The 57,671-nt window shown below is 55.5% G+C and carries 52 protein-coding genes, 4 tRNA genes and 1 rRNA gene (1 of these 57 running past the window's edge); 14 read left to right on the forward strand and 43 right to left on the reverse strand.

Going from position 1 to position 57,671, the window contains the following annotated elements; all coding sequences use genetic code 11:
* Window positions 1-25 precede the first annotated feature (25 nt).
* The 5 genes from F8561_RS00905 to pepQ form a co-directional block, all read right to left on the reverse strand.
* Window positions 26-1,565 (reverse strand): 16S ribosomal RNA (locus tag F8561_RS00905).
* Window positions 1,566-1,941: 376 nt separating this feature from the next.
* Complete coding sequence (gene hemG / locus F8561_RS00910; RefSeq protein ID WP_113657069.1) at window positions 1,942-2,487, reverse strand: menaquinone-dependent protoporphyrinogen IX dehydrogenase; 546 nt, start codon at window positions 2,485-2,487, stop codon at window positions 1,942-1,944.
* 10 nt (window positions 2,488-2,497) lie between these two features.
* Window positions 2,498-3,949: a Trk system potassium transporter TrkH gene (gene trkH / locus F8561_RS00915; protein WP_025202793.1), complete on the reverse strand. Its 1,452-nt coding sequence runs from the start codon at window positions 3,947-3,949 to the stop codon at window positions 2,498-2,500.
* A 41-nt stretch (window positions 3,950-3,990) separates the two neighbouring features.
* Window positions 3,991-4,605 (reverse strand): IMPACT family protein, encoded by a 615-nt coding sequence (locus F8561_RS00920; RefSeq protein WP_020882868.1) that lies wholly within the window; start codon window positions 4,603-4,605, stop codon window positions 3,991-3,993.
* Window positions 4,605-5,936, reverse strand: coding sequence for a Xaa-Pro dipeptidase (gene pepQ / locus F8561_RS00925; protein WP_020882869.1), 1,332 nt, complete (start codon window positions 5,934-5,936; stop codon window positions 4,605-4,607). The genes F8561_RS00920 and pepQ overlap by 1 nt, the downstream gene beginning before the upstream one ends.
* Before the next feature lie 190 nt (window positions 5,937-6,126).
* Here pepQ and fadB point away from each other — a divergent pair, with 190 nt between their 5' ends.
* Window positions 6,127-8,316 carry a fatty acid oxidation complex subunit alpha FadB gene (fadB, locus tag F8561_RS00930; RefSeq protein ID WP_040019225.1) on the forward strand — a complete coding sequence of 730 codons (2,190 nt, stop codon included), beginning with the start codon at window positions 6,127-6,129 and terminating at the stop codon, window positions 8,314-8,316.
* A gap of 9 nt (window positions 8,317-8,325) precedes the next feature.
* Complete coding sequence (fadA, locus tag F8561_RS00935) at window positions 8,326-9,489, forward strand: acetyl-CoA C-acyltransferase FadA (RefSeq protein WP_151887059.1); 1,164 nt, start codon at window positions 8,326-8,328, stop codon at window positions 9,487-9,489.
* A gap of 182 nt (window positions 9,490-9,671) precedes the next feature.
* On the opposite strand, the gene fre is transcribed toward fadA, so the two are convergent.
* A complete protein-coding gene (gene fre, locus F8561_RS00940) occupies window positions 9,672-10,373 on the reverse strand; it encodes an NAD(P)H-flavin reductase (RefSeq protein WP_014172106.1) in 702 nt (233 codons plus the stop codon).
* A 30-nt stretch (window positions 10,374-10,403) separates the two neighbouring features.
* Window positions 10,404-11,909: a 4-hydroxy-3-polyprenylbenzoate decarboxylase gene (gene ubiD / locus F8561_RS00945; protein ID WP_014172107.1), complete on the reverse strand. Its 1,506-nt coding sequence runs from the start codon at window positions 11,907-11,909 to the stop codon at window positions 10,404-10,406.
* Between the two features lie 170 nt (window positions 11,910-12,079).
* Here ubiD and rfaH point away from each other — a divergent pair, with 170 nt between their 5' ends.
* Window positions 12,080-12,571 carry a transcription/translation regulatory transformer protein RfaH gene (gene rfaH / locus F8561_RS00950; protein WP_020882871.1) on the forward strand — a complete coding sequence of 164 codons (492 nt, stop codon included), beginning with the start codon at window positions 12,080-12,082 and terminating at the stop codon, window positions 12,569-12,571.
* On the opposite strand, the gene tatD is transcribed toward rfaH, so the two are convergent.
* The 9 genes from tatD to udp form a co-directional block, all read right to left on the reverse strand.
* Window positions 12,568-13,350 (reverse strand): 3'-5' ssDNA/RNA exonuclease TatD, encoded by a 783-nt coding sequence (gene tatD / locus F8561_RS00955; RefSeq protein ID WP_020882872.1) that lies wholly within the window; start codon window positions 13,348-13,350, stop codon window positions 12,568-12,570. The two genes, rfaH and tatD, sit on opposite strands and share 4 nt — an antisense overlap.
* A 41-nt stretch (window positions 13,351-13,391) precedes the next feature.
* Window positions 13,392-14,162 (reverse strand): Sec-independent protein translocase subunit TatC, encoded by a 771-nt coding sequence (tatC, locus tag F8561_RS00960; RefSeq protein WP_014172110.1) that lies wholly within the window; start codon window positions 14,160-14,162, stop codon window positions 13,392-13,394.
* 2 nt (window positions 14,163-14,164) lie between these two features.
* Window positions 14,165-14,707, reverse strand: a complete 543-nt coding sequence (gene tatB / locus F8561_RS00965; RefSeq protein ID WP_020882873.1) for a Sec-independent protein translocase protein TatB — start codon at window positions 14,705-14,707, stop codon at window positions 14,165-14,167.
* A 3-nt stretch (window positions 14,708-14,710) separates the two neighbouring features.
* Window positions 14,711-14,965, reverse strand: a complete 255-nt coding sequence (tatA, locus tag F8561_RS00970) for a Sec-independent protein translocase subunit TatA (protein WP_014172112.1) — start codon at window positions 14,963-14,965, stop codon at window positions 14,711-14,713.
* Window positions 14,966-15,041: 76 nt separating this feature from the next.
* Window positions 15,042-16,682 carry a ubiquinone biosynthesis regulatory protein kinase UbiB gene (gene ubiB / locus F8561_RS00975; protein WP_014172113.1) on the reverse strand — a complete coding sequence of 547 codons (1,641 nt, stop codon included), beginning with the start codon at window positions 16,680-16,682 and terminating at the stop codon, window positions 15,042-15,044.
* A complete protein-coding gene (gene ubiJ / locus F8561_RS00980) occupies window positions 16,679-17,284 on the reverse strand; it encodes a ubiquinone biosynthesis protein UbiJ (RefSeq protein ID WP_032680095.1) in 606 nt (201 codons plus the stop codon). Before ubiJ ends, ubiB begins: the two co-directional genes overlap by 4 nt.
* A 13-nt stretch (window positions 17,285-17,297) precedes the next feature.
* Window positions 17,298-18,053, reverse strand: a complete 756-nt coding sequence (gene ubiE, locus F8561_RS00985) for a bifunctional demethylmenaquinone methyltransferase/2-methoxy-6-polyprenyl-1,4-benzoquinol methylase UbiE (RefSeq protein WP_014172115.1) — start codon at window positions 18,051-18,053, stop codon at window positions 17,298-17,300.
* Between the two features lie 66 nt (window positions 18,054-18,119).
* Window positions 18,120-19,577 carry a DNA recombination protein RmuC gene (gene rmuC / locus F8561_RS00990; protein ID WP_014172116.1) on the reverse strand — a complete coding sequence of 486 codons (1,458 nt, stop codon included), beginning with the start codon at window positions 19,575-19,577 and terminating at the stop codon, window positions 18,120-18,122.
* 137 nt (window positions 19,578-19,714) lie between these two features.
* Window positions 19,715-20,476: a uridine phosphorylase gene (gene udp, locus F8561_RS00995; RefSeq protein WP_003860792.1), complete on the reverse strand. Its 762-nt coding sequence runs from the start codon at window positions 20,474-20,476 to the stop codon at window positions 19,715-19,717.
* 255 nt (window positions 20,477-20,731) lie between these two features.
* Here udp and F8561_RS01000 point away from each other — a divergent pair, with 255 nt between their 5' ends.
* Window positions 20,732-21,538, forward strand: a complete 807-nt coding sequence (locus F8561_RS01000) for a dienelactone hydrolase family protein (protein WP_014172118.1) — start codon at window positions 20,732-20,734, stop codon at window positions 21,536-21,538.
* 44 nt (window positions 21,539-21,582) lie between these two features.
* Here the strand turns inward: F8561_RS01000 and metE are convergent, their stop codons facing one another.
* On the reverse strand, window positions 21,583-23,844 hold the full coding sequence (metE, locus tag F8561_RS01005) for a 5-methyltetrahydropteroyltriglutamate--homocysteine S-methyltransferase (protein ID WP_151887060.1): 2,262 nt from the start codon (window positions 23,842-23,844) through the stop codon (window positions 21,583-21,585).
* 116 nt (window positions 23,845-23,960) lie between these two features.
* Between metE and metR the strand changes: the two genes are divergently transcribed.
* On the forward strand, window positions 23,961-24,914 hold the full coding sequence (metR, locus tag F8561_RS01010) for an HTH-type transcriptional regulator MetR (protein WP_014172120.1): 954 nt from the start codon (window positions 23,961-23,963) through the stop codon (window positions 24,912-24,914).
* Here metR and F8561_RS01015 read toward each other — a convergent pair.
* From F8561_RS01015 to pldB, 3 genes are all read right to left on the reverse strand, one after another.
* Window positions 24,802-25,701 (reverse strand): carboxylate/amino acid/amine transporter, encoded by a 900-nt coding sequence (locus tag F8561_RS01015; RefSeq protein ID WP_014172122.1) that lies wholly within the window; start codon window positions 25,699-25,701, stop codon window positions 24,802-24,804. The genes metR and F8561_RS01015 overlap by 113 nt on opposite strands.
* Before the next feature lie 82 nt (window positions 25,702-25,783).
* On the reverse strand, window positions 25,784-26,584 hold the full coding sequence (yigL, locus tag F8561_RS01020; protein ID WP_020882878.1) for a sugar/pyridoxal phosphate phosphatase YigL: 801 nt from the start codon (window positions 26,582-26,584) through the stop codon (window positions 25,784-25,786).
* A gap of 32 nt (window positions 26,585-26,616) precedes the next feature.
* Window positions 26,617-27,609: a lysophospholipase L2 gene (pldB, locus tag F8561_RS01025; RefSeq protein ID WP_020882879.1), complete on the reverse strand. Its 993-nt coding sequence runs from the start codon at window positions 27,607-27,609 to the stop codon at window positions 26,617-26,619.
* Between the two features lie 109 nt (window positions 27,610-27,718).
* On the opposite strand from pldB, the gene rhtB reads away from it, so the two are divergent.
* Window positions 27,719-28,339 carry a homoserine/homoserine lactone efflux protein gene (gene rhtB, locus F8561_RS01030; RefSeq protein WP_014172125.1) on the forward strand — a complete coding sequence of 207 codons (621 nt, stop codon included), beginning with the start codon at window positions 27,719-27,721 and terminating at the stop codon, window positions 28,337-28,339.
* Here the strand turns inward: rhtB and rhtC are convergent.
* From rhtC to pldA, 3 genes are all read right to left on the reverse strand, one after another.
* Window positions 28,336-28,956: a threonine export protein RhtC gene (gene rhtC / locus F8561_RS01035; protein ID WP_014172126.1), complete on the reverse strand. Its 621-nt coding sequence runs from the start codon at window positions 28,954-28,956 to the stop codon at window positions 28,336-28,338. The genes rhtB and rhtC overlap by 4 nt on opposite strands.
* Before the next feature lie 61 nt (window positions 28,957-29,017).
* The gene (gene recQ, locus F8561_RS01040) at window positions 29,018-30,847 is read right to left on the reverse strand and encodes an ATP-dependent DNA helicase RecQ (RefSeq protein WP_025202782.1); all 1,830 of its coding nucleotides are present in this window, start codon (window positions 30,845-30,847) and stop codon (window positions 29,018-29,020) included.
* Window positions 30,848-30,937: 90 nt separating this feature from the next.
* Window positions 30,938-31,807, reverse strand: coding sequence for a phospholipase A (gene pldA, locus F8561_RS01045; RefSeq protein ID WP_020882880.1), 870 nt, complete (start codon window positions 31,805-31,807; stop codon window positions 30,938-30,940).
* Window positions 31,808-31,968: 161 nt separating this feature from the next.
* Between pldA and yigI the strand changes: the two genes are divergently transcribed.
* Together yigI and rarD are read left to right on the forward strand one after the other, a co-directional pair.
* On the forward strand, window positions 31,969-32,436 hold the full coding sequence (gene yigI / locus F8561_RS01050) for an acyl-CoA thioesterase YigI (RefSeq protein WP_014172129.1): 468 nt from the start codon (window positions 31,969-31,971) through the stop codon (window positions 32,434-32,436).
* Window positions 32,437-32,487: 51 nt separating this feature from the next.
* On the forward strand, window positions 32,488-33,384 hold the full coding sequence (gene rarD, locus F8561_RS01055; RefSeq protein ID WP_014172130.1) for an EamA family transporter RarD: 897 nt from the start codon (window positions 32,488-32,490) through the stop codon (window positions 33,382-33,384).
* A 42-nt stretch (window positions 33,385-33,426) separates the two neighbouring features.
* On the opposite strand, the gene corA is transcribed toward rarD, so the two are convergent.
* The 8 genes from corA to lptM form a co-directional block, all read right to left on the reverse strand.
* The gene (gene corA, locus F8561_RS01060; RefSeq protein WP_020882881.1) at window positions 33,427-34,377 is read right to left on the reverse strand and encodes a magnesium/cobalt transporter CorA; all 951 of its coding nucleotides are present in this window, start codon (window positions 34,375-34,377) and stop codon (window positions 33,427-33,429) included.
* A 151-nt stretch (window positions 34,378-34,528) separates the two neighbouring features.
* Entirely contained in the window at window positions 34,529-34,585 is a 57-nt protein-coding gene (gene ysgD, locus F8561_RS24290; RefSeq protein ID WP_212743980.1) for a YsgD/CorL family protein, read from the reverse strand.
* A gap of 149 nt (window positions 34,586-34,734) precedes the next feature.
* Complete coding sequence (uvrD, locus tag F8561_RS01065) at window positions 34,735-36,897, reverse strand: DNA helicase II (RefSeq protein WP_020882882.1); 2,163 nt, start codon at window positions 36,895-36,897, stop codon at window positions 34,735-34,737.
* 80 nt (window positions 36,898-36,977) lie between these two features.
* Window positions 36,978-37,694 carry a 5-amino-6-(5-phospho-D-ribitylamino)uracil phosphatase YigB gene (gene yigB, locus F8561_RS01070; RefSeq protein WP_151887061.1) on the reverse strand — a complete coding sequence of 239 codons (717 nt, stop codon included), beginning with the start codon at window positions 37,692-37,694 and terminating at the stop codon, window positions 36,978-36,980.
* Window positions 37,694-38,596 (reverse strand): tyrosine recombinase XerC, encoded by a 903-nt coding sequence (gene xerC, locus F8561_RS01075; RefSeq protein ID WP_014172134.1) that lies wholly within the window; start codon window positions 38,594-38,596, stop codon window positions 37,694-37,696. Before xerC ends, yigB begins: the two co-directional genes overlap by 1 nt.
* Window positions 38,593-39,300 (reverse strand): DUF484 domain-containing protein, encoded by a 708-nt coding sequence (locus F8561_RS01080; RefSeq protein ID WP_014172135.1) that lies wholly within the window; start codon window positions 39,298-39,300, stop codon window positions 38,593-38,595. Before F8561_RS01080 ends, xerC begins: the two co-directional genes overlap by 4 nt.
* Window positions 39,297-40,121 carry a diaminopimelate epimerase gene (gene dapF / locus F8561_RS01085; protein ID WP_020882883.1) on the reverse strand — a complete coding sequence of 275 codons (825 nt, stop codon included), beginning with the start codon at window positions 40,119-40,121 and terminating at the stop codon, window positions 39,297-39,299. Before dapF ends, F8561_RS01080 begins: the two co-directional genes overlap by 4 nt.
* 35 nt (window positions 40,122-40,156) lie before the next feature.
* Entirely contained in the window at window positions 40,157-40,360 is a 204-nt protein-coding gene (lptM, locus tag F8561_RS01090; RefSeq protein WP_025202779.1) for an LPS translocon maturation chaperone LptM, read from the reverse strand.
* A gap of 135 nt (window positions 40,361-40,495) precedes the next feature.
* On the opposite strand from lptM, the gene cyaY reads away from it, so the two are divergent.
* On the forward strand, window positions 40,496-40,816 hold the full coding sequence (gene cyaY, locus F8561_RS01095) for an iron donor protein CyaY (RefSeq protein WP_014172137.1): 321 nt from the start codon (window positions 40,496-40,498) through the stop codon (window positions 40,814-40,816).
* A gap of 43 nt (window positions 40,817-40,859) precedes the next feature.
* Here cyaY and cyaA read toward each other — a convergent pair whose 3' ends face one another.
* A complete protein-coding gene (cyaA, locus tag F8561_RS01100; protein WP_014172138.1) occupies window positions 40,860-43,403 on the reverse strand; it encodes a class I adenylate cyclase in 2,544 nt (847 codons plus the stop codon).
* A 346-nt stretch (window positions 43,404-43,749) separates the two neighbouring features.
* Here cyaA and hemC point away from each other — a divergent pair, with 346 nt between their 5' ends.
* From hemC to F8561_RS01125, 5 genes are all read left to right on the forward strand, one after another.
* Window positions 43,750-44,691 carry a hydroxymethylbilane synthase gene (gene hemC / locus F8561_RS01105; RefSeq protein WP_032680091.1) on the forward strand — a complete coding sequence of 314 codons (942 nt, stop codon included), beginning with the start codon at window positions 43,750-43,752 and terminating at the stop codon, window positions 44,689-44,691.
* Window positions 44,688-45,428, forward strand: a complete 741-nt coding sequence (hemD, locus tag F8561_RS01110) for a uroporphyrinogen-III synthase (RefSeq protein ID WP_014172140.1) — start codon at window positions 44,688-44,690, stop codon at window positions 45,426-45,428. Before hemC ends, hemD begins: the two co-directional genes overlap by 4 nt.
* A 21-nt stretch (window positions 45,429-45,449) precedes the next feature.
* On the forward strand, window positions 45,450-46,649 hold the full coding sequence (gene hemX / locus F8561_RS01115; RefSeq protein WP_032679217.1) for a uroporphyrinogen-III C-methyltransferase: 1,200 nt from the start codon (window positions 45,450-45,452) through the stop codon (window positions 46,647-46,649).
* Window positions 46,650-46,651: 2 nt separating this feature from the next.
* On the forward strand, window positions 46,652-47,851 hold the full coding sequence (hemY, locus tag F8561_RS01120; RefSeq protein ID WP_032680089.1) for a protoheme IX biogenesis protein HemY: 1,200 nt from the start codon (window positions 46,652-46,654) through the stop codon (window positions 47,849-47,851).
* A 170-nt stretch (window positions 47,852-48,021) separates the two neighbouring features.
* Window positions 48,022-49,233, forward strand: coding sequence for an MFS transporter (locus F8561_RS01125; protein WP_151887062.1), 1,212 nt, complete (start codon window positions 48,022-48,024; stop codon window positions 49,231-49,233).
* 507 nt (window positions 49,234-49,740) lie between these two features.
* Here the strand turns inward: F8561_RS01125 and F8561_RS01135 are convergent.
* The 11 genes from F8561_RS01135 to rffC form a co-directional block, all read right to left on the reverse strand.
* Window positions 49,741-49,817 (reverse strand) — tRNA-Pro (locus tag F8561_RS01135).
* 44 nt (window positions 49,818-49,861) lie between these two features.
* Window positions 49,862-49,948: transfer RNA gene (locus tag F8561_RS01140), tRNA-Leu, on the reverse strand.
* Window positions 49,949-49,969: 21 nt separating this feature from the next.
* A tRNA-His gene (locus F8561_RS01145) sits at window positions 49,970-50,045 on the reverse strand.
* A gap of 67 nt (window positions 50,046-50,112) precedes the next feature.
* Window positions 50,113-50,189 (reverse strand) — tRNA-Arg (locus F8561_RS01150).
* 102 nt (window positions 50,190-50,291) lie between these two features.
* On the reverse strand, window positions 50,292-51,677 hold the full coding sequence (gene thrP, locus F8561_RS24155) for a bifunctional threonine/serine APC transporter ThrP (RefSeq protein WP_014172144.1): 1,386 nt from the start codon (window positions 51,675-51,677) through the stop codon (window positions 50,292-50,294).
* A 197-nt stretch (window positions 51,678-51,874) separates the two neighbouring features.
* On the reverse strand, window positions 51,875-52,615 hold the full coding sequence (wecG, locus tag F8561_RS01160; RefSeq protein ID WP_020882887.1) for a lipopolysaccharide N-acetylmannosaminouronosyltransferase: 741 nt from the start codon (window positions 52,613-52,615) through the stop codon (window positions 51,875-51,877).
* Window positions 52,616-52,627: 12 nt separating this feature from the next.
* The gene (gene wzyE / locus F8561_RS01165; protein WP_020882888.1) at window positions 52,628-53,980 is read right to left on the reverse strand and encodes an ECA oligosaccharide polymerase; all 1,353 of its coding nucleotides are present in this window, start codon (window positions 53,978-53,980) and stop codon (window positions 52,628-52,630) included.
* Window positions 53,977-55,056 carry a TDP-N-acetylfucosamine:lipid II N-acetylfucosaminyltransferase gene (locus tag F8561_RS01170; protein WP_014172148.1) on the reverse strand — a complete coding sequence of 360 codons (1,080 nt, stop codon included), beginning with the start codon at window positions 55,054-55,056 and terminating at the stop codon, window positions 53,977-53,979. Before F8561_RS01170 ends, wzyE begins: the two co-directional genes overlap by 4 nt.
* Window positions 55,053-56,303 (reverse strand): lipid III flippase WzxE, encoded by a 1,251-nt coding sequence (gene wzxE / locus F8561_RS01175; protein WP_014172149.1) that lies wholly within the window; start codon window positions 56,301-56,303, stop codon window positions 55,053-55,055. The genes F8561_RS01170 and wzxE overlap by 4 nt, the downstream gene beginning before the upstream one ends.
* Window position 56,304: 1 nt before the next feature.
* Window positions 56,305-57,435 carry a dTDP-4-amino-4,6-dideoxygalactose transaminase gene (rffA, locus tag F8561_RS01180; protein ID WP_020882890.1) on the reverse strand — a complete coding sequence of 377 codons (1,131 nt, stop codon included), beginning with the start codon at window positions 57,433-57,435 and terminating at the stop codon, window positions 56,305-56,307.
* 4 nt (window positions 57,436-57,439) lie between these two features.
* Window positions 57,440-57,671, reverse strand: partial view of a dTDP-4-amino-4,6-dideoxy-D-galactose acyltransferase gene (rffC, locus tag F8561_RS01185; RefSeq protein WP_047356047.1) — the 3' portion only. 446 nt of this gene lie beyond the right edge of the window; only the last 232 of its 678 coding nucleotides appear in the window; the start codon falls outside the window, past its right edge; the stop codon is at window positions 57,440-57,442.

Raw genomic sequence — 57,671 nt, forward strand, 5'->3', positions numbered from 1 at the left:
CACTACAAAGGCAGGTTCTTTAAGGTAAGGAGGTGATCCAACCGCAGGTTCCCCTACGGTTACCTTGTTACGACTTCACCCCAGTCATGAATCACAAAGTGGTAAGCGCCCTCCCGAAGGTTAAGCTACCTACTTCTTTTGCAACCCACTCCCATGGTGTGACGGGCGGTGTGTACAAGGCCCGGGAACGTATTCACCGTAGCATTCTGATCTACGATTACTAGCGATTCCGACTTCATGGAGTCGAGTTGCAGACTCCAATCCGGACTACGACGCACTTTATGAGGTCCGCTTGCTCTCGCGAGTTCGCTTCTCTTTGTATGCGCCATTGTAGCACGTGTGTAGCCCTACTCGTAAGGGCCATGATGACTTGACGTCATCCCCACCTTCCTCCAGTTTATCACTGGCAGTCTCCTTTGAGTTCCCGGCCGGACCGCTGGCAACAAAGGATAAGGGTTGCGCTCGTTGCGGGACTTAACCCAACATTTCACAACACGAGCTGACGACAGCCATGCAGCACCTGTCTCAGAGTTCCCGAAGGCACCAAAGCATCTCTGCTAAGTTCTCTGGATGTCAAGAGTAGGTAAGGTTCTTCGCGTTGCATCGAATTAAACCACATGCTCCACCGCTTGTGCGGGCCCCCGTCAATTCATTTGAGTTTTAACCTTGCGGCCGTACTCCCCAGGCGGTCGACTTAACGCGTTAGCTCCGGAAGCCACGCCTCAAGGGCACAACCTCCAAGTCGACATCGTTTACGGCGTGGACTACCAGGGTATCTAATCCTGTTTGCTCCCCACGCTTTCGCACCTGAGCGTCAGTCTTTGTCCAGGGGGCCGCCTTCGCCACCGGTATTCCTCCAGATCTCTACGCATTTCACCGCTACACCTGGAATTCTACCCCCCTCTACAAGACTCTAGCCTGCCAGTTTCGAATGCAGTTCCCAGGTTGAGCCCGGGGATTTCACATCCGACTTGACAGACCGCCTGCGTGCGCTTTACGCCCAGTAATTCCGATTAACGCTTGCACCCTCCGTATTACCGCGGCTGCTGGCACGGAGTTAGCCGGTGCTTCTTCTGCGGGTAACGTCAATTGCTGTGGTTATTAACCACAACACCTTCCTCCCCGCTGAAAGTACTTTACAACCCGAAGGCCTTCTTCATACACGCGGCATGGCTGCATCAGGCTTGCGCCCATTGTGCAATATTCCCCACTGCTGCCTCCCGTAGGAGTCTGGACCGTGTCTCAGTTCCAGTGTGGCTGGTCATCCTCTCAGACCAGCTAGGGATCGTCGCCTAGGTGAGCCGTTACCCCACCTACTAGCTAATCCCATCTGGGCACATCTGATGGCAAGAGGCCCGAAGGTCCCCCTCTTTGGTCTTGCGACGTTATGCGGTATTAGCTACCGTTTCCAGTAGTTATCCCCCTCCATCAGGCAGTTTCCCAGACATTACTCACCCGTCCGCCACTCGTCACCCGAGAGCAAGCTCTCTGTGCTACCGTTCGACTTGCATGTGTTAGGCCTGCCGCCAGCGTTCAATCTGAGCCATGATCAAACTCTTCAATTTAAGTTTGATGCTCGTGAATTAAACTTCGTAATGAATTACGTATGTTCACTCAGAGACTTGGTATTCATTTTTTGTCCGAAGACATTAAGAATCCATGTCACTTTGAGTGCCCACACAGATTGTCTGATAAATTGTTAAAGAGCAGTGCCGCTTCGTTTTCGCTGCGGCGCGGGGTGTGCATATTACGCTTTCCCGCTTCAGAGTCAAGCATTTATTTTTGCTTTTCTCTGTTGGTGTTCATCTCTGAACCCCGCTAACCCGGCGGCGTGTGTGCCGTTGTTCCGTGTCAGTGGAGGCGCATTATAGGGAGTTATTCTGAAGTGACAAGCACAAAATACAAAAAACTTTTCGTTCGCTCACTTTTCAAACGTCACGCCTATTTAAGCCGCGAATCGCCTGATAAATGTGCGATCTCCCGCGCAAAACTGGCGACCTGCGACCAGTCGGTATACACCACCTCTTTACGCGTATCGGTTTCGCCGCCGGTCATCTTCATAATGAGGCGAATCATAAAGCGGTCATACCAGCGATAGCGCGGATAACGCAGCGCGCCGGCAAAGACGGCGCTGATGTCAGGCTGCCACGGAGAGTTCAACAGAAACTTGCGCGTATAGCTGTTGGTCTGCGGCGTACGTTTCTCAGGTTTGCGCGCCACCAGATTGACCGAGTAAAAAGCCCCGGGCAGTTTATTGAGCACTGCCGTATGCTTTTTCACAAAACGATCCAGCGCCGGATGGAAATGCCCGTAACGAATAGACGCGCCAATAACCACACGGTCGTAATCCTGCCAGGCTATCTGCTCCGTGCGGTTCAGGTTCACCACATCAGAGTAAATCCCCAGCTCTTTTAATTCTGAAGCCAGATATGAGGCAATCTCACGCGTTTGCCCATCCCGCGTAGAGAAAAGAATAAGTGTTTTCACCGACGACTCCTTACTCGCGCCAGAATGTTGGGGTGAACAGCACCAGCAGCGTAAAGACCTCCAGACGACCAAACAGCATGTTGGCGATGAGGATCCATTTCGCGACCGGGTTCATACTGGCAAAGTTATCCGCCACAACCCCCAGGCCAGGCCCGAGGTTATTCAACGTTGCTACGACGGAAGCAAAGGCAGAGAAATCATCCACCCCCGTCGCGATAATCGCCAGCATACTGACGATGAAGACCAGCGCATAGGCCGAGAAGAACCCCCACACCGCTTCAAGAATACGTTCCGGCAGGGCACGGTTACCCAGTTTGATGCTGTAAACCGCGTTCGGGTGGACCAGACGTTTAAGTTCACGGTTCCCCTGCTTAAACAACAGCAGAATACGAATCACCTTCAGGCCACCGCCCGTCGACCCCGCACAACCCCCGATGAACGCAGAACACAGCAGCAGTACCGGCAGGAACAGCGGCCAGCGTGCAATACTGTCCGTTGTAAAACCGGCGGTGGTTGCCATCGACACCACCTGGAAGAACGCCTGATTTAACGTGGTCAACGCGGAGTTATAGACATCGTGGAACCACAACACCACGGTACAGATGATGACCAGCGTAAGCTGGACACCAATGAACATGCGAAACTCCGGGTCACGCCAGTACACCTTCAGGCTACGCCCGCTGAGTAAGGAGAAGTGCAGACCGTAGTTACAACCGGAAATCAGCAGGAAGATGGCAATGATCGTGTTAATGGTGGGGCTGTCGAAGTAACCTACGCTGGCATCGTGGGTCGAGAACCCGCCGATGGCGATCGTCGCAAAGCTGTGCCCGATAGCGTCGAATGCAGGCATCCCGGCAAACCATAACGCTAACGCACAGGCGACCGTCAGTAAGACATAGATAAGCCACAGGGTTTTCGCCGTCTCGGCTATGCGCGGGCGCATCTTGTTATCTTTCAGTGGGCCCGGCATTTCCGCACGGTAAAGCTGCATCCCCCCGACGCCGAGAATAGGCAGGATGGCCACGGCCAGGACGATGATCCCCATCCCCCCGAACCATTGCAGCATCTGGCGATAAAAGAGAATGGCATGCGGTAAGGAATCCAGCCCGACCAGCGTGGTCGCCCCGGTCGTCGTTAAACCCGAGAACGATTCAAAAAACGCATCCGTGACGGTCAGATTAGGCTGTTCAGAGAAGATAAAGGGTAGCGCACCCACGCTTCCCAGCACTGTCCAGAACAGAACAACAATCAAAAACCCTTCGCGAGATTTCAGCTCACCCTTTTGACGACGGTTTGGCCACCACAGCAGAGAGCCAATCGCCAGCGCGACAAAGAAGGTCTGGGTAAATGCCCGCCCCGCGCCGTCCCGGTAGATAAGCGCTACCAGTCCTGGGAGAATCATCGTCCCGGAAAAAAGTATGACCAGCAGTCCAACGATTCGGGTAATGGCACGAAAATGCATCTCTGCCGCTTCCTTTGGTATTCAAAAAAGTGAGGTGGGGATTATTCTTCAATCGGCAGCAATTGCAACGAACCGCGACTAAAATCCGCCAGCTTTGCTGAAAAAGCAGCCAGTTCCGCCTGCGGAAGCGCCACGCGCAGTTGCACCATTGCCTGATAGTCACTGTGCGCGATGACGCCGTTAAACTGCTTTAGCAATGCCTCAATGCCGGATAACTGGCCGTAATCGCAAAGTAAAGTATATTCGGTGAGCGGCGTTTTGCGGGTGGTAATCAGCATATTCAGTGCCTGCTGAACCCCACCGCCATACGCTTTAACCAGTCCACCCGTGCCTAATAAAATACCGCCGTAGTAGCGAACGACCACGGCGGTGATTTCACCCACGCCGCTGCCCATCAACTGGGAGAGCATGGGTTTACCGGCTGTGCCTGCCGGTTCACCGTCATCGGAAAACCCCAGCTGTTGTGAATCGTTCGGCGGCCCTGCCACCCACGCCACGCAATGGTGACGTGCGTCAGGGTGCTGCGCGCGAACGGACTCAACAAACGCTTTTGCCGCCTCAACGCCGTCGGTATGTGCCAGCAGCGTAATGAATCGACTCTTCTTAATTTCCTCAACAAAGGTGACCGGTTCAGCCGGTATCAGCCAGCTATCCATCAGGCCAGCTTCAGGTCTCGCGTCATATTCTCAATACCGTTTTCGTGGATCACCACGTTGTCTTCGATACGAATACCGCCAAACGGTTTCAGTGCTTCAATTTTGTCCCAGTTGAAGTGCTTGCTGAACGGGCCTTCACGCCATGGCGCTAACAGCGATTCGATAAAGTAGATACCCGGCTCGATGGTCAGCACCATACGCGGCTCAAGAATACGCGTGCAGCGCAGGTAAGGATATTTAGACGGCGCGGCCAGGTGCGTACCGGTATCATCCTGCATAAAACCGGCAACATCATGAACCTGCAGGCCCAGCGGGTGACCAATACCGTGCGGCATGAACGGGCCGGTCAGATCGTTTTCCACCATCGCCTCTTCGCTCATGTCTTTCACGATCTGGTGCTTACGCAGCAGTTTAGCGATGCGCTGATGGAACTGGATGTGGTAATCCACATAGCTGGTTCCCGCTTTCATGGTGCCAATAAGCGCCAGTTGCTCATCGTTAACGTCTTTAATCAGTTGTGCAAAATCGGTATCCGCATTTGCCGCCCAGGTGCGGGTCAGGTCGGCCGCATAGCCGTTGTACTCTGCCCCGGCGTCCAACAGGAAGCTGCGCATCTCGGATGGCACCTGGTGATCGAGCCTGGTGTAGTGCAGAACGGACGCATGCTCATTCAGCGCGACGATGTTGCTGTAAGGGACATCAGTGTCACGGTGGCCGGTGGCGGTCAGATACGCCTGGTTAATATCGAACTCGCTCATGCCAGACTGGAACGCTTCATGGGCGGCACGGTGACCGTTTACCGCCGTTTTTTGCGCTTCACGCATGCAGTAAAGTTCGTAGTCGGTCTTATAAGCGCGATAGTAGTGCAGATAATCCAGAACCCCTTTCGGATTGAGTTTATCCGCCGGAATATCCAGACCGAGCGCACGCTCAGGAACCGGGCCAATATAAGCAATATTGCCGCGCCCGGCTGGCAGGAGGCTGCCAATGCCATCGGCTTTTGGTAAAGCGATAACGTCCACTTCTTCCGTCCAGAAGCTGGTCGGCAGCGGCTCAACGTTGTGCCAGTAATCGACAGGCAGATAGAACCACAGTTTCGGCTTGTTCACCCCGTCCACCAGCAACCAGCAATTTGGGACCTGCGTGACCGGCACCCAGGCTTTGAACTGCGGGTTGACCTTAAACGGATACGCATGGTCATCCAGGAAGGTGTTAATCAGCTCTCCGGAGTGGATTAACAGCGCATCCAGCTTAAAGCGCGCCAGTACATCACGGGTACGTTCCTGTAGGGTAACGATATGATTTTTATAAAGCGAAGCCAGTGAGTCCATCTTTCTTCCTTTCATTTTTCTGAGCTCAAGTCATCGCATCTTAGCACACCTGACTCCGACTGCGTGATTTCCACCGACCGTGATCAATGCAGCAATTTCTTAATGATAAATTTGCATTTTATTAACATAAATCCCACACTCCGTCTCATCTGGTATGACCAGATCCACTTGCTGGATTCAGGAGACTGACATGCTCTACAAAGGCGACACCCTGTACCTCAACTGGCTGGAAGATGGCATTGCCGAACTGGTGTTCGATGCCCCCGGCTCAGTCAACAAGCTTGATACCGCGACGGTGGCCAGTCTTGGCCAGGCGCTGGATGTGCTTGAAAAACAATCTGAATTAAAAGGACTGCTGCTGCGCTCAAACAAAGCGGCTTTTATTGTCGGTGCAGATATCACCGAATTCCTTTCACTGTTCCAGGTCCCGGAAGAACAGCTGAGCCAGTGGCTGCACTTTGCCAACAGCGTCTTTAATCGTCTGGAAGATCTGCCTGTTCCGACAGTCTCCGCCGTTAACGGCTACGCGCTGGGCGGCGGCTGCGAGTGCGTGCTGGCAACCGACTATCGTCTGGCCACGCCAGACCTGCGCATCGGCCTGCCGGAAACAAAACTGGGCATCATGCCAGGCTTTGGCGGTTCCGTACGTATGCCACGCATGCTGGGTGCCGATAGCGCCCTGGAGATCATCGCCGCCGGTAAAGATGTCGGGGCGGAACAGGCGCAGAAAATAGGCCTGGTGGACGGTGTTGTTAAACCAGAAAAACTGATTGAAGGCTCCCTCGCCATTCTGCATCAGGCCATTAATGGCGACCTCGACTGGAAAGCCAAACGTCAGCCGAAGCTGGAACCGTTGAAACTCAGCAAAATTGAAGCCGCCATGAGCTTCACCATCGCCAAAGGGATGGTGATGCAGACGGCAGGCAAACACTACCCCGCGCCCATTACCGCCGTTAAAACGATTGAAGCCGCAGCCCGCTTTGGCCGTGATGAAGCGCTGAAACTGGAAAACCAAAGCTTTGTTCCGCTGGCGCACACTAATGAAGCTCGCGCACTGGTGGGCATCTTCCTGAACGATCAATTCGTGAAAGGTAAGGCGAAACAGCTGACCAAAAATGTTGAGACGCCAAAACATGCGGCGGTACTCGGTGCAGGCATTATGGGCGGCGGCATCGCTTATCAGTCGGCCTGGAAAGGCGTGCCTGTGGTGATGAAAGACATCAGCGAGAAATCCCTGACGCTGGGCATGACCGAAGCGGCCAAGCTGCTGAATAAACAGCTGGAACGCGGCAAAATTGACGGTCTGAAACTCTCAGGGGTGATCTCGACAATCCACCCGACCCTGGACTATAGCGGTTTCGACCGTGTGGATGTGGTCGTTGAAGCGGTCGTTGAGAACCCGAAAGTCAAAAAAGCAGTGCTGGCGGAAACCGAAGAGAAGGTTCGTCCTGATACCGTACTGGCCTCAAACACCTCCACCATCCCGATTAGCGAACTGGCAGGCGTTCTGAAGCGCCCGGAAAACTTCTGCGGTATGCACTTCTTTAACCCGGTGCACCGTATGCCGCTTGTCGAAGTGATCCGTGGGGAAAAAACCTCTGACGAAACGATCGCCAAAGTCGTGGCATGGGCCAGCAAAATGGGCAAAACCCCAATCGTGGTCAACGACTGTCCGGGCTTCTTCGTCAACCGCGTGCTGTTCCCGTACTTCGCCGGTTTCAGCCAGCTCCTGCGCGACGGTGCGGATTTCCGCAAAGTCGACAAAGTGATGGAAAAACAGTTCGGCTGGCCGATGGGTCCGGCGTATCTGCTGGATGTGGTCGGCATTGACACCGCACACCACGCCCAGGCGGTGATGGCGGCAGGCTTCCCGCAGCGCATGCAGAAAGATTACCGCGACGCGATTGACGCCCTGTTTGACGCCAGCCGCTTTGGTCAGAAAAACGGCCTGGGCTTCTGGCGCTATAAAGAAGACAGCAAAGGCAAGCCGAAGAAAGAAGAAGACGCGGCGGTGGATGGCCTGCTGGCCGACGTCAGCCAGCCGAAACGTGACTTCACCGACGATGAAATCATCGCCCGAATGATGATTCCAATGATCAACGAAGTGGTGCGTTGCCTGGAAGAAGGCATTATCGCCAGCCCGGCAGAAGCGGATATGGCACTGGTGTACGGCCTCGGCTTCCCTCCGTTCCACGGCGGCGCGTTCCGCTGGCTGGATACGCTCGGCAGCGCCCGTTATCTCGATATGGCTCAGCAGTACCAGCACCTCGGTCCGCTGTATGACGTGCCGGAAGGTCTGCGTAACAAAGCGCGCCATAACGAACCCTATTACCCAGCAGTTGAACCAGCCCGTCCGGTTGGCGAGCTGAAAACGGCTTAAGGAGTCACAATGGAAAAGGTTGTCATTGTTGATGCGATTCGCACCCCGATGGGCCGTTCAAAAGGCGGCGCATTCCGTAATGTGCGCGCGGAAGACCTCTCCGCGCACCTGATGCGTAGCCTGCTGGCGCGTAACCCGGCACTGGACCCCGCTGCGCTCGACGATATTTACTGGGGCTGTGTACAGCAAACCCTCGAACAGGGCTTTAACATCGCCCGTAACGCTTCGCTGCTGGCGGAGATCCCGCATTCAGTTCCGGCGGTGACCGTTAACCGTCTGTGTGGTTCGTCAATGCAGGCGCTGCACGACGCTGCACGCATGATCATGACCGGTGATGCACAGGCCTGTCTGGTCGGCGGCGTGGAGCACATGGGCCACGTGCCAATGAGCCACGGGGTTGATTTCCACCCGGGTATGAGCCGTAACGTGGCGAAAGCGGCGGGAATGATGGGCCTGACCGCTGAGATGCTTTCCCGCCTCCACGGCATCAGCCGCGAAATGCAGGATACCTTTGCTGCGCGCTCCCACGCACGCGCCTGGGCTGCAACGCAATCCGGCGCATTTAAGCATGAGATCATCCCAACCGGTGGTCACGATGCTGACGGCGTTTTGAAGCAGTTCAGCTACGATGAAGTGATTCGCCCGGAAACCACCGTAGAAACCCTTTCTACGCTGCGCCCGGCGTTTGACCCGGTCACCGGTACGGTAACGGCAGGCACCTCGTCGGCCCTATCTGACGGGGCCGCCGCGATGCTGGTGGTGAGTGAAAGCCGTGCCCGCGAATTAGGCCTGACGCCTCGTGCCCGGGTGCGTTCGATGGCGGTGGTGGGTTGCGATCCGTCCATTATGGGTTACGGTCCGGTGCCGGCCTCGAAGCTGGCGCTGAAAAAAGCAGGCTTAACCACCAGTGATATCGATCTGTTTGAGATGAACGAAGCCTTTGCCGCGCAGATCCTGCCGTGCATCAAAGATCTGGGCCTGATGGATCAGATAGACGACAAGATTAACCTCAATGGCGGCGCGATCGCCCTCGGCCACCCGCTGGGTTGTTCCGGGGCACGTATCAGCACCACGCTGATTAACCTGATGGAACGCAAAGACGCTCAGTTTGGTCTGGCGACGATGTGTATCGGGCTGGGTCAGGGTATCGCGACGGTATTTGAGCGAGTGTAACTCTTCGAGGGGTTCTTACAGCCAGTGTCGCCAGAACACGGCGGCACGCGAGCGGCGCCCGATGCGCTTACGGAAGTAAGTGATTCGGGTGAGCACGCGCAGCCAACGCAGTTATGGCGCCAGTGGCGAAGAGATAAAGTTTAGTTGCCGTTCTTCCCGCCTGTCAGGGGCGGGTTTTTTATTTAAATGAACGCGAACGCATCGCCGAAGAGACGGTCTTCACGCGCGTCACGCTCGTTGCAGAACAGGTCACGGGCAATTTTCGCCATCTCAAAACGGCCAGCAATATAGATATCATGTCCCGCCAGCGTGCCGTGATCCTGCAGCACCGCCGTCAGCACCGTACCGCTGCGCCCACGCCAGCCCTCTTCAGGCTGCTCCACCACCGGCTCAATGCGCAGGTGTGGATGATTGACGCTTAATGCTTCCAGTTCAGACAGGTCGTAGAGATGTTTCTCTTCGCGGCCGCCCCAGTAGATGGTGATATCGCGATCCGGGTTACGCGCCAGGGCCGTCAGCAGGATAGAGCGCACATAAGAGAAACCCGTTCCCCCCGCAATCAGGATCAGCGGACGGTCTTCATCTTCACGCAGCCAGGCATCACCGTGAGGAATATCCACCACGATTTCACGTTCTTTCAGAATGCGATCCATGACGGCCATCGCATACAGGTTAAGCTCAGACGCACCAATATGAAGCTCAATAAATTCCTGCTCTGCTGGCGTAGAAGCCATAGAGAAGGGACGCTTATCACGCTCATCCATCACGACCATCAAGTACTGACCGGCGCGGAAAGAGAATGCCGCTTCAGGTACTAAACGGACGCGATATACGGTGTCGGTGATAGCATCTACCGAGGTCACTTTACAGCTTAAGGTTGTCATTCGCTCTCTCTGTCGTGAAGTCTATAGGGCTTAACGGCCTGTTTCAGGTTTACCGTTATTCATTATGGCCAGTTCATCCCAGATCGCGTCAATGCGCGCGGTCACGGCAGGATCTTTTTTGATCGGTCGACCCCATTCACGCTCGGTTTCGCCGGGCCATTTGTTTGTGGCATCCAGTCCCATTTTTGAGCCAAGGCCGGAGACCGGCGAGGCAAAATCCAGATAATCTATCGGCGTGTTTTCGACTAACACCGTATCGCGCGCCGGATCCATTCGCGTAGTAATGGCCCAGATAACGTCATTCCAGTCGCGGGCGTTAACATCATCATCGCAGACAATAACAAATTTGGTATACATAAACTGGCGCAGGAAAGACCATACGCCCATCATCACGCGTTTAGCGTGACCAGGATATTGCTTCTTCATCGTCACCACCGCCAGGCGATACGAACACCCTTCCGGCGGCAGGTAAAAATCAACAATTTCCGGGAACTGCTTTTGCAGGATCGGCACAAACACTTCGTTCAGCGCCACTCCCAGTACCGCCGGTTCATCCGGTGGACGTCCGGTATAGGTGGAGTGGTAAATCGCATCTTCACGCTGGGTGATGTGCGTGACGGTAAACACCGGGAAGTTATCAACTTCGTTGTAATAGCCGGTGTGGTCACCGTATGGCCCTTCCGGTGCCATTTCGCCCTGCTCAAGGTAACCTTCCAGAACGATCTCCGCGCTGGCAGGAACTTCAAGGTCATTAGAAATACACTTCACGACTTCGGTTTTGGTTCCGCGCAGCAGGCCTGCAAAGGCATATTCGGACAGCGTATCCGGCACTGGCGTTACCGCCCCCAGAATCGTGGCCGGATCGGCGCCTAACGCAACGGAAACCGGGAAACGCTCGCCCGGGTGTTCAGCACACCACTCCTGGAAATCCAGGGCACCGCCACGATGTGACAACCAGCGCATGATGAGCTTATTCTTGCCAATCAGCTGCTGGCGGTAAATACCCAGATTTTGTCGCTCTTTGTGCGGACCACGCGTGACGGTGAGCCCCCAGGTGATAAGCGGCGCAGCATCTTCAGGCCAGCATTGCATGACAGGAATTTTTGTCAGATCCACCGCATCGCCTTCCAGCACTTTCTGCTGACACGGTGCGCCGCGCAGACGTTTGGTTGGCATGTTTAGCACCTGCTTAAACTGCGGCAGTTTATCGAACAGATCGCGGAAACCTTTCGGTGGCTCTGGCTCTTTCAGAAACGCCAGCAGTTTACCCACTTCACGCAGCGCCGTGACGTCCTCCTGTCCCATCCCCAACGCCACACGGCGCGGTGTGCCAAACAGGTTGCACAGCACCGGCATCGAATACCCTTTGGGGTTTTCAAACAGTAAAGCGGGGCCACCGGCACGCAGGGTGCGGTCAGCAATTTCTGTCATTTCCAGATAAGGATCAACAGGAAGTGTAATGCGTTTGAGTTCGCCCTGCTTTTCCAGCAGCGTCAGGAAGTCGCGGAGATCGTGGTATTTCATGCAGTTAGTCATGGCCTCTCTGTAAGCGCTTCATTATACGGCGTAAGCCTGCTTGATGCTGTAATTTTGTTAAATTAGCGTGAACTTATGCATTCTGTTCCCTTTTCCCCCATTATAATCAACTTAGCGATCCCGCCAGGGTTTTGATATGCTTGCGCCCCGAACTAAGGGAAAGAGTGATTATGCAGGCCTGGTATTTACTGTATTGCAAACGCGGGCAACTTCAGCGCGCGCAGGAACATCTTGAACGTCAGTCTGTAAATTGCCTGACACCCGTGATCACGCTTGAAAAAATGCAGCGCGGGAAGCGCACGACCGTTAGTGAGCCATTATTCCCGAACTATCTGTTCGTTGAGTTCGACCCGGAAGTGATTCACACCACGACCATCAGCGCCACACGCGGTGTCAGCCACTTTGTGCGTTTTGGCGCTCACCCGGCCACGGTCCCGTCAACGGTGATTCATCAGCTTTCGGTGTACCAGCAACCTGAAGGCATCACCGATCCGGAAACCCCCTACGCAGGCGACAGCGTCGTCATCACTGAAGGGGCTTTCGAGGGCTTACAGGCGATTTTCGCCGAGCCTGACGGTGAAGCACGCTCCATGCTGTTGCTCAACCTGCTGAATAAGCAGGTATTGCAGAGCGTGAAAAACACCGACTTCCGCAAAGTTTAAACGTCTATCCCGAACAGGCGACGCACGTTGTCATCCGTCTGTGCGCACAGCCAGTGCGGGTCTTCTCCGCGCCAGCGCGCTACGCTCTCAAGAATATGCCCCAGATAGGCCGGTTCGTTACGTCGAGAAGCCGGTTTGGGTTGCATATCTCGCGGCAGCAGATAAGGTGCGTCGGTTTCAACAAGCAAGCGGTCCGCCGGGATCACCGGCAACAGCTCGCGAAGCTCAAGCCCGCGACGTTCATCGCAAACCCAGCCGGTAATGCCCAGATATAACCCGCGTTCCAGACAATCCAGCGCCTCCTGCCGTGAACCGGTAAAGCAGTGCAGTACCGCCCCGGGCAGTTTATCGAGCCAGGGTTCCAGTAAGGCGAGGAAGCGCTCATGCGCGTCACGGCAGTGCATAAACACAGGCATTCCAAGCTCTGCTGCCAGGGCGAGCTGGGCGGTGAAGGCATTTTCCTGTTCGGCTGGCGTGGAAAAGTTACGGTTGAAATCGAGACCACATTCGCCAATGGCCACGACTTCAGTGGTTTTCGCCAGCCTGTGTATGATTTCAGCGCTCTGCGGCGTCCACTGGCTGCTGTCATGAGGATGCACGCCAGCGGTTGACCAGCAGCGATCATAGCGTTGAGCAAGCTGCTGCGCCTGCTCGCTTTCATGCAGGTTGGTTCCCGTCAGGAGCAGCCCTTTCACCCCGGCGGCAAAAGCACGCGCGACGACCTCATCGCAGTCTTTCGCAAACTGCGAGCTGGTCAGGTTGAGTCCGATATCAAACATGCGATTCCCCATAGCACAACCGCCCTGACGGGCGGCTGGTTTTACTCTTCAGTGGTCTTTTCCGACGTATCGTCTTCGTCATCCGACCGACGCCCTTTTCCCACGTAGAAACGCGAGAAGAATACGCCGACTTCAAACAGACAATACATCGGTATTGCCAGCAGCGTTTGTGAGAAGACGTCAGGTGGTGTGAGCAGCATGCCAACCACAAACGCGCCGACCAGGATATACGGGCGCTTCTTACGCAGGTCATCAGGGGTCGTCACTCCTACCCAGCAAAGCAGCACAATGGCTACCGGCACTTCGAATGCCACACCGAACGCCATAAACAGCGCCATCACAAAGCTGAGGTAGCTGGCGATATCCGTCGACACCTGAACCCCTTCCGGCGCGGTATGCGTCAGGAAGCCAAAGGCCAGCGGGAAGACAACAAAGTAGGCGAACGCCATGCCGATATAGAACAGCAGCGAGCTGGATACCAGCAGCGGGATAACCAGCTTGCGTTCATGCTTGTACAGCGCTGGCGCCACAAACGCCCACACCTGATAAAGAATGACCGGCGCAGAGGCAATCAGCGATACCCAGAAGGTGAGCTTAATAGGGGTAAAGAACGGTGATGCAACGTCCGTTGCGATCATCGTTGCCCCCAGCGGCATCTGCTTGATCAGCGGCGCAGAGACAACCTGGTAGATATCATTGGCGAAATAGACCAGGCATAAGAAAATGAGGAAAACCGCGATAATGCAGTTTAACAGGCGCTTACGCAGCTCTATGAGGTGCGTAATCAGCGGTTGGGTATCATCTACTGCCATGTTTACGCTTTATCACTCGACGAGGGGGATGATTCGGAAACAGGCGCGGCAGGCTTAACGTCAGCCGCTTTTACCACCGGTGCTTCCGGCTGCGCCTGTTTTTTCGGTTCAGATTCCTGCGGCGTTTGTTCAGGCGCGGTAGCCTGATGCTCCGCGCTGGCAGGCGTAACGCCCTCGCGCTGCGCTTCGCTGTCCTTCACCACCGGGTTGTGGATGGTGTTGGCTTCATCGCTCGCCTTTTCAGGATCGTTGACGCTGTAGGAGCGCTTCATGGATTCTGCCGCTTCACGCAGTTCATCCATTGAGGCTTTCAGTTCAGGCGTCAGGTTATCCATGCTCGCCTTTTCCACCTTTTTCAGGCTTTCCTGAAACTCCTGCAGCTTAAGTTCCTGCGCCAGCTCATTTTGTACGGTCGAAGCCAGCGATCTCAGCGCGCGTACCCAGCCCACAACGGTTTTCACCGCCACCGGCAGACGCTGGGGTCCTAACACTATCAGGCCAATCACAAAGACCAGCAGCAGCTCACTAAAACCAATGTCGAACACGAATTACACCTGCTCTTTATCGTGGCGTTTAGCGTCTTCTTTTTTCGCCTCTTCCTGCTTTTCGGAGATGGATTTAGCAGTAAAGTCAGCATCCTGGCTGGTTTTATCCTGCTTGCTCTCATCATCGCTCATCGCTTTCTTGAAGCCTTTGATAGACGCGCCCAGATCGGAGCCGATAGAACCGAGCTTTTTCGTGCCAAACAGCAGCACGACGATGACGGCAATGATCAACAATTGCCAGATACTGATACCACCCATACATGTACCTCAGGGATAGATGATTAATGAGTCAGGTCGCATTATACGTAGGCGACCCGTCGATAGCGACGCAAAATCAGCGCGTTTTTCTCCAGCCGGCGAGCCAGACCACAACACCGCCAGCCATCAGCCAGGCGGGCATCATCTGCCAGTCAGGGCGAGTAATCAGCAACAGCGTACCACTCAGCAGCAGCGTTGCTCCAATGCCAAAGAGATAGCGCGACTGCCCCTGTCGAACACGGCTGGACTGAAGCTCGCGGGCGATTTTATCCATGCTGTGCTGAAGGTTCTTGCTCTGACGCAAACTGTCGTAAATCAGTTCAGGAATATCAGGCATTTTTTCTATCCAGAACGGGCCTTTCTCTTTAATAGAGCGCACCAGCGCCGGAATGCCCACCTGATCCTTAATCCAGGATTCAAGGAAAGGTTTCGCAGTCTTCCATAAGTCTAACTGAGGATAGAGCTGTCGACCTACACCTTCAACGTAAAGTAATGTTTTCTGAAGTAAAACTAACTGTGGCTGCACTTCCATGTTGAAGCGGCGTGCCGTGTTAAACAGGTTCAGCAATACGTGTCCGAAGGAAATTTCTGCCAGCGGCTTTTCAAAAATTGGCTCGCAGACGGTACGGATAGCAAACTCAAATTCTTCGACGTTGGTGTCCGGCGGAACCCAGCCAGAATCAACGTGCAGCTCGGCCACCTTGCGGTAATCACGGTTAAAGAAGGCAATGAAGTTCTCAGCGAGATAGCGCTTATCTTCTTTGTTCAGCGAGCCCACAATACCGCAGTCAATACCGATATATTTCGGGTCTTCCGGGTGCTCGTAACTGACGAAGATATTCCCCGGGTGCATGTCCGCGTGGAAAAAGCTGTCGCGGAATACCTGGGTAAAGAAGACCTGTACACCACGCTCGGCCAGCAGCTTCATGTTGGTTCCCTGCTTTTCCAGGGCTGCCACATCCGAGACCGGAATACCGTAAATCCGCTCCATTACCATCATGTTCTGGCTGCAGTAGTCCGAATACACTTCCGGCACATAGAGCATCGGGCTGTTTTCAAAGTTCCGGCGCAGCTGGATGGCATTTGCCGATTCACGCAGCAGGTTTAATTCATCAATCAGCGTTTTTTCATACTCCCGCACAACTTCCATTGGGCGCAAACGGCGTCCGTCGGGGAGCAGGCGCGGAACCCAGCGTGCAAGCCGATAGATAAGCTTCATGTCCGCTCGGATTACAGGCAGGATGTCCGGGCGGATCACTTTGATAACCACCTCTTTGCCGTTCTCTTTCAGACGGGCTGTATGCACCTGGGCGATAGAGGCTGAAGCAAGAGGTTCTATTTCGAAATCGTCAAACCAGGTCTCGACAGGAATATTGCCCATCGCCTCTTCGATCTGTTTTTTCGCTCTCACACCGTCAAACGGTGCAACGCGGTCCTGCAGCAGTGCCAGTTCATCGGCAATCTGCGGCGGGAAAAGATCGCGGCGAGTCGAGAGCATTTGCCCGAACTTAATCCATACCGGGCCCAGCTCCTGGAGCGCCAGGCGAAGACGTTCACCCAGCGGCTGATCTTTATGACGATTAGGCATCCAGAACAACATCCGCCGCCAGATGCGAAGCAGCAGCGTGATACGCATTTTGGGGATAAGCTCGTCGAGCCCGTAACTCAAAAAGGTGTGGACGATAAAATAGAGGCGCCGAATTTCACCAGGCGTCATTTGCCCTCCAGTTTTTCCAGCCGTTTGGTTAAGGCATCCACCGCGCGTTCAACCGCTGCGGTCTCTTCCGCAAACCATGCAACTTCAAGCGCGCCAGGGGCCATACGCCACTCTTCAGTCAGCACTTCCGCCGCATAGCGTTGCTGTCGTTGCAGACTCTTGCGAAGAAAAGCCGTACCGCCATGAATGGCTTTACCGATCCCTTCGGCAGCAATGTCGCCAATGAAAGGCGCAAGCAGCTCTGCCGGGTCAAACTCGGCCAGATCGCTGAGCGCAACGAAATTCTGTACGACCTGAATGTCGCCTTCCACTTCCAGCTCACCGCTGCGGATAAGCGCCGTAAGCTGCTGACGGTCACGTAATTTTGGCAGCACGCTCATGTGCGTAATCACGGAGCAGTCGGCTTCACCTTCCCACTCACCCAGAACGTCAAGCTGGCGTTCACTGAAAACCAGCACAAGCGGCGTCGAGAACTCTTTCAGAACAACACGCAGCACCTTGCCGTTAAGCCGCTGACGTGCGGCTTTTAGCGCCGGTGCGCGGTAAAGAAAGGCATTCAGGACATTCTCGATGCCTGCGGTGACTAAGGGTTTAAAGGGCACGGGAAACCTCCACTCAGAACTTATAACCGCGATGCAGCGCGACGACACCTGCCGTCATGTTGAAATACTCAACGTTCTCGAATTCCGCATCCTGCATCATGGCCTTTAAAGTGTCCTGATCCGGGTGCATACGGATAGATTCCGCCAGGTACCGATAGCTTTCCGCGTCGTTTGCCACCAGCTCACCAATGCGCGGCAGCACATGGAATGAGTATGCGTCGTAAGCTTTGCTTAACGGCTCAAGAATCGGTTTGGAGAATTCGAGCACCAGCAGGCGTCCACCCGGCTTTAACACGCGGTACATGGAGCGCAGCGCTTTTTCTTTATCGGTGACGTTACGCAGGCCGAAGGAGATAGTGATGCAGTCAAAGGTATTATCCGGGAAAGGCAGCGCTTCGGCGTTCGCCTGCACATACTCGACATTACCTACCACGCCGATGTTACGCAGCTTCTCACGTCCCATTTTGAGCATTGAGTCGTTAATATCTGCCAGAACAACGCGACCGGTTTCGCCCACCAGACGGGAGAATTTTGCTGTCAAATCGCCTGTACCGCCGGCTAAATCCAGTACCGTTTGTCCACGACGCACACCGCTACAGTCGATGGTGAAGCGCTTCCACAAGCGATGAATGCCGAACGACATCAAGTCATTCATCACATCGTACTTCGCCGCCACGGAATGAAATACGTGGGCCACCATATCAGCTTTCTGCGCTTTGGCGACAGTCTGAAAGCCAAAGTGCGTCGTGTCTTGTGAATCGTCAACCATCTCAGAGCCTGCTTATCAGTAAAATGTTCGTGAAGTGTAACAGATTGGGCGCGTTTGCCCTACGTTTCAACCTTCGCGAAAGAAACGTGCCGGACGCTCGTCTGACGTTAAATCTGTCGCTAACGTATTGTCTTCACTGTTTGTCTTTTGTTCGCCAGCGCCTTCGCGCAGGCGAAACTCTTCATCCTGGGCGGTGGCCTGCTCAACTAATTCCGGATTAATCTCGCGCTTCACCTCCACACCCAGGGAACGAAACGCTTCGGCCTGCGCCAGTAAGTTGCCACGCCCGGAAGAGAGTTTTTTCATCGCCTGGCGATAGTTATCCTGGGCGCGGTCAAGGCTTTGCCCGACCGAGGACATATCATCCACAAAGAGGCGCATTTTGTCGTAAAGCTTGCTGGCGCGATCGGCAATCTGCTGCGCATTGCGGCTCTGATGTTCATAGCGCCACAGGTTGGCAATGGTGCGCAATGCCACCAGCAGCGTGGTGGGGCTCACCAGCATAATGTTATTTTTTAGGGCTTCGGTAATCAGTTCAGGCTGTCTGTCGAGCGCCAGCAAGAACGCGGGTTCAACCGGAATAAACATCAGGACGTAATCCAGCGAGCGCAGGCCGGGTAACTGCTGGTAGTCTTTTCTGCCCAGCAGACGAATGTGGTTACGCACGGAGGCGATGTGCTCCTGCAACGCCGACTCGCGGGTGTAGTCATCTTCCGCATTGAAATAGCGCTCATAAGCCACCAGCGTCATTTTGGCGTCTATCACCACATCTTTGCCCTGCGGGAGCCGCACAATCACATCAGGCTGCATACGCGAGCGGGCATCGTTCTCGATACTCACCTGCGTTTCGTATTCATACCCTTCCCGCAGGCCAGAGGCCTCCAGCACGCGGGTCAGCACCACTTCCCCCCAGTTGCCCTGGGTTTTGTTATCGCCCTTCAGCGCACGGGTCAGGTTGACCGCTTCCTGCGCCATTTGCGCATTCAGCTGCTGAAGATTGCGAATTTCATGCGCCAGCGTGTGCCGCTCGCGAGCCTCCTGCCCAAAGCTGTCCTGTACCTGACGACGAAAGCCGTCCAGCTGTTCACGCAGGGGCGTTAGCAGGCTATTCAGGCTTTGGCGGTTTTGTTCGTCTACGCGGCGGTTGCTGTGTTCAAAAATGCGGTTCGCGAGGTTCTCGAACTGCTCGCTGAGGCGTTGCTCGCTGTTCATCATCTGGCGGATTTTATCTTCCGCATGCAGCTGGGTGGATTCGAGGCGGGTAGTCACTTCGCGGAGATCGGCCTCCAGCGAGGTGTTGATATCGCGAAGATTGCGCAGCTCGTTGTTGAGCAGTTCGCATTCGTCACGCCAGTGTTCGCTCAGCGCAACCTGCTGTTTTGCCGCGCTTAAATCGGCGACTATCTCTTCGCGCTCGGCCAGCTGATCGGCCTTTTGTTGCGCGTGCTGGTAGCTGGAAATCAGCCAGCCTGCCCCCACGCCCACCAGCGCAATCACTGCATAAATCAGGATTGAGATATCCACAATGCCCCCTGCATCAACGTATTACCTGCACAAAATAGAATTGTGCTGTATAAACGTCCAGTTTGAAAGGGTTTTCCTGCGAGGCGCTACGCAAAAAAAAGGCCGAACGGGTCGGCCTTTTTTCGTATAAGAAGGGATTAGATCAGGCGACGCGCTGCTTCAACCACGATTTTCACCGCATGACTTTCGGTCTGCTTCATGGTTTCCGCGTTCGGGATCTCCTGCTGGGTACGGTTGACGATAACGCCCGCCACCATACCGGCACGCAGACCCTGGCTTGCGCACATGGTCAGCAAGGTTGCAGATTCCATTTCGTAGTTCATTACGCCCATAGACTGCCACTCTTCCATAGAACCTTTGAAACGGCTTACCACGCGGCCGGAGAAGGTGTCATAACGCTCCTGGCCTGGGTAGAAGGTATCAGATGAGGCGGTCACGCCTACGTGGGTGGTTGCGCCAACGGATTTCGCGGCTTCAACCAGTGCGGTGGTGCATTCGAAATCCGCCACCGCCGGGAATTCCATAGGGGCAAAGTGCAGACTCGCGCCGTCCAGACGCACGGAAGCGGTTGTCACCAGCACGTCGCCAACGTTGATATGCGGCTGAATGGCACCGGTAGTCCCGATACGCAGGAAAGTACGAATGCCCAGCTGCGCCAGCTCTTCAACAGCAATTGAGGTGGACGGGCCACCGATACCGGTAGAACAGACGATCACCGCTTTGCCATCCAGCTCAGCGCGCCAGGTGGTGAATTCACGATGGGCAGCAAGCTTAACCGGCTTATCCATCAGCGCGGCGATCTTTTCCACACGCTCAGGATCGCCCGGGACGATAGCCAGCGTAGCCCCTTGTAAATCGTTTTTAGTGAGGCCGAGATGAAAAACATCAGACTTAGACATAGGTGACTCCTCTGTGGGTCGGTTAGTCAGAAGAAGTAAAAAGGTACTTTACAGAAGCAGTAAGCAGAATTACGTGACACATCTCACCATGAATGAAAATGATTGCAGTAAATTTCCATGAAATAGTGATTCACATCACATTAACAAGTTATATCGTCAGGTGCTGCACAAAAGATAGACCGTTTAAGGCACTGTGAATTGTTAACCTGGTGACTATATTTACCTTTGCGCTAACTCATTGGTACGGAGAATGCCATGACTGAAAAAACCGGTTTTGCACCTGCAGCGGCCCCTCATGCATCAACCATCGTCTCAACACCTGAAGAGGCCATTACGGCAGGTGAGACCTCCATCCCCTCGCAGGGGGAGAATATGCCTGCTTACCACGCGCGGCCAAAATCGGCCGACGGCCCGCTGCCCATCGTGATTGTGGTTCAGGAAATTTTCGGCGTTCACGAACATATTCGCGACCTTTGCCGCCGTCTGGCGCTGGAAGGTTATCTGGCCGTTGCGCCAGAGCTCTATTTCCGTCAGGGCGATCCGAACGACTACAGCGATATACCGACGCTGTTCAGCAACCTGGTCAGCAAAGTGCCGGATGCACAGGTACTGGCCGATCTGGACCACGTGGCCAGTTGGGCTGCGCGCAATGGCGGCGACGCACATCGTCTGATGGTGACGGGTTTCTGCTGGGGAGGACGTATCAGCTGGCTGTATGCCGCACATAACCCGCAGCTTAAAGCCGCCGTTGCCTGGTACGGCAAACTGGTGGGGGAGAAAACGCTGAACTCGCCGAAGCATCCCGTTGATATCGCCACCGAGTTAAATGCCCCAGTTTTAGGGCTTTATGGCGGCCAGGACACCGGGATCCCGCTTGATACGGTAGAGACCATGCGCCATGCGCTCCGCGCAGCCAATGCAAAAGCTGAAATCATCGTTTACCCGGATGCCGGCCACGCCTTTAATGCCGACTATCGTCCGAGCTATCACGCGGAATCGGCTAAAGATGGCTGGCAGCGGATGCTGGCATGGTTCAGCCAGTACGGCGGGAAAAAAGCGTAAACAAAAGCCCGGTCGCGGCTACGCCTTGCCGGGCTTCGGATTTATCAGGCCTGACGCAAATTCTGCGCCGCCCTGACCATGTTCGCGAGTGCCGCGCGGGTCTCCGGCCAGCCGCGGGTTTTCAGTCCGCAGTCCGGGTTGACCCACAGGCGCTCAGCCGGGATCCGCTGGGCGGCTTTTTTCAGCAGGCTCTCAATCCACTCCACGCTCGGTACGTTCGGGGAGTGGATGTCGTAGACACCCGGCCCAATTTCGTTTGGATACTCGAACGCTTCGAAGGACTCCAGCAGTTCCATGTCTGAACGCGACGTTTCGATGGTGATCACGTCGGCATCCAGCGCGGCAATCGAATCCATAATGTCGTTAAATTCGCAGTAACACATGTGGGTGTGGATCTGCGTGTCATCTTTCGCGACCGCGGCGTTGAGGCGGAAAGCCTCCACACCCCACTTCAGATAAGCATCCCAGTCACTGCGACGCAGCGGCAAACCTTCGCGTAGCGCCGGTTCATCAATCTGGATGATGCCGATACCCGCCGCTTCCAGATCGGCCACTTCATCACGCAGCGCCAGCGCAATCTGTTTGGCGATGGTTTCACGGGTCACATCTTCACGCGGGAAGGACCAGCAGAGGATCGTCACCGGGCCGGTCAGCATCCCTTTCAACGGTTTGTCGGTCAGGGACTGGGCGAATTTTGCCCACTCTACGGTGATCGCTTGCGGGCGGCTGACGTCACCAATCACCACCGGTGGCTTCACACAGCGGGAACCATAGCTCTGCACCCAACCGTTCTGCGTAAAGACGAAACCGTCCAGATGTTCGCCGAAGTATTCCACCATGTCGTTACGCTCGGCTTCACCGTGTACCAGCACGTCCAGACCTAAACGTTCCTGCTCAACAATCGCCTGTCTGATGTGCTCAGCGATGCCGGTGCGGTAGTGATTCGCATCGAGGTTGCCTTTTTTGAAATCCAGACGCAGGCCGCGGATCTCCGTCGTCTGCGGGAAGGAGCCGATGGTGGTGGTTGGCCAAGCTGGCAGGTTGAAGCGGGCACGCTGGGCTTCGGCACGCACCTCATAGGGGCTCTGACGCTGGCTGTCCTGCGCGGTAATGGCCGCCAGACGTTTTTCGACCGCCGGGTTGTGGACGCGTGCCGAATGACGACGCGCCTGAATGGGGGCGCTCCAGTCGGTAATGGCCGTGGTGTCACCGCTATTTAACGCATCACGCAGCAGCGCCAGCTCTTCACATTTTTGCAGCGCAAAGGCAAACCAGCTCTTCACCTCGGGATCAAGGCGGGTTTCCACACTGAGATCGATTGGGCTGTGCAGCAGAGAGCAGGAGGAGGCCACCCACAGCTCACGTTTGCCGACGATATCTTTAATCTGTGCATATTTCTCGCTCAGATCGGCGCGCCAGACGTTACGGCCATTCACCAGTCCGGCCGAAAGCAACCACTCTTCAGGCAGACGTTTGTGCAGTTCGGCCACGTCATCTTTGCCGTGGACCAGGTCAACATGAAGACCCTGCACCGGCAGCGCAGTAATGGTACTCAGGTTCGGCGTCACGCCTTCAAAATAGGTGGTCAGCAATAGCTTCACCTGACCAGTAAGGGCATCGTAAGCGGGTTTAAACGCTTTCAGCCACGCCTGCGGCAGCTCCAGCACCAGCGCAGGCTCATCGATTTGCACCCACTGAATTCCGCGTTTACCCAGTTCAATCAGCACCTGTTTGTAGACCGGCAGAATATCGTTCAGCAGGCTGAGACGGTCAAACTGCTCGCCTTTCACTTTACCCAGCCACAAATACGTTACCGGCCCCAGCAGTACCGGTTTCACCTGGTGGCCCAGCGCCAGCGCTTCATCGACTTCGTCGAGCAACTGGGTCCAGCTCAGTTTGAACTGCTGGCCTTTCACAAATTCCGGCACCATATAGTGATAGTTGGTGTTGAACCACTTGGTCATTTCCGCCGCTGCCGCAGGCTCTCCTGTTGGCGCACGGCCACGGCCAATGCGGAACAGGGTGTCGATATCTACCGATCCATCTTTGTTCTGATGACGAGCCGGCACGTTGCCAAGCAGCAGGCTGGTGGTCAGAACATGGTCGTACCAGGCGAAATCGCCCACGGGCAGCAGGTCAATGCCCGCCTGCTTTTGCTGTTCCCAGTGGCGCGCACGCAGTTCGCGGCCCACTGCCAGCAATTCTTCACGGCCAGAGGTACCTGCCCAGTAACTTTCCTGCGCTTTTTTCAGCTCGCGGCGAAGGCCAACGCGAGGAAAACCGAGAGTGTGATTGCGAATTGTCATGGTGTGTCCCCTGTGAATTTTTCGTATTTAGCCATCCAGATGTTTACACATCCATAATTGGCAGTTACTGTATATTCCTCAAGCGCAAAATGTTCATGGCGAAGTGAAGGACTTTCATGATCGAGATTAAACACCTGAAAACGCTACAAGCGTTGCGAAATTGCGGTTCTCTCGCGGCGGCGGCAGCCACGCTGCACCAGACCCAGTCCGCCCTTTCTCACCAGTTCAGCGATCTGGAACAACGCCTCGGCTTTCGTCTTTTTGTGCGTAAGAGCCAGCCGCTACGCTTTACGCCTCAGGGCGAGATCCTGCTGCAGCTGGCTAATCAGGTGCTGCCGCAAATAGCCAGCGCGCTGCAGTCCTGTAACGAGCCGCAGCAAACCAGACTGCGTATCGCCATTGAGTGTCACAGCTGTATTCAATGGCTGACACCCGCGCTTGAGAACTTCCGCCAGAGGTGGCCGCAGGTGGAGATGGATTTCAAATCCGGCGTGACGTTCGACCCGCAGCCGTCGCTCCAGCAGGGCGAACTGGATCTGGTGATGACCTCAGACATTCTGCCCCGCAGCGGCCTGCACTATTCACCAATGTTTGATTATGAGGTACGTCTGGTGCTGGCTCCGGATCATCCGCTGGCCAGTAAAACGCGTATCACCCCGGAAGATTTAGCCAGTGAAACGCTGCTGATTTACCCGGTACAGCGCAGTCGGCTGGATATCTGGCGTCACTTCCTGCAGCCGGCCGGCATTAGCCCGCAGCTCAAAAGCGTGGATAACACCCTGCTGTTAATTCAGATGGTTGCTGCCAGAATGGGCATCGCGGCGCTACCACACTGGGTTGTGGAGAGTTTTGAACGCCAGGGTCTGGTTGTCACTAAAACCCTGGGTGAGGGACTATGGAGCCGGCTGTACGCCGCCGTGCGCGATGGCGAGCAGCGTCAGCCGATTACGGAAGCGTTTATTCGCTCTGCGCGGAACCACGCGTGCGACCATCTTCCGTTTGTGCGGAGCGCGGAGCGACCCAACGGCGATGGACCCACAGCGAAGCCAGAATCACTGCTCCCCCAATAAGGAAGCTCGGCCAGTGAGGCTGCTGCTGCCAGATGGCAAGGTTCACCAGCAGCCCTGCAGGCACATGCACGTTGTTCATGATCCCCAGCGTACCGGCGTCTACCTGCGTAGCGCCGTAGTTCCACATGAAGTAACCCAGCCCCGATGCCACCACGCCCAGCCAGACCAGAACGCCCCACTGCAGGGTTGTCGTCGGGAGCTTTTGCGGGTTGCCGAGCATAAACCATGCCGCCACCGCGACGATAGCCGCCCCCATATAGAACCAGGCGAACGCGTTATGCTGTGGCATCGGGCGGGTTTCCATCAGGCGCTTGTACCCGACCATACCGATGGCAAAACTGAGGTTCGCCAACTGCACGAACATCAGCCCGGTCCAGAAGTGGTCGCTCACTTTGTCGTAGCGAATAATCGCCGCCCCGATCACCGCCAGCGCCGCGCTCAACAGATATCCCCAGCGCAAACGACGTTTGCTGAGCAAATCGTAAATCAGCGTGATATAGAGCGGCGTAAGCACGGTGAAAAGCAGAAATTCAGAGACAGACAGGTAGACGTAAGCCCGGAAGCTGAACAGGTACATGATGCCGAGCTGCATCGCCCCCACCAGCATGTACAGCAAAATAGTCTTCAGCGATTGCCCGCGTGTACGCAGGAAGGGCAGGAATACCAGCGCCGCCAGCCCCACGCGCATCAGCACTGAGAAGTAGCTGTCGACGTGCCCGGCGAGGTACTCGCCAATCAGGCTAAAAGAGAAGGCCCACAGGATAGTGGTAATAATGAGTAGCGCCACAATGCTTGTCTCTCAGAAAGAAGGACAGGCATTGTAGCGAACTCTTTAGTTGACAACTGAGCAATAAACAATCAAATGAAGATTATTCAAGGAACAGTTTGCGAAGGTATTTTGGTACCGCGTTGTCAGCGTTAGACCCAATCACTTCCAGTTCCGGGTGCAGGTCTTTCAGACGCTGGTGTGCATTCTGCATAATGCAGCCTTTGCCCGCCATAGAGAGCATCTCGGCGTCGTTCATGCCATCACCGAAGGCGATACAGTCTTTCAGTTCGAAGCCAAGACGTTTCGCCACGGCTTCCAGCGCGTGCCCTTTGGAAACACCCCCCGCCATAACTTCCAGACAGGTCAGGGTCGAGAAACTCACGTTGACGCGGTCACCCCAACGCGCATTAATCGCCTGTTCCAGCGGCAGCAACGCTTCGTGGCTTTCGCAGGTAAAGAACACCTTGCTGATCCCTTCCGGCTCCAGCAGGCCTGGCTCGTACAGGGAATAGTTAAATACCGCTTCCTTGAAGAAACGCATTTCATCCGGGCGATGGCGATTCATGAACCAGTCGTCATCGCGATAAACGTTAGTGATAATGTCCGGGTTGTTATGCACTACGCCGAACAGATCGGCGGCAATGTCGCGATCCAGGTTATGCGTAAAGATCAGGTTGCCATCGGTATCGTGCACGCGCGCACCGTTGGAGGTGATCATGTACGATTTGATCTCAAGATTATCGCGGATCTGCCCCACGTCCACGTGGTGGCGGCCGGTGGCAAACACAAAGTTCACCCCGCGGGCGGTCAGAAGCTTTAAGGTCTCTTTCGCGTAAGGCGACAGGGTATGGTCGGGCGAAAGCAGCGTGCCATCTAAATCAGATGCAACAACCTGGTACATAGGGATTTCAACCTCTGGTGGTAAAACAACAATCAATTATGCCTGTCGAAAAATTCAACAATGGCGTTGAGCGCGACTGAGCGCATAGCGTCCTTTTCAAAAAGGATCTCATGGTACGCGCCGTTGATGACCAGCGGTTTACCCCCTTCGCAAGGGTGACCGGCGGCAGCGCGGAGTTCACAAAAGCGGTCATGCATGCGGTTATCCACCACACGCTCTTCTTCAGCCTGAATCAGAAGTGTCGGCGTATCATCTTTACCAACACCAGCAAGCACCTGTTCACCGGCAAGGATCCCTTCCCGCACCCAGTGATATGTCGGGCCACCGACGCGCAGGCGCGGTTCATCGGCATAAAAACGCAGGTTACGGCGATAACGCTGCCGGCTATGGGTCAATACGTTGAGGGCAAATGGCAGCGCGCGCCAGCGCCCTGTCCCGATGGCATACCCTTCACGAATGCGCTGATGGCCCTCAGCCCAGTCGAGAATATGGCGCACCATCCAGTCCGGAAAACGCATGACGATGCCATACATCGGCGCGGTGAGCGCAATGGCATCACACTGGTGGTCATAGCGCTGTAAAAACAGCGTCGAAATCGCCCCACCCATGGAGTGCGCCAGAATATAGCGCTTACGCCACGGGCCCGGCTGAACTTCCTGCTGCCAGAAGGCGGCAAGATCGTCGACGTAATCGCTGAAGTTATCCACATGACCGCGATGCGTGTCCGACAATAAGCGGCCAGAAAGCCCCTGCCCGCGATGGTCGATAATTAACACATCGAAGCCCAGATGGAACAGGTCATAGGCCAGTTCAGCGTATTTGATGTAGCTCTCGATACGTCCCGGACAGACCACGATCACCCGATCGTTTTTCTCATCATGGAAACGCACAAAGCGTACCGGAACATCGCCAACACCCGTAAACTCATCTTCCTCACGCTGACGCCAGAAATCGGTCAGCGGCCCCATAGAGAAAGCAGCAAATGCGTTTTCTCGTGTTTCCCAGTCCTTTTTCTGCTGAAACATCGGGTTTCCACCCCCGTAAGCCAAGGAATATCGTTTTTTCGTCACCGGTCACAAAATGACGTAACAATAGCGTATTGTGGCATAAAAACAGACAATTCGGGAGTTTCAAATGACCTTCGAGTGGTGGTTCGCTTATCTGCTGACATCCATCATCCTTAGCCTTTCCCCAGGTTCAGGCGCCATTAACACCATGACCACCTCCATCAACCACGGCTATCGCGGTGCCGCGGCGTCCATTGCTGGTTTGCAGACCGGTCTGGGCATTCATATCGTGCTGGTGGGCATTGGTCTGGGTACGCTGTTCTCCCGCTCGGTACTGGCCTTTGACGTGCTGAAATGGGCCGGTGCCGCGTACCTGATTTGGCTCGGTATTCAGCAGTGGCGTGCGGCAGGCTCAATTGATCTTAATACGCTCGCCCAGACGCAAACACGCGGACGCCTGTTTAAACGCGCGGTGTTTGTGAACCTGACCAACCCGAAAAGTATTGTTTTCCTCGCCGCGCTGTTCCCGCAGTTTATCGTCCCGCATCAGCCACAGGTCATGCAGTACGTGGTGCTGGGTGCGACCACCATTGTTGTCGATATCATCGTGATGATTGGTTACGCGACGCTGGCGCAGCGGATTGCGGTATGGATTAAAGGGCCTAAGCAGATGAAGGCCCTGAACAAAATCTTTGGTTCGCTGTTTATGCTGGTAGGCGCGCTGCTTGCGTCAGCGCGTCATGCTTAGCGAGAAATGATGAGATGAATGCCAAAGCCGGCGAACAACGCGCCGGCGAAGCCGTCAATCCACTTCGCAATACGCTGGTAACCGCGGCGCATCGCCGGTAAGGCAAACAGGCTGGCAACCACGGTAAACCACGCAAAAGTTTCCACCACGATCAGCAGGAAAATGCCCCAACGCGCACCCGCCCCCACGTTGTCACCCACAAACAGGGAGAACACGGAGCCGAAATAGATAATCGCTTTTGGGTTCGCCAGGTTGGTGAGCAGCCCTTTAATAAAACTCCGGCCGCCCGTTGCCAGCTCAACTTTCGGCTCTTCCGGCTTTTTCTCTTCTTTCTTCAACGCCCCGCGCAGCATCTGGTAGCCCATCCAGCAAAGATAAAGCCCCCCGCCAACCATGATGATGTTGTGCAACCAGGCCATCTTCGCCAGAATCAGGTTCAGACCAAGCAGCGCAACGGCCGCCCAGACCATAACGCCCATGGTGATACCCAGCACCCCCATCATCGCTTCTTTGCGGGAGCGGCTGACGGCGGTTTGGGACACGAAGAAAAAGTCAGGGCCCGGGCTCATGAGCGCAACGATGTGCACTAACGCCACGGTAAGAAATAGCATTAACATAATTAACTCGCAGGGAAATAATTAAGTGAGTCACCATCCTGACATTTTTTAGGCTGGCTGACTACTCCTCATCGTCACCGTCGACATGAGCGCGGATAAGCGCCATAAACTCTTTGCCAAAACGCTCCAGCTTGCGCGTGCCAACACCGTTGACGCTGAGCATTTCGCTGGCGCTGAGCGGCGTCTGCTCTGCCATCTCGATAAGCGTCGCGTCATTGAAGACCACGTAGGGCGGAATGTTCTCTTCATCAGCAATGGCTTTACGCAGCTTGCGCAGTTTGGCAAACAGCTTGCGGTCGTAATTGCCGCCGTACGATTTTTGCATCACCCGCGGCTTCAGGGCGACAACGCGCGGAACCGCGAGCTTCAGTTCGATATCCCCGCGCAGCACCGGACGTGCCGCTTCGGTAAGCTGAAGCGCGGAGTGTTGGGCAATGTTTTGCGTGGCAAAGCCCAGGTGAATCAGCTGACGGATGATGCTCACCCAGTGCTCGTGACTCTGGTCTTTGCCGATACCGTAGACGGGCAGCTTATCGTGTCCCATGTCGCGGATACGCTGGTTATTCGCCCCACGCAACACTTCCACCACGTAGCCCATGCCGAAGCGCTGGTTCACACGATAGATGGTCGAGAGCGCTTTGCGCGCATCCATCAGGCCATCGTATTGCTTTGGTGGGTCAAGACAGATATCGCAGTTGCCGCACGGCTCCTGACGCCCCTCGCCAAAGTAGTTGAGCAGCACCAGACGGCGGCAGGTTTGCGCTTCGGCAAACGCGCCCATCGCGTTGAGCTTGTGGCGTTCGATATCCTGCAGTTGGCCCTGCGGTTTCTCTTCCAGACAACGGCGCAGCCACGCCATGTCGGCCGGATCGTAAAACAGCATGGCTTCGGCAGGCAGCCCATCACGCCCGGCGCGGCCGGTTTCCTGGTAGTACGATTCGATATTGCGCGGAATGTCGAAGTGTACGACGAAGCGCACGTTCGGCTTGTTGATCCCCATTCCGAACGCCACCGTCGCCACCACAATCTGCAGATCATCGCGCTGGAATTTCTCCTGCACATCGGCGCGAACCGCGTTTTCCAGCCCGGCATGGTAGGCGGCGGCGCTAAAACCACGGTTCTGCAGGCGCGCGGCCGTGTCTTCCACCTTCGCGCGGCTGTTGCAGTAGATGATGCCGGACTTCCCGCGCTGCTCCTGCACGTAGCGCAGAAGCTGATCCAGCGGCTTGAATTTTTCCATCAGCATGTAGCGGATGTTCGGGCGGTCGAAGCTGCTGACCTGAATCAGCGGATCGTTCAGCCCCAGCAGCCGGACGATATCCTGACGCGTGGTGTCATCTGCCGTCGCGGTGAGCGCCATAAACGGCAGTTCGGGAAAACGCTGACGGAGCTGGCCGAGCGCCGCATATTCCGGGCGGAAATCATGTCCCCACTGGGAGATACAGTGGGCTTCATCCACCGCCAGCAGGACCGGATTCCAGTGCGACAGATGATCGAGGAAGTTATCCAGCATCAGACGTTCCGGCGCGATATACAGCAGGCGAACCTGCCCGGTACGGCAACCGGCCATGACCTCTTGCTGCTGCTCGCGGGTCTGGCTGGAGTTAAGACAGGCCGCCGCCACGCCGTTGGCAAGGAGCTGATCGACCTGATCTTTCATCAGGGAAATAAGAGGCGATACCACGACCGTCAGGCCGTTGAGCACCAGCGCGGGCACCTGATAGCAGAGGGATTTACCGCCGCCGGTAGGCATGACCACCAGACAATCGCGGCCTTCCAGCACGGTTTCAATGATGGTTTCCTGGCCAGGGCGGAACTGCTGGTAGCCAAAGGTTTCATGCAAAACCTGTTTAGCCAGCGATTCCTGATTCAATACTTCCGCCTGCGCCACGTTAACCCCATTTGCCAGAAATAAAACAGGCGCTATTTTCAGCGCCTGAGAGAGAAACTTCAACGTTTAACGAAAAAACATTCGAGCTGCCTAGAAAATATCGTTCAGCATCACGCCCACACCTACACGGGTCTGGTTGAAGTTGTAATCGATAAGCGACTCGCCGTAACCGCTGTAAACCTGAGTATAGAGGCGAACGTGCTTGCTCACCGGATAACTGAGGCCCAGTTCCGCGCCACCGTAACCGGTGTTCCAGTTGTACTGGCCTTTGGCGCTCAGCACCGCGTCACCCAACTGATAGCCGATTTTGAGCTGATAGTAACCCATATATTTGGTGATATCCGGGTTGTCGTCGGTATCGCCCACCACAAACCACGGCTTCACTTCCGCCATCCAGTTGCCGTTTTGCGCCATCAGTCGCGTATAGGCACGGTTCCAGCTGCGCGAGGTAGGGTCGGAGCGTCCGTTTGAATCGTGGTTAAAGCCCACCTCAATGTCACGCAGCGTCCAGCCCGCGAATTCATAATCGGTCGCAAAACCGAGGAACAGCTGCGGCTCATAGTTGGTTTCACGGAACGGTGAAGATTCGCCACTGTTGGAAAGCTGCCACCAGGATTTCTGCGTGTAAGAGGCGCCGAGCACCGAATTCGGTCCCAGAATGCCGCGCCAGAACGGGAACGCGAGACTTAACTGGAACTTCACTTCGTCTTTACGCGCATTATCGGACCAGTTATAGGAGCTTATCGCCTCTTTGTTGAGATCGCTGGTCTGCGTGTATATCACGTAGTTGGTGTCATACGGATACAGCGTGAACGGATTATCATGTTCCTGAAGAAGGTTCGCGATAATGCTGCCCTGCACGGCAGGTTGATCGTGAACTTCTTTAATCGTCGCTTCCTGGGCATATGCTGTGAGGGGCAGCGCAACCGCCGCCAGTAACCAGGCCAGATACGTCCGCATCGGTGGTGTTCTCCTGCAAAGAGTTAATTAGTTGAATTGTTATGTGGCGGATATTCTACATACTTCTGCGACAACTGCTGCATCCTCGTTTCTGAAAGTGGAATTCCTTATTGCTGAAGCATAAAATCAACATTTTATTAACAATAAGGATGTGATGCCTCATGTCAGCCATGCTTACCGCCGAAGAAGCGTTAAAACTCGTGGGCGAGATTTTTGTTTACCATATGCCGTTTAACCGTGCACTGGGTCTGGAACTCGAGCGCTACGAGAAAGCGTTTGCCCAGCTAAGCTTCAACAACCAGCCGATGATGGTAGGCAACTGGGCGCAGAGTATTTTGCATGGCGGGGTGATTGCCTCAGCGCTGGATGTGGCGGCGGGCCTGGTCTGTGTGGGCAGTACGCTGACGCGCCATGACACCATCAATGAAGACGAATTGCGCCAGCGTTTGTCGCGTATGGGCACCATCGATTTACGCGTCGATTACCTGCGTCCCGGGCGCGGAAACCGTTTTACCGCCACCAGCAGCCTGCTGCGCGCGGGGAATAAGGTCGCCGTCGCCCGCGTTGAATTGCATAACGAAGAGCAGGTCTATATCGCCAGCGCAACTGCCACTTATATGGTGGGTTGAAACCCTAAAATCGGGTAAAATTAATTCACTTTTTTGTAACGGATTATCCCGATGGATGCTAAACAAACGCGGCAGGGCGTACTACTCGCCCTTGCCGCTTATTTTATTTGGGGTATCGCACCGGCGTACTTCAAGTTTATCGCTTACGTACCCGCTGACGAGATCCTCACACACCGTGTGATTTGGTCGTTTTTCTTTATGATCGCGCTGATGAGCGTTAGCCGTCAGTGGTCTGGCGTCAAAACGCTGCTGAAAACGCCGAAAAAGGTGTTCCTGCTGGCCCTCTCAGCCGTGCTGATAGGCGGCAACTGGCTGCTCTTTATCTGGGCAGTCAATAACCATCACATGCTCGAAGCGAGCCTGGGCTATTTTATTAATCCCCTGGTCAACATTGTTCTGGGCATGATTTTCCTGGGCGAGCGCTTCCGTCGCATGCAGTGGCTGGCGGTCATCCTCGCTTTTTGCGGCGTGCTGGTTCAACTGTGGACCTTCGGTTCGCTGCCCGTGATCGCTCTGGGCCTGGCGTTCAGCTTTGCGTTTTACGGGCTGGTCCGGAAGAAAATAGCCGTTGAAGCGCAGACCGGGATGCTGTTTGAAACCCTGTGGCTATTGCCGGTCGCGGCGATTTACCTGTTTGGTATTGCCGACAGCGCAACCAGCCATATGGGCAGTAACCCGTTGTCGTTGAATCTGATGCTGATGGCGGCCGGTGTGGTAACCACCATTCCTCTGCTGTGCTTCACCGGTGCCGCAACGCGCCTGCGTCTCTCCACGCTGGGCTTCTTTCAGTACATCGGTCCGACGCTGATGTTCCTGCTGGCAGTGGTGTTTTACGGCGAAGTACCGGGCGCAGATAAGATGGTGACGTTTGCCTTTATCTGGGTGGCGCTGGCGATTTTTGTTGCAGACGCCCTTTATACCCAGCGCAGAACGCGCAAAGGATTGTAAGCGGTAATGAGGCGGGCAGGCACAATGCCACCCGCCTGATGTTTACAGCCAGTTACGGCGCTTGAAGTAGAGGTACGGCGCCAGCCCGGCGAGGATCATAAAGATAATCGCGCCAGGGTAGCCAAAGCTCCACTTAAGCTCCGGCATAAACTCAAAGTTCATCCCGTAGCTCGAGGCCACCAGCGTCGGTGGCAGGAAGACCACCGAGACCACCGAGAAGATCTTGATGATGCGGTTCTGCTCGATATTGATAAAGCCCATCGCTGCCTGCATCAGGAAGTTGACCTTCTGGAACAACGATTCATTGTGCGGCAGCAGGGATTCGATATCGCGCAGGATCTCACGCGCCTGCTCCAGCTGACCGCCCGGCAGACGCGCCTTACGCACCAGGAAGTTCAGCGCGCGCTGGGTATCCATCAGACACAAACGCACCTTCCAGCCGATATCTTCGAGCTCTGCCAGCGTCGAGAGCGCTTCGTCGTATTCATCGCCCTGATGACCTTCCATGATGACGCGGCTCAGCTTTTCCAGGTCGCTGTAGATGTTTTCAATTTCATCCGCCAGCTGTTCGATTTTGGTTTCAAACAGGTCCAGCAGCAGTTCGTAGGCATTACCGTCGACCATCGCCTGGCTACGGGCGCGCATGCGGTAGAGACGAAACGCGGGCAGCTCACGCTCGCGCAGGGTAAACAGGCGACCGTCACGAATGGTAAACGCCACGGTGGAGTTACCTGCGTGATCGTCGGCGTCTTCAAAGAAAAAGAAGGAGTGAATATGCAGACCGTCTTCATCTTCAAAAAAACGAGCAGATGCTTCGATGTCTTCCAGTTCCGGGCGGGTTGCCAGGCTTTGCCCCAGCTCAGATTGTACGCGAAGGCGCTCATCGTCGTCCGGCTCGACCAGATCCACCCATACGGCATCAATGAGGGGCTGTGACTCTTCGGCTTCAAGCCGAGTCAGTCGGTTATTTTCGAGTTGAAATGCGCTCAACATGACCGGGACTCCCAATGCAAAAAATATCGGACAGTTCGGTGGGCACACAGAAACAAATTGGGTTTCAGACCATTAAACAGCCTGACTCAGCGCGACGGGAATAATGCAGGTCGCTGACAACCACTAAGGCCATCAGCAAGAGGAGATAGCCTTAGGAGTTGTTCCTGGATGACAGGGAATTGAGCCAGTATCTACTGGGTGTGTCCAAGGCGAATGTCCTCTTAGCGTAATCGTGCGCGCATGTTACGCCAGCAGTAATAGTGGCGTCAACACGCAACGGAACGCTGAAGGGCATTAATTGACCTTCAACGTATAAGGCTAGCAGATTATTACAAAATAATGATATTTTTCTGAAAGTTACACAGTTTCCAGCCTGGCGTAGGCTGCCACCAGCCATTTGATACCTTGCCCCTGGAACGCCACCTGCAGGCGGCTGTGCTCGCCGCTACCTTCCAGATTGACGATGGTGCCTTCACCAAACTTAGCATGACGCACGCGCTGACCCAGCTTGTAGCCGGTGTCCGTTTCAGCAATCGGCGAGCCCATACGCTGATGGCTGACCGGGCGGCTGATACTGGCGCGCAGGCGCACCTCTTCCACGCACTCTTCCGGCAGTTCGCCGATAAAGCGCGACGGACGGTGATAAACCTCTTTACCGTACAGGCGTCGGGTTTCGGCATAGGTCAGCGTCAGCTTTTGCATCGCGCGCGTCACGCCAACATAGGCCAGACGACGCTCCTCCTCCAGACGCCCACCTTCATCCAGCGACATCTGGCTCGGGAACATCCCCTCTTCCATCCCGACGATAAACACCTGCGGGAACTCCAGACCTTTGGCGGAGTGCAGGGTCATAAGTTGAACCGCATCCTGCCAGGTGTCTGCCTGCCCTTCGCCCGCTTCCAGCGCCGCGTGGGAGAGGAACGCCTGCAGCGGCATCAAATCTTCGTCTTCTTCGTTGTAGCTGAACTGGCGCGTTGCCGTCACCAGTTCCTCTAAGTTCTCAATACGGGTCTGGCCCTTTTCGCCTTTCTCCTGCTCATACATGGTGCGCAGACCGGAGTCTTTAATCACCCGGTCGGTCTGTACGTGCAGAGGCATATCGGCCGTTTCCTGTGCCAGGGCATCAATCAGCTCCAGGAAGCGTTGTAAGGCGCTGGCTGCACGTCCGGCGAGCGCTTTCTCCTGCAACAGCTCGCGGCACGCCTGCCAGAGTGTCAGCTGGCGATCGCGGGAGGCCTGACGCACCACGTCCAGTGTACGGTCACCGATGCCGCGAGTTGGGGTGTTCACCACGCGCTCAAACGCCGCATCGTCATTACGGTTTGCGATCAGACGCAGATACGAGAGCGCGTCTTTGATCTCCTGACGTTCAAAGAAGCGCATGCCGCCGTAAATGCGGTACGGCATACTCACCTGCAGCAACGCCTCTTCCAGCACGCGCGACTGGGCGTTGCTGCGATAGAGAATGGCACACTGCTCCAGCGCGCCGCCGTTGTCCTGCCAGGTTTTAATACGGTTCACCACAAAGCGCGCTTCATCAAGTTCGTTGAATGCGCAGTAGATAGAGATCGGTTCACCGTCAACGCCATCGGTCCACAGCTTTTTACCGAGACGCCCGTTGTTGTTCTCAATCAGGGCGTTGGCGGCGCTCAGAATGTTGCTGGTCGAACGGTAGTTCTGCTCCAGACGGATGGTCTGAGCACCGGGGAAATCATTGAGGAAGCGCTGAATGTTTTCCACCTGCGCCCCACGCCAGCCATAGATGGACTGATCGTCATCACCGACGATCATCACCTTGCCGGTATCACCGGCCAGCAGGCGGATCCATGCATACTGGATGTTGTTGGTATCCTGGAATTCGTCCACCAGAATATTGGTGAAGCGTTCACGATAGTGCTGCAGGATATGCGGTTTGTTGAGCCACAGCTCATGCGCACGCAGCAGCAGCTCAGCAAAGTCCACCAGACCAGCGCGATCGCACGCCTCCTGGTAGGCTTTATAAACGTTTTGCCAGGTTTGCTCGACCGGGTTGCCGAAGCTCTGGATATGGTGCGGACGCAGCCCTTCGTCTTTCTGGCCGTTGATGTACCACATTGCCTGACGCGGCGGCCACTGCTTCTCGTCGAGATTCATCGCCTTGATAAGACGCTTCAGCAGACGCAGCTGATCTTCGCTGTCGAGGATCTGGAAATCCTGCGGCAGGTTAGCATCCATATGGTGCGCCCGCAGCAGGCGATGCGCCAGCCCGTGGAAAGTCCCCACCCACATGCCGCCCTGGCTGGTGCCCATCAGCTGTGCGATTCGGTGGCGCATCTCTGCCGCCGCCTTGTTGGTAAACGTCACCGCCATAATGGAGTACGGCGAGCAGTTTTCCACGCTCTGCAGCCACGCAATACGGTGTACCAGCACGCGTGTCTTACCACTGCCCGCCCCAGCCAGCACCAGCATGTTGGTGCGCGAAGCGGCAACCGCGTCACGCTGTTTGTCATTAAGGCTGTCGAGCAGGTAAGAAACGTCCATTGGCACCGTCACGTAATGTCAGGCAGGCGAATGTGATTCCTTCGCCAAAACCCTGTTAATTTATACAGAACAATTGATGATTATATCAGCGTCGTGAGGGATGCCAACCGTGAAATTTCCACGTGCGGCAGAAGACGGCTGTCCGGCGTTGTCATCAGGTCAGCGTTTTCCGGCTTGATCCAGCAGGCCTGCATGCCGCAGCGGATCGCCCCGGCCACGTCCGTGGTCAGGTCATCACCCACATGCAACATTTCGCCGAGCGACAGGTTCAGTTTTTCCGCCGCCAGGTGATACATATCGTTAAACGGTTTCGAGCGCCCGTGCGGGCCCGCGCGCAGCACAAACTCAAAATAATCGCCAAGACCAAACAGCTCAGGCTGGGCATTGCCATTGGTAATCGCCACCAGCGGCCACTTCTCTGCCAGCGCGGCCAGCGTATCGTGGGTTTCCTGTGGCACATCAATACGGCTGCGCCATTTGGCGAAGTTTTCCATGGACGCTTCAGCCCCTATCGCCGCATCACGCGCGCTCATGCCAACATTCAGCATCGCCTGCTCAACCGCACGTCGACGCCATTCGGTCACGTCATGGTAAATGTCCGGCTCGGTCTCCCGCAGGGACTGACGCAGCTGCTGGAAGTCCTTGTTCTGCATCGTCTTCAGCGCCGGGTGATAGTTCTGCACAAACGCCAGCGACTCCTGCTCGGTACGCAGGATCACCTGGCGGTTATCATAAAGGGTGTCATCAAGGTCAAAGGTAAGGGCTGAAATCTGACCCAGTGGGCGGTAAAAACGCATTATTTCCCCCGTTTGGCGCGTGGATGCGCCGCGTCATACACCGAGGCAAGGTGCTGGAAGTCTAAGTGGGTATAAATTTGGGTGGTGGACAAATTCGCGTGGCCGAGCAGTTCCTGCACGCCGCGCAGATCGCCGCTTGATTCAAGCATGTGGGTCGCAAAAGAGTGGCGCAGCTTGTGCGGGTGAACATGGCTGTTCAGCCCCTGCTTAATGCCCCACTCCGCAAAACGCTTCTGCACGTTACGCGCCGAGATCCGCTTGCCGAGTTTCGACAGGAACAGCGCATCTTCTTCCGCGCCAAACAGCCCGCGCAGGTCAAGCCAGTGCTCAATCCAGGCGACAGCGTTGCGACCAATCGGCAGGCGGCGCTCTTTGCTGCCCTTGCCCATCACCCACACTTCGCCGGTGTCCAGATCGAGATGTTTTATATCGAGATTGACCAGTTCAGACAGACGCAGTCCAGCACCGTACATCACCTCCAGCATCGCGCGGTCACGCACCGCCAGCGGATCGTTAAGATCGATATCCAGCAGGCGATTGACATCATCGACGTCGATATTTTTAGGCAGATGACGCGGTGCTTTTGGCGTGGCAATGCCTTTCGCCGGGTTGGCTTTAAGGCTGCCCTGGCTCACCAGCCAGTCGAAGAAACTGCGCAGGGCAGAGAGCCTGAGCGCCAGACTCGCCGGGCCTAACCCTTTCCTGCGGCTACGCACGACGACGCCACGAACCGTCGCAGCGTCACATTGTTGCCAGCTTTTCAGGCCGATTTCATCGGCAATCTGCATGATGGCATCAAGCTGACGCTGATAGTTCAGCAGCGTTATGGGGCTAAGCTGACGTTCAACTCCCAGGTAGCGCAGAAAGCGCGCGACGTCAGTGGCAAGAAGTCCGTCCGTCATACGCGCTCAATCCAGCGCTCCAGCAGCTCAGGCAGCATCAGGGCGATCTCCTGCAACAGGTGCGTACCTTGCCCCTGCTCATAGTGATGTGCGTCGCGACTGGTAAATAACATCACGCCTAAGTCGCCATCGCGCCCCATCAATGACATGGCCACCGAGCCAATCGCTTTGGCTTCTGGCAATACCACCAGCAATTCTGGTCCGTTCAGCGGCCCCAGATAGTGATGTTGATGACCCAGGCGCTGAATACGTAGCGGCTCAAACGCCTGACGGCTCAGCGCCAGATGGGTGAAACCAGACGGTGCACCAATGCGCCAGCGGTCGGGGAAGAGACGAAGGGTTGCGCCTGCAAGCCCCAGTTCTCGCGCCCAGCGGTGGAAACGGCTGAGAAACTCGTCAAGGCTGTGGGCCGAGGCCAGACGCGCCTGCAGATGCAGCAGTCGATAGAACAGGCTTTCGTTATTGTTCGCCTGTTCCATGAGCAGCGTCATGTTCTCTTCAAGCTGATTGATGTGGTTGCGCGCGCGAGCCATGTGCCATTCGACCAGCGACACGGTCCCGCGCACCGGATGCGGCACGCGCATCTGTTCGACAAGACGTGCATTGCGAATAAAAAACGCGGGATTGTTCAGCAGATAATCAACAACAGCACTGTCGTCCAGTTCCGTCACCGTTTCCTGCAGTTCTTCCCCTGGTTGCTTCATAGATGGATAAACCCGTCATAGACATGTACCGCCGGGCCAGTCATAAACAGCGGATGACCCGGTCCTTTCCAGGCGATATCAAGACGACCGCCTGGTAACTCCACGCGAACCTCTTCTGCCAGTAACCCCTGAGCGATGCCGACGGCCACTGCCGCGCAGGCACCGCTTCCGCAGGCCTGGGTTTCGCCCGCGCCGCGTTCATACACCCGCAGACGGATGTGTTCACGCTTCACCACCTGCATAAAACCAATGTTCGCGCGTTCCGGAAAGCGTTCATGGCTTTCCAGCACCGGGCCGAGGGTTTCAACGGCGGCGGTCTCCACATCATCAACCTGAATCACGCAGTGCGGGTTTCCCATCGAGACGACGCCACACAATACTGTCTGCTCGGCCGCACGCATAATATAGGTCTTTTCCGCTTTGTTTGCGCGAAACGGCACGGCGGAAGGTTCAAAGTTCGGCTCGCCCATATTCACGCGAACCAGATCGTCATCGGTGACGCTGAGCACCATGCGACCATTCGCGGTACTGACGCGGATATCGCGCTTGTTCGTCAGCCCTTTCAGGCGGACAAAGCGGGCAAAACAGCGCGCACCGTTGCCGCACTGGGAGACTTCACTGCCGTCAGCGTTAAAAATACGGTAGTGGAAATCGAGGTCAGGATCGTACGGCGGCTCAACCACCAGCAGCTGATCGAACCCCACGCCCAGATGCCGATCCGCCAGGCGGCGGATCAGTTCCGGGGAGAAAAAGACATTCTGCGTTACCGCGTCGACGACCATAAAATCGTTGCCAAGGCCATGCATCTTAGAGAACTGCATCATTCGCTCCATTGCGCGGGTACAGAACGTAATCGTCAGAGATTAACCTGAGTCGGACCACCATTATTGCCACGATCGTTCGTGTCTGGCGTGGAAGACTCAATACCGCTTTGCACAGGTTTCGTCGGCGGCGGCGCCGTTTTATCCGCTGGCGGGAAGTAAAGCGGTCCCTTCAGTCCACAGCCCGTCAGACTAAACAGCGTGATGAGAACGGCAAGCGTTCGGAAAACGTTTTTCATTATAAAGTTGCCCGTAAGTTCAAATCTGTTTCTATCATCGCAGGAGAAGACACAAAAGCAAGAGTTTGCCGCTTTCCTGCAACGGGAATTATTTAGCGTTATACTGCCGGCATCACGAAAAACAGGAACAAAACCATGAACGACAGTGAATTCCATCGCCTTGCAGACACCTTATGGATGACCATCGAAGAGCGGCTTGACGACTGGGACGGCGACAGCGATATCGATTGTGAGATCAACGGCGGCATTCTGACCCTGAGCTTCGAAAACGGCAGCAAAATTATTATTAACCGCCAGGAGCCGCTTCACCAGGTCTGGCTGGCCGCCAAACAGGGTGGCTACCATTTCGATCTGAAAGAGGGCGAATGGGTGTGTGACCGTAGCGGCGAAACGTTCTGGGATCTGCTGGAACAGGCGGCGACCGCGCAGGCAGGCGAAGACGTGCGTTTTCGTTGAGTCTGTTTTGCCCGGTGGTGCGCTGCATACCGGGCAAAAACTGTCAGGAGAAATACTGCTGCAACAGCGGGGTAGTGTCCTGGCTGGCGGGAACCGCTGGCGTAACGGCCTGCGTACGGAACGGAATCACCTGCGAACGTCCGTCTACATTCACAATCTGGTAGAACTGCGGCAGGTTAAAGTTGATGAAGCTGGAGCCGTAGGTAAAGCGGTCATGTGAGGACGAATAGAAGCGGCTGACGTCGCGCACCAGCTCCTCTTTACTGCCTTCACAGTGGTGATAAACCTCAGCGCGGTTCGTCTCATCCAGGATGTAGATGTTGAAACCGGCGTCGTCACCCGACTCTTCAAAGAAGAACTGAATAATCCCTTCGCTCGCAAAGCCATCCACGACCTGTGGCAGTTTCACGTGGTTGGTTTCCACCTGCACTGACAGGCCATGCAGCTTGTTGTGCGAAATGGCGCCGTAGAACTCGATGGCGTTTTCCAGCTTCTGTACTGAAACATTCAGGCGCTCGAAGAACAGGCCCCAGGTCTGTCCGGAGACGCGCAGCGCTTTAAAGCGACCGGTTTCCTGACGGGTACTGGAGAGGCGCAGTTCGATGCACTCTGAAACCAGCTGCTGCACACGGGTACGGATCAGACCGCGCAAATGCTGGCTATAGCAGAACACCTCAACGCTGTCCGGCGGCGCAGCGTCCTGGTGCATCTTGCCGAGAATCGTTTTCAGCGCTTCGATCATCGCCTGCTCGCCGTTGAAGTGAAGAGTACGCACTTCGTTCCACGAGTTGCGGTACAGCAGGTCTACGCTGCCCACCAGGCAGTTTTGCTGCTCGCCAAAGCTAAAGACATCCAGCTTGCGGAAATCAAAATGGACCACCTGATTGCGGAAGGCCGCCGTCGGGTCATATTCCAGGTTGACGATGATCGCCAGATGGCGAATTTCACACGGACTGTAGAGCGCTTTTGGCGTCGGTGCCGGCAGACGCAGCGGGAAGTGGTGGGAGACATCCGCCACCATCTCCTGCAGTTTGGCTAAATCGACAACCTCGTTGCCTTTGATAAACAGCCGGGTACGCGAGGTCAGCAGGCCGTTGAACCAGGCCCAGGCCACCAGCTTGTTCAGGTAGCGGTTATATTCCAGCGGCTGATGGCTGATGATCGAGTCCATGCTTGGCGCACGGTTGTACAGGTACCACCCGGTGCGGTTTGCGCGGCCCGGCGGCACATAGATAAAGGTCAGGTTCGGTTCTGACAGGTCCGGTGAAATCTGCGGGTTAACCAGCGTGACTTTACCCGGCAATGCTTCAAACGCCGCATACAGTTTACGCGTCAACACCCCGATGTCCTGCGGGCTGGCGGAAACGCTGAGATTGTTACGACGCGCAAAGCGGATAAGGTTGCGGTAGCTTTGCATCATGGCATCGAGCAGTTCGTTGTGCGCTTCACGCACCTGATCGATTTTCCAGTTGGCGCGGTTATCAAGCATCGACAGACGTTCTTCGTCCCATCCCCACTCTTTCACCAACTGACTGACCACTTCACGACGCCAGCCCACGCATGCGCGTTCGCGGCTGAGTTTTTCACAGACTTTGAGGTAGAAACATCGACGCACCAGATCGAGACGCGTGGTGTCATCAATGGCTTTCAGGTATTCGGTGACGCGTTCAAGCATCATGCAGTAAGCATCCAGCCCGTAGGAGACAATTTCTCCGTCGTGCAGACGCTGTTTGATATCTTTCGCCAGCAAACGCGGCGTGGGGTATTCCCAGGAATAGGCTTCCAGCAGCAGGGTTTTCAGCACGGCCTTATACGGCGAATCAATGCTTTTATAGAGCTGCCAGAGGCTCGCGCCAAAGTACTCTTCGGCGGAAAGCGAACTGAGGCCACCCAGATCCAGCCATTCATTTGGTGTCAGCACACCCTGGGAGTACAACGACATTACGTAATCGTCGTAATGCTCTTCTTCGTCGCACGGCACCATATTCCACAGAATACGCTTACCGGCCAGGCGAACGGCAGTACGGTAAAACTCGTCCAGCAGTAAGATGTGCTGGGTTGAGCCGCAGTCTTCACCACCCAGACTGCCACTTTCGTTATGACGGAAACGGTTTTCATCAATCAGGAAGAAACTGACTTCCACGCCAAGCGACGCGGCCCAGCTTTCCAGTAGGCTGCACTTTCGTTGCAGCAGCTGACGCTCGTCGTTATCGAGCCAGGACTGATGACAGACCCAGATGTCCAGGTCCGAAGAACAGCTTTGCCCAACCGAGGAGGTGCTGCCCATGGTGTAAACGCCTGTAATCGGCAGTTCACCTTTCGGTGATTCCTGCGGCGGCATGCCACGGTAGAGTTCAAGTTCGGTCAGGTAGTGTTGTTGGGTTTCATCAGGCGTGAAAAGACAGATGCCTCTGGGAACGTTACCGTCAAGGTAGCCAGGCATCAGCGGATGGTGATAGTGCAATAATGTCGGCAGAAGACTGTATACCTGCTGGAAAGCAGGGCCCATAGCAGCAAGCGCGCGATCGACACGCAGTTGGTTTATGGCATCCAGTCTCTGTTTCAGAGTCTCAATATAGAGGTACAAGACGTATCGCCTGATGTTTCCGGGTGTCGCACGCTATTCAAAACAGAAATAACAGCGGACCCGCAGTATTACAAAAAGAGAACCGTTACCTTTTTTCGCCCTTATCATTATGGTGGTACCGACGAAAAAATGGTCTAAAACGTGATCAATTTAACACCTTGCCGGTTGACCGTAAAGAAAGATGCGCTACATACAGTGTAGCACCGTTCTGTACGTGTAAATTCCTTAATACGGCTGTGGCTGACGAGAACCCCGCCCTGTCCCTCTCTTCTTCATCACCGTAAAACTGCCATCCCAGAGTCAACAATGTTAGGATGGTTAGCGATTGATAATGACGGTAACAAGCATGTTAGACAATGTTTTGAGAATTGCCACACGCCAAAGCCCTCTTGCGCTCTGGCAGGCACATTATGTTAAGCAGCGCCTTGAAGCCTGCCACAGTGGATTGTGCGTCGAGCTGGTGCCGATGGTCACGCGCGGTGACGTGATCCTTGATACGCCACTGGCTAAAGTGGGCGGCAAGGGCCTGTTTGTCAAAGAACTGGAACTGGCATTGCTTGAGAACCGCGCCGATATCGCCGTACATTCGATGAAAGATGTGCCCGTCGAGTTCCCGGAAGGGCTGGGGCTGGTGACCATTTGCGAGCGTGAAGATCCGCGCGATGCGTTTGTCTCCAATCACTATGATTCGCTCGATGCGTTGCCAGAAGGCAGCGTGGTTGGCACGTCCAGTTTACGTCGTCAGTGCCAGCTGGCAGAACGTCGTCCGGACCTGATCATTCGTTCGCTGCGCGGTAACGTTGGTACGCGTCTGAGCAAGTTGGATAACGGCGATTACGATGCCATTATCCTCGCGGTTGCGGGTCTGAAGCGCCTGGGGCTGACGTCGCGCATTCGCGTCGCGTTGCCGCCTGAGCTGTCGCTGCCGGCCGTGGGTCAGGGGGCCGTCGGCATTGAATGCCGTCTGGATGATGAGCGTACCCGCACGCTGCTTGCCCCGCTGAACCATGATGAGACCGCTATCCGCGTTAACGCCGAGCGCGCCATGAACACCCGCCTCGAAGGAGGGTGTCAGGTGCCGATTGGCAGCTATGCTGAATTAATTAACGGTGAACTGTGGCTGCGAGCGCTGGTTGGCGCACCGGACGGTTCACAGATGGTCCGCGGCGAACGTCGCGGTAAAGCGCAAGATGCCGAACAGCTTGGCGTGTCGCTGGCAGAAGAGCTGCTGGATAACGGCGCCCGTGAGATCCTGGCCGAGGTTTATAATGGAGAGCCCCCTGCATGAGTATTCTTGTCACCCGCCCTTCTCCCGCAGGAGAGCAATTAGTGAGCCGTCTGCGCGCACTGGGGCAGGTGGCCTGGAGTTTTCCGCTCATTGAATTCTCCCCCGGTCGGGAGCTGTCCGCGCTTGCCGACCATATGAATACCCTCCAGCAGGGCGACTTGCTGTTTGCGCTGTCGCAACATGCGGTGGAATTTGCCCAGGCACAGCTGCAACAGCAGGGTCTTAACTGGCCAACCGCTCCTCACTATTTTGCGATTGGTCGTACAACGGCACTGGCGCTGCATACCGTAAGCGGAACAGACGTTCGTTACCCGTTAGATCGGGAAATCAGCGAAGTCTTGCTACAATTACCTGAATTACAAACTATTGCCGGAAAGCGTGCACTCATTTTACGCGGTAACGGCGGGCGCGAACTGTTGGGTGAAACGCTACGTGAACGCGGGGCTGAGGTCACGTTCTGCGAATGCTATCAGCGTTGTGCAAAACATTACGATGGTGCGGAAGAGGCGATGCGCTGGCATATGCGCGGCATTACGACCCTGGTGGTGACCAGCGGTGAAATGCTGCAGCAGCTCTGGTCGCTTGTGCCCCTTTGGTATCGTGAAAACTGGTTACTCCACTGCCGGCTTCTGGTCGTCAGTGAGCGTCTGGCGAACCAGGCCCGGGAACTGGGCTGGCAAGATATTCGGATCGCTGATAACGCTGACAACGATGCGCTGCTGCGCGCATTACAATAACTCTCATAATGGGAAGCCATAATGACGGAACACGATAAATCCTCCGCCGTGGTTGAAGAGACCAGGGAGACTGTGGACATCACGCCGCAGTCAGAAACGACTGAGAAAACCGTTGAGAAGAAGAACGGCAGCAATAAAACCAGCCTCGCGCTGAGCGCGATAGCCATCGCCATTGCGCTGGCCGCAGGCGTTGGCCTCTATGGCCTGGTGAAACAGCAAGGTTCCAGCCAGACGGCGACCAACGACACGCTGGTCAATCAGCTTACCGCCCTGCAAAAAGCGCAGGAGACGCAGAAAACTGAACTGGAAACGGTGATTAAACAGCAGTCCGCGGCGCTCGCTGAGGCGAACAGCAAACAGGAAGAGCTGACCAAACAGCTGGACGACGTGCAGCAGAAAGTCGCCACGATTTCCGGTACCGATGCCAAAACCTGGCTGCTCTCGCAGGCCGATTTCCTGGTGAAGCTGGCCGGACGTAAGCTCTGGAGCGATCAGGACGTCACCACCGCCGCCGCGCTGTTGAAAAGCGCTGATGCGAGCCTGGCAGACATGAACGATCCGAGCCTCATTACCGCGCGTCGTGCCATTACCGAAGATATCGCCAGCCTCTCTGCCGTTTCGCAGGTGGACTACGATGGCATCATCCTGAAGGTCAATCAGCTTTCAAACCAGATTGATAACCTGCAGCTGGCGGATAACAACGACGATGACTCCCCGATGGATTCTGACGGCACCGAGCTTTCCAGCTCCCTGAGCGAATGGCGCGTGAACCTGCAAAAAAGCTGGCAGAACTTTATGGATAGCTTCATTACTATCCGCCGCCGCGACGAAACCGCCGTTCCGCTGTTAGCGCCGAATCAGGACATTTATCTGCGCGAAAACATTCGCTCCCGCCTGCTGGTGGCGGCCCAGGCCGTGCCGCGTCATCAGGAAGAAACCTACAAACAGGCGCTTGATAACGTCTCGACATGGGTACGTGCTTACTACAATACCGATGATGCCACGACCACGGCTTTCCTCGATGACATTGATAAACTGAGCCAGCAGAACATCACCATGAACGTGCCGGACAAGCTGGAAAGCCAGCCGATTCTGGAGAAACTGATGCAGACGCGCGTGCGCAACCTGCTGGCGCAGCCGGGCGTTCCGGCAGAACCTCACGCCCAGGCCCCTGCCGCCGCGCCAGCGCCAGCGCCTGAAAGCGCGCCACAAGGAGAGTAATGATGCTTAAAGTACTCTTACTCTTCATCCTGCTGATCGCCGGGATCGTCCTGGGGCCGATGCTTGCCGGTCATCAGGGTTACGTCCTGATCCAGACCGATAACTACAACATTGAAACCAGCGTAACGGGTCTGGTGATCATCCTGATCCTCGGTGTGGTGGTGCTCCTTGCAGTAGAGTGGATCCTGCGCCGAATTTTCCGTACCGGTGCGCATACGCGTGGCTGGTTCGTTGGCCGTAAACGCCGCCGCGCCCGTAAGCAGACTGAGCAGGCACTGCTTAAGCTGGCCGAGGGTGACTATCAGCAGGTTGAAAAGCTGATGTCGAAAAATGCTGACCATGCCGAACAGCCGGTGGTGAACTATCTGCTGGCCGCCGAGGCAGCGCAACAGCGGGGTGACGAAGCCCGCGCCAACCAGCACCTGGAACGCGCGTCAGAACTATCTCCGAAAGACCCGATTCCCGTTGAGATCACCCGCGTTCGCCTGCAGCTGGCCCGCAACGAAAACCACGCCGCACGTCACGGTATCGACCGTCTGCTGGAAGTCTCGCCACGCCACCCGGAAGTGCTGCGTCTTGCCGAGCAGGCCTATATTCGCACCGGTGCATGGGGTTCACTGCTGGATATCATTCCGTCGATGGCCAAAGCCGACGTCGGTGATGATGAACATCGTGATGAACTTCAGCGTCTGGCATGGATTGGCCTGATGGATCAGGCGCGTGCCGATCTCGGCAGCGATGGTCTGAAAACCTGGTGGAAGAATCAGAGCCGGAAAACGCGTCAGCAGGTTCCGTTGCAGGTTGCGATGGCAGAACATCTGATTGAATGTGACGATCATGACACGGCGCAGGAGATCCTCCTTGACGGACTGAAGCGACAGTATGACGATCGCCTGGTTATGGTGATCCCGCGTCTGAAAACCAATAACCCTGAGCAAATTGAAAAAATGCTGCGTCAGCAGATTAAAGCCGTCGGCGACCGTCCACTGCTGTGGAGTACGCTGGGCCAGTCTCTGATGAAGCACGGTGAATGGCAGGAAGCGAGTCTCGCCTTCCGTGCAGCGCTGAAACAGCGCCCGGACGCGTTTGACTACGCGTGGCTTGCCGATTCGCTGGACAAGCAGCACAAGCCGGAAGAGGCTGCCGCCATGCGCCGCGATGGGCTGTTATTAACGCTGCAAAATAATGGCAGCCAGCAATAAATAACAAGGAGGCCAGACGGCCTCCTTTTTTTATTCCCCTTCGCCTGCTACATTCTTTACCACGTCATCTGAAAACGAACCCGCCAATGTAACGACGTCTTTTCATTAACTTTTTTCCCTACACGCGACGAGTGCCGCGTGGACTGAATCGTTTTTGAAAGGAAATCGTCATGAACTCCCTTTTGTACGCGCTTATTGAAGCGCTGCGCTGCCACCGCTGGCTGCGCCTGCTGGCCTGTGCCTTTATCTTTACATCACTGGGAAATGGCGTAACCCAGGTGGTGGTCTTCGGCTTACTGTTAGCATGGTCCGCCCCGCCCGCACTGCTTACCCTCGCCTTTCTTTTCGCCACGCTACCTGGCTTTATCGGCAGCCTCATCAGTGAAAAGCTGTGCGCGCGCTATTCTCCGATATCCCTGTTGATACTCACCGAGGGGCTTGGCTTACTGGCCCTGCTCTTTCCCCTGCTCGGCGTGCACTATCACAGTATCCCTGCGTTACTGGCCGTGCAGTCCACCGAAGCACTGCTTAGCGGAATGAGCTGGCCTGCCCTGACGCTGCTCTTTAAACGCGGACTCAGAGAAGCAGAACTGCCTGCCGCAACCTGCCTCGAGAATGTGATTTTTGCCGCTCAGGTTTTGTTAGGCACCGGGCTGGGGATGGTACTTTTCCAGAAGATCGCCATCCTCGCCTTGCTGGCCATTGATGCCACCAGCTTTCTCGGATCGCTGTTCATGCTCTGGCTGGCGGGTCGTGTATATTTAGCGCCCACACTGGCAGTCCCCGCTGAAGAGAAAGCGCCTGCGACTTTACGCTGGCAGATGTTGACCATCCGGCAGAAACGCAGTTTGCTGATTTTGCCTGCGCTGGCCGCCGTCGGTTCACCGGCCATGGCACTTCTTCCGGCAATGGCACAGCAGATCCATCCTCAGGATGCGGCCAGCCTTGCTTTGCCACTGCTTTTTGCAAGGAGCATGGGGCAACTTTGCGGTCCCCTGCTGCTAAAAAGAGACAGCCTGACGCGTTTTGCAGCACGCACGCCACGGATTTTACTGTGTCTTGGCATCTTCCTTGCCGCGTATGGGATGCTCCCGCTGTTGTCCGGGTGGATGGCATGCGCGCTGGGGATGATTTTTGTCGCACACCTGGCCTCAAATGTTCTCTTTGCGGCTGGCACGTTTGCCGTACTCAGCAGTTTTCAAACCACGCACATGGCTTCGGCAAGCAGTAAAGCCTGGCGCTGGCAAACGCTCAGTGCCTCGCTTTTCACCGGTATTGCCGCGATGGCGGCAGCAGGGTTTGGCTCCATACAAGCGCTTTACAGCGTTTCGTCAGCCGCTCTGATACTGGTCGCCCTGATCATGTACGTTTACCGGGAATAAGGCATAAAAAAACGCCTGCTATAAAAGCAGGCGTTAAAACAGGTCTGTAAGACAACATATTTGGTGCTTCACTCAACGTTATGCCCATGGTGTCTGATGAGGCCGAAGCGACATCTGTCAGTGGACGATAAGCACCGTAAATGGCTCTGCGTCATTCCTGAGTTTATGAGGCACTAAGGCGAACATAAGAGATGGAATGAGCATCTACACGTATATTATTGCACGTAACGTGCCAACTTGACACGCAGAACTTTTACATCGCGCAACATTTTAAGATAAAAGGAAATTATGTTGTTGAGCGGTATCTTAGACCCTACAACCTGCTGATAAACACGACGAAATGTCGTCTGGAGGAGACACGAAAGCCGCCAAATTATTATATCTTTTACTTTCAGTGTGTTATGTGTCGCTGAATCGCGACAAGAAAGCCGGCTGTTGTCGTGGAATCACTACAGAGGAAAGAAAGGCGCAGAAAACAAAAAACCCCGCCGAAGCGGGGTTCAAAATTGGTCGGCGAGAGAGGATTCGAACCTCCGACCCACTGGTCCCAAACCAGTTGCGCTACCAAGCTGCGCTACTCGCCGATGTACTGCTTTTTGAATTTTTAGTTCAATTCATTAAAAAGTCGTGGTGCGAGGGGGGGGACTTGAACCCCCACGTCCGTAAGAACACTAACACCTGAAGCTAGCGCGTCTACCAATTCCGCCACCTTCGCAATTCACAACTCTTTCAATAATGGGGTGGCTAATGGGATTCGAACCCACGACAACTGGAATCACAATCCAGGGCTCTACCAACTGAGCTATAGCCACCACTGTATTCTTTCACGCGGTACTGACTACTTCTCAGACCACCGCAGCTCTAGCGCCGGGACTAAAATGGCGCGCCCGACAGGATTCGAACCTGAGACCTCTGCCTCCGGAGGGCAGCGCTCTATCCAGCTGAGCTACGGGCGCTTAGCGCCGTTGCGGGGCTGGATATTACGTACCTCCGACCCCGCTGTCTAGTGCTTTTTTGAAAAAAATGCGCGTTTGGTTATGGTTTGCACATTTTGCCGCTTATTCCTCCACTTTCTGCGAGGTAGCGCGGCGGCCCAGACCAAAAAGCTTATACGCTGCGGTCACCGCCGCCAGGAAGATCATCCCGACAAACAGCGACATGCGCGTATCTTCATTAAAGTACATTCCGATTAATACGCAAACCAGGAACGCCATCGTCAAATAGTTGGCATACGGGAACAGAATGGAACGGAACGGATGGCTGGCGATGGCCTTTTTATGTGCCTGACGGAAACGCAGCTGGCTAATCAGGATAACAAACCAGGGCACCATGCCTGGCAGCACGCTGGCGCTGTAGACATAAACGAACACGCGCTGCGGATTCGGGATGATGTAGTTCAGGCAAGAGCCAATCAGCAGGATCACAATCGACACCGCCACCCCCGCAACCGGTACGCCCGCACGCGAAACTTTCGCCATTGCCGCTGGCAGCTGGTTGTTTCTGGACAGCGCGTAGAGCATACGTCCGCAGCTATACATCCCGCTGTTGCAGCCTGACAACGCCGCCGTCAGAACCACAAAGTTAATGATGCCTGCTGCCGCCGTGATGCCAATCTTCGCGAAGGTCAAGACAAACGGGCTACCGGTCGTGCCAATTTCATTCCACGGGAAGATGGTTACGATAACGAAGATCGCCCCCACATAGAAAATCAGGATACGCCACAGCACCTTGCCTACGGCGCTGCGCAGCGTAACCTGCGGGTTTTTCGCTTCACCCGCGGTAATACCGATAAGCTCGACCCCCTGATAAGAGGCCACAACGATACACAGTGCCGTCAGGAAGCCCTTCCAGCCGCCCGCAAAGAAGCCGCCGTTTTCGGTCAGGTTACCAAAGCCAATGGCGTGCCCGCCGTTACCAAAGCCGAAGAAGATAACGCCCAGCCCGACCACAATCATCACGATGATGGTGGTGACTTTGATCATCGCAAACCAGAATTCGATTTCACCATAAAGACGAACGGCAGCAAGGTTTGCCAGTGCCACCAGCCCCACGGCAATCAGCGCCGGTATCCACTGGACCATGTCCGGGAACCAGAACTGCACGTAGACCCCTATCGCCGTGATTTCAGAGATGCCAACCGCCATCCACATAAACCAGTATGACCAGGCCGTCAGGTAGCCAAAGAACGGGCTCATATATCGGTGCGCGTAAACGGCGAAGGAACCCGTGACGGGCTCCATGAAAAGCATTTCGCCCATCGAACGCATGATGAAGAAAACGAACAATCCCGCAATGATATAAGCCAGCAAGACCGAAGGTCCTGCCCATTTGAGCGTGCTTGCGGAGCCCATAAACAGGCCCACGCCGATAGTGCCGCCCAGCGCTATCAGTTCAATATGACGAGCCTCCAGCCCACGCTGTAGCTCCGGTTTTTTCTCTGCCATAGATCCTCGATTGTGTTTGCTGTTTCCCGACTTAAGGCCGGGTATTGTTTTTTAGGGGTACTAAAATACGGGGCGAATGGTTTCTTAAAATGCGGCAAATGGCAAACGATGCATAAAAAAAATGAATGCATTGCACAGATTCGCAGCAGTTTTGCAGGGGAGTTGCAGCGCGAACAGCATATCGCGCTACATTTTGATTACATTTTCCCGGTGTAGTGCCAGGTAAGGTAGCGAAGCAGACGGATCTGTCGTGTAATCCGCGTCGGCTGAGATAGCAGGCGATACAGCCACTCCAGCCCCAGGTTTTGCCAGACTTTGGGCGCGCGCTTAACGTGGCCGGTAAAGACGTCATACGTTCCGCCGACGCCCATATAAAGGGCATCCGGACACACCTGACGGCAGTCACGCATCAGGATCTCCTGGCGTGGGGAGCCCATCGCCACGGTAATGATTTTCGCTCCACTGTCGCGAACGCGTTCAAACAGCGCCTGCCGGGCCTCTGGTTTGAAGTAGCCATCCTGGCTGCCCACGATGTTAACATTCCATTGACTGCGCAATTTCGCTTCGGTCTGCGCCAGTACCTCCGGCTTACCGCCAATCAGGAATACCGGCGTGCCTTCCGCCCCTGCGCGTGCCATCAGTTGCTCCCAGAGATCGGCCCCTGCCACGCGAGATACATTAGCGCCAGGATACTTTTTGCGGATTGAACGCACCACGCTGATACCGTCGGCATATTTAAATTCAGCCGCTTCTATCAGGCTTCTCACTTCGGCGTTGTCTTCCACCGCCAGCATCTTTTCCGCATTGATGGCGACCAGCGTACCGGATTTCATCTGACCACCAGCGAACAGAAAATCCAGCGCGTGTTGCATATCGCGCCAGCCAATAAGCTGCAGACCGCGCAGCGTATAGCGCGGTGCAGAAGTTTTATCCGTCATGACTTTCCCTACTCACACTTGCGACAGCGTTGTGCTGCCCTGCGGCTCGCGCTTATGCACAAGCCCTGCACTGTCAAACAGCCAGTACAATAGTTTGGCCAGTAACAGGCAGATGCCAAAAACGACCATGAAGAAAACCACGCGCGACACGAATGAATCCAGCCCTTCTCGCGCCAGAACGATCATATTGAAAATGGCACCAAAGCAGAAGCTGTGCAAAATAGCCGCCTTATAGCGGTTTGTTTCTTCGTTGCCGCGCACGTAGAGCCAGTCAAACCACTTGATGATCAGCCCCACCACCACCGCCCCCGGCAGGATAAACCAGCTTCCCCCCATCACCACCAGCGAGCCAATCAACGTAGGTGAGATCGCAAGGCCTGAGTGGTTGTTCAGCACTTCCCAGGTAAAATAGTTTGCCGTGTTGAGTACGACGCCGGGACGGTCTGGCCACAGCCAGGTTGGGATAAAGACATAAAAGTCGCGCACAATAGGCGCAAGGCCCTGGAAATCGATTTTGTCGTAGTTTTGCAGCAACAACGCCAGGTTTTCCCACGGCGAGAAGGTGTCGCGCGTGAGATAGAGGAATGTGTAAAACGCCTCGTCACCGGCTACGTTGAGCCCGTAGCGCTTCAGGGCAAGCCAGAACATACCAACAATGCCAAACACCCCAGCAGCCACCAGCATCCATAAAGAGATCCACCCGCGGATGATGCCGATAAACAGGAAGATTGCGAAAGCGATGATGATGTTTGCACGCGTCCCTCCCACAATCATGTAGGTCAGGAAACCGAAGGCGACGGTACTCACCAGGAAAAACAGCCAGGCTTTGCTGTCCTGACGCAGGAAAAAGATCACCAGCATCGCCGGAATGAAGAAGTAGAAGAAGCGCTTAAGCGCCACGCCCGACACTTCGGCAGAAAAAATCTGGCTGTAGGACTGGAGCTTGAACAGCAGAAAACCATTGTGCATGAAGAAGATACCCACGCTTACCAGCGCGATCGTCATCAGCATCACCCACGTCAGGTGCGTCTCCACCCGGTTCATGGTGAAGAGCGCCCGGCGCGGCGCGGTGGATTGCGCTGAACGCAGGCGCGTTTTATAGGTGGCGTAGTAGACGGCGTAGAAGCAGGTCGCTGCCAGGATCGCCTGAAGCAGGATCTCGGGCGGGGCAACGCTCACGTCAAACCGGAAGACCAGAATGCTGGTCAGCGGGAATCCGAAAAAGAAGGTCAGAAGAAACAGTAACGAGAAGAAGACGTTAAAGTTAAAACGCACCCGGCGAAACTCGAACCAGGTGAGCGTGGCGATGAATAAAGTGCTCAGAAGCCAAACGATCAGTAAGCCGCTGAATTGCAACTGGCTCATGCTTTGTCTCCTGCAGCGATACGCAGCGCGCGATGCCACGGCGTGAGGTAGTTCGGGCTAAAGAAGTCGATGGCACTTTTGTCCACCAGCGCCAGTTGTCTCTGCGCTTCGCGGACCACCTCTTCGTTAAGCACATCGGAAGTAAACAGCACCGGCAGATGCTGCTCCGCCATGTCCTGCCAGAATGGGTTTTCGCGATTGAGTACGCAGGGCACACCCGCCTGAATCAGCAGACACAGCGTGCCAATTCCTTGCTGACGCGCAAAGATGAAATAGCCCAGATCGCACCGACGCAGCAGCGCAAGATACTCATCAAATTCCAGCTTATCGTGGAGAATGTGCACATTCCCGGCGCTAAATAACGCGAGTGCCTGCTGGCGGACCTCATTGATATAGGCATCGTTATTGGCCGGATACCCCATCGGCACAATCACATTGACGGTGTCGCCAAACTGCTGATGTACCGCCCTGAGCGCGGCAAGATGTTCATTGCTGCGATCGCCTGAGTTACCCACCAGAATCGTCAGTTTACCCTCGCGCGGCGTATCATTCGCCATGTTGTTCAGCGCCGGGTTCATTCGGGTCGGGAAATAGAGTAGCTCACCGCGTACGTCAGGGTGGCGTTTAGCAAAATAATTGAGATCGCCACGGGTCGCGAAAACGCATCCCACACGCCCCTGCGCCATACGCCGCAACGGGTAGAAAAGACGGAATTTCCAGCCGCTGGAGACTTCGTAGAGATCGGCTCCCCAGATATGCCAGCTGCACTGCGAAGGTTTGATCCCCCCGCTCAGGAGCGCCAGCCACAGGCCGGTATTAAACTGCCCATGGAAAAAGAAACGTTGCTCACGATCCGCTTTGGCTTTGGCAACAACCGCCTTCGCCAGCGCAGCCTTATCCGGCCAGAAAGAGAGAGTCAGCGCCGGACACGCCACGCTCAGGCCATTATCCTGACCGGCAACCATAAACTCACGAGCGTCGGGATCCCCCGATGCCAGTTCATCATTGAAGAACCGTAACACGGTCTGGTTATGGTGTGGGATATCCGATCCCAGTATGTGAATCAGTGCAGTCATGCGCGTTTACGCCAAAGTAAAAATACGCCGCAACAGGCAGCGAAATAAACGATATAGGTTGCCATATAGGCCTGAGCCGCCCCCAGCGCACCGTGTGCCGGGATCAACCAGTGTGAGAATGCGGTCAGTAATGCAAACTGGCTGATTTCCGCCAGGATATACAACCGTAGCGAGGCTTTCGCAATCACCAGATAACCAAAAACGTAAGCCCCCACTTTCAGTACATCGCCCACCAGTTGCCAGGCAAACAGATCGCGCATGGCGGTAAACTTCGCGGAGAAGAGCAGCCAGATGGCGACATCGCGCAATAGCCATACGGTTAAACTGGCTGCCGCAACGGCGGGAAGGACAAACCGCAGTGAGCGGGAAATTTCGCGCGTGATATCCTGCCTGGAGGTCAGGCGCGATAAGGTTGGCAGCAAATAGACGCTAAAGGAAGCCGTTATAAATTGGAGGTAGGCATCGGAAATACTGCTCACCCCTTGCCAAATCCCAACTTCGTCCCAGCTGTAATGCGCCGCCAGCAGGTTTCGCATCATCACGTAGGCGACAGGGAGCGTGACGGAGGTGATGAGCGCCATCAGGGTAAATTTTCCCAGCTGGCTTGCCAGCACCTTGTCCCATTGAGGTTTCAGGTAACTCAACGGAATGGTGCCCCGACGCATTAGCATGAACGCCGCCGGAACGACCACTAATGCCGGTACCAGCGCCAGCCCCAGCAACGCGCCTTCATAGCCGCCCAGCCGATAACAAAAATAGTAGGCAATCACGCCGATGACGCTGCCGAGGATTAACGCCAGTGCGTTTCCGGCCGCATCACGAAAGCCTTTCATCAGCGCCAGCAGCAGATTAGCCCAGGCAATGCCCAGCTGAACCAGCGCGACCAGACGAACCAGCCCCTGATAATGGGTGTGACCAAATAACCCCTGGCTTATGGGTGCCGCTGCAAGCAGGAAAATAACCGCCATCAGGGTCGAAAAGCCGGTGACCATCGCCGAGGATGTACCGACAACACGGCGAAGCTGGGCCGCATCATCATGGTACTGCGCAACGTATTTCGTGACGCCGTTGAAAATCCCTGCGCCGGCCAGTACCCCAAGGACGGTCACAAGCTGACGGAAATTCCCTGCCAGCCCGACGCCTGAAGGGCCGAATGAGACGGCCAGCAGCTTGACGACCAGTAGCCCGGCGCCAATTTTGACAAGTGTGGACGCGGCGGTCCACACCGATGCTTTTGCCAAAGACATATCAGCCGAAATAACTCAGAAGGGTGTTAATCACCGTACGCTGGTTAACAGGCGCGAGGTTGTAGAACAGTGGCAAACGAAGCAAACGCTCACTTTCTTTCGTGGTGTAGCGATCTTCACCCGCGAAGACCCCAAATGCCTCTCCTGCCGGGCTGGAGTGCAGCGGGATATAGTGGAACACCGCCAGAATTTCGGCTTCTTTTAGCCAGGCAATCAACTTGCTGCGATCGTCGTTATCGCGCAGTTTGATATAGAACATATGGGCATTATGGACGCAATCAGCCGGAAGGGTCGGCAGCTCAATTCGCCCGGCTTGTGCCAGCGGTTGCAGCGCGTCGTAATAAGTTTGCCACAGGGACAGGCGCTGAAGATTAATACGGTCCGCTGCCTCCAGCTGCGCCCACAGGTATGCCGCCTGCAGATCGGCCATCAGATAGCTTGAGCCAATATCGCGCCAGGTATATTTGTCTACTTGCCCCCGGAAGAACTGGCTGCGGTTGGTGCCTTTTTCACGGATCACTTCCGCGCGCTCGACCAGCGCACGGTCGTTAATCAGCGTCGCACCACCTTCGCCACCGGCGGTATAATTTTTGGTTTCGTGGAAGCTAAAGCAGCCGATATGGCCGATCGTTCCCAGCGCTCGACCTTTATAGGTCGACATCACGCCCTGAGCGGCATCTTCAACCACGAACAGGTCATGTTTTTTGGCGATCGCCATGATGGTGTCCATCTCACACGCCACACCCGCGTAGTGAACCGGCACAATCGCGCGCGTTTTGTCCGTGATTGCCGCTTCAATCAGCGTCTCATCAATGTTCATGGTATCCGGGCGAATATCCACAAAGACGATTTTCGCACCACGCAGGACAAAGGCATTCGCCGTAGAGACGAAGGTATAGCTCGGCATGATCACTTCATCGCCCGGCTGGATATCCAGCAACAACGCCGCCATTTCCAGCGATGCGGTACAAGACGGGGTCAGCAGGACTTTAGCGCTGTGAAACCGCTGCTCCATCCACTGCTGGCAGCGACGGGTAAAACCACCGTCACCACAGAGTTTGCCGCTGCCCATAGCAGACTGCATATAGTCGAGTTCAGTGCCCACGACGGGTGGTGCGTTAAATGGAATCATCTTGTCACCTGTATAACCAGTAAGCGGTGGCGTCGATGTTGGCACCACTCGCGATATAACGTTTAAGCGCGGCGGTGTTGCCCATCTGAGTTGCCACCCGCAGAGTCAAAAGCTGTTGCTGCTGCGCCCAGTGAAGCGCCGCCTGCATGAGTTTTTCGCCCATGCCGCGCCCGGCTAATAAACCAATACGCCCCTCGTTCGCGTTGAGCTTACGAAGCGAGACAAATCCCTCAATC

The organism is Enterobacter sp. 198, from assembly GCF_009025585.1.
Taxonomy (GTDB): domain Bacteria; phylum Pseudomonadota; class Gammaproteobacteria; order Enterobacterales; family Enterobacteriaceae; genus Enterobacter; species Enterobacter ludwigii.

Excerpts from the sequence above, each read along its gene's own strand:
- trkH (WP_025202793.1), bottom strand. The coding sequence starts at position 3,949 with ATGCATTTTCGTGCCATTACCCGAATCGTTGGACTGCTGGTCATACTT.
- F8561_RS00920 (WP_020882868.1), bottom strand. The coding sequence starts at position 4,605 with ATGGATAGCTGGCTGATACCGGCTGAACCGGTCACCTTTGTTGAGGAA.
- pepQ (WP_020882869.1), bottom strand. The coding sequence starts at position 5,936 with ATGGACTCACTGGCTTCGCTTTATAAAAATCATATCGTTACCCTACAG.
- fadB (WP_040019225.1), top strand. The coding sequence starts at position 6,127 with ATGCTCTACAAAGGCGACACCCTGTACCTCAACTGGCTGGAAGATGGC.
- fadA (WP_151887059.1), top strand. The coding sequence starts at position 8,326 with ATGGAAAAGGTTGTCATTGTTGATGCGATTCGCACCCCGATGGGCCGT.
- fre (WP_014172106.1), bottom strand. The coding sequence starts at position 10,373 with ATGACAACCTTAAGCTGTAAAGTGACCTCGGTAGATGCTATCACCGAC.
- ubiD (WP_014172107.1), bottom strand. The coding sequence starts at position 11,909 with ATGACTAACTGCATGAAATACCACGATCTCCGCGACTTCCTGACGCTG.
- rfaH (WP_020882871.1), top strand. The coding sequence starts at position 12,080 with ATGCAGGCCTGGTATTTACTGTATTGCAAACGCGGGCAACTTCAGCGC.
- tatD (WP_020882872.1), bottom strand. The coding sequence starts at position 13,350 with ATGTTTGATATCGGACTCAACCTGACCAGCTCGCAGTTTGCGAAAGAC.
- tatC (WP_014172110.1), bottom strand. The coding sequence starts at position 14,162 with ATGGCAGTAGATGATACCCAACCGCTGATTACGCACCTCATAGAGCTG.
- tatA (WP_014172112.1), bottom strand. The coding sequence starts at position 14,965 with ATGGGTGGTATCAGTATCTGGCAATTGTTGATCATTGCCGTCATCGTC.
- ubiB (WP_014172113.1), bottom strand. The coding sequence starts at position 16,682 with ATGACGCCTGGTGAAATTCGGCGCCTCTATTTTATCGTCCACACCTTT.
- ubiE (WP_014172115.1), bottom strand. The coding sequence starts at position 18,053 with ATGGTTGACGATTCACAAGACACGACGCACTTTGGCTTTCAGACTGTC.
- udp (WP_003860792.1), bottom strand. The coding sequence starts at position 20,476 with ATGTCTAAGTCTGATGTTTTTCATCTCGGCCTCACTAAAAACGATTTA.
- F8561_RS01000 (WP_014172118.1), top strand. The coding sequence starts at position 20,732 with ATGACTGAAAAAACCGGTTTTGCACCTGCAGCGGCCCCTCATGCATCA.
- metE (WP_151887060.1), bottom strand. The coding sequence starts at position 23,844 with ATGACAATTCGCAATCACACTCTCGGTTTTCCTCGCGTTGGCCTTCGC.
- metR (WP_014172120.1), top strand. The coding sequence starts at position 23,961 with ATGATCGAGATTAAACACCTGAAAACGCTACAAGCGTTGCGAAATTGC.
- yigL (WP_020882878.1), bottom strand. The coding sequence starts at position 26,584 with ATGTACCAGGTTGTTGCATCTGATTTAGATGGCACGCTGCTTTCGCCC.
- pldB (WP_020882879.1), bottom strand. The coding sequence starts at position 27,609 with ATGTTTCAGCAGAAAAAGGACTGGGAAACACGAGAAAACGCATTTGCT.
- rhtB (WP_014172125.1), top strand. The coding sequence starts at position 27,719 with ATGACCTTCGAGTGGTGGTTCGCTTATCTGCTGACATCCATCATCCTT.
- rhtC (WP_014172126.1), bottom strand. The coding sequence starts at position 28,956 with ATGTTAATGCTATTTCTTACCGTGGCGTTAGTGCACATCGTTGCGCTC.
- pldA (WP_020882880.1), bottom strand. The coding sequence starts at position 31,807 with ATGCGGACGTATCTGGCCTGGTTACTGGCGGCGGTTGCGCTGCCCCTC.
- yigI (WP_014172129.1), top strand. The coding sequence starts at position 31,969 with ATGTCAGCCATGCTTACCGCCGAAGAAGCGTTAAAACTCGTGGGCGAG.
- rarD (WP_014172130.1), top strand. The coding sequence starts at position 32,488 with ATGGATGCTAAACAAACGCGGCAGGGCGTACTACTCGCCCTTGCCGCT.
- corA (WP_020882881.1), bottom strand. The coding sequence starts at position 34,377 with ATGTTGAGCGCATTTCAACTCGAAAATAACCGACTGACTCGGCTTGAA.
- uvrD (WP_020882882.1), bottom strand. The coding sequence starts at position 36,897 with ATGGACGTTTCTTACCTGCTCGACAGCCTTAATGACAAACAGCGTGAC.
- yigB (WP_151887061.1), bottom strand. The coding sequence starts at position 37,694 with ATGCGTTTTTACCGCCCACTGGGTCAGATTTCAGCCCTTACCTTTGAC.
- xerC (WP_014172134.1), bottom strand. The coding sequence starts at position 38,596 with ATGACGGACGGACTTCTTGCCACTGACGTCGCGCGCTTTCTGCGCTAC.
- F8561_RS01080 (WP_014172135.1), bottom strand. The coding sequence starts at position 39,300 with ATGAAGCAACCAGGGGAAGAACTGCAGGAAACGGTGACGGAACTGGAC.
- dapF (WP_020882883.1), bottom strand. The coding sequence starts at position 40,121 with ATGCAGTTCTCTAAGATGCATGGCCTTGGCAACGATTTTATGGTCGTC.
- lptM (WP_025202779.1), bottom strand. The coding sequence starts at position 40,360 with ATGAAAAACGTTTTCCGAACGCTTGCCGTTCTCATCACGCTGTTTAGT.
- cyaY (WP_014172137.1), top strand. The coding sequence starts at position 40,496 with ATGAACGACAGTGAATTCCATCGCCTTGCAGACACCTTATGGATGACC.
- hemC (WP_032680091.1), top strand. The coding sequence starts at position 43,750 with ATGTTAGACAATGTTTTGAGAATTGCCACACGCCAAAGCCCTCTTGCG.
- hemD (WP_014172140.1), top strand. The coding sequence starts at position 44,688 with ATGAGTATTCTTGTCACCCGCCCTTCTCCCGCAGGAGAGCAATTAGTG.
- hemX (WP_032679217.1), top strand. The coding sequence starts at position 45,450 with ATGACGGAACACGATAAATCCTCCGCCGTGGTTGAAGAGACCAGGGAG.
- hemY (WP_032680089.1), top strand. The coding sequence starts at position 46,652 with ATGCTTAAAGTACTCTTACTCTTCATCCTGCTGATCGCCGGGATCGTC.
- F8561_RS01125 (WP_151887062.1), top strand. The coding sequence starts at position 48,022 with ATGAACTCCCTTTTGTACGCGCTTATTGAAGCGCTGCGCTGCCACCGC.
- thrP (WP_014172144.1), bottom strand. The coding sequence starts at position 51,677 with ATGGCAGAGAAAAAACCGGAGCTACAGCGTGGGCTGGAGGCTCGTCAT.
- wecG (WP_020882887.1), bottom strand. The coding sequence starts at position 52,615 with ATGACGGATAAAACTTCTGCACCGCGCTATACGCTGCGCGGTCTGCAG.
- wzyE (WP_020882888.1), bottom strand. The coding sequence starts at position 53,980 with ATGAGCCAGTTGCAATTCAGCGGCTTACTGATCGTTTGGCTTCTGAGC.
- F8561_RS01170 (WP_014172148.1), bottom strand. The coding sequence starts at position 55,056 with ATGACTGCACTGATTCACATACTGGGATCGGATATCCCACACCATAAC.
- wzxE (WP_014172149.1), bottom strand. The coding sequence starts at position 56,303 with ATGTCTTTGGCAAAAGCATCGGTGTGGACCGCCGCGTCCACACTTGTC.
- rffA (WP_020882890.1), bottom strand. The coding sequence starts at position 57,435 with ATGATTCCATTTAACGCACCACCCGTCGTGGGCACTGAACTCGACTAT.